This is a genomic window from Streptomyces sp. A0592 (assembly GCF_004795115.1).
GTDB classification, from domain to species: Bacteria; Actinomycetota; Actinomycetes; order Streptomycetales; family Streptomycetaceae; genus Streptomyces; species Streptomyces erythrochromogenes.
Genome location: NZ_SSBM01000008.1, coordinates 1 through 56387, shown reverse-complemented (window position 1 = coordinate 56387; position 56387 = coordinate 1). Strand labels below are relative to the sequence as shown.

Sequence of the window (56387 nt, the reverse complement as noted above, 5' to 3'; positions counted from 1 at the left end):
CGAGTCCGGCATCCGCGGACCGCACGACCTGATCGCCTACGCGAACGAGGGCGCCGACGCCGTCCTCGTCGGGGAGTCCCTGGTCACCGGCCGCGACCCGAAGGCGGCCGTGGCCGACCTCGTCGCCGCCGGGGCCCACCCGGCCCTGCGCCACGGACGGAGCTGACCCGTCCCGTGACCCCTGACCGCCCCTGCGTCCGCACGCAGTCCGCGCCGCCGGCACCCCGCCGCGGCCCGGGCGGCGTGCCGACGGCGTACGCGCCCCTGGCGCGCGGCTGCCGCCCCCGCGGCTGCCGCGCCCCGGCCCGGCGCGCCCACGGGCGGCGGGTGCGGTACGTGATCGGCTCCGAGCCCGGCCAGGTCAACGGCATGCGATGGCGCCGCGGAGACGCGCCGTAACGAGGGCTGCCGCGGCCCGGTACGCGAAGGCGTACCGCGTCGCCAGGCGGTCCCGTACGGCCTGCTGCCCGGGCCGACCGGCTCCGGGAGCGGGCCGCTCCGCACCGTGACCACGACATCCCCCAGCGGGGTGTGCGCGGCGCGGGCGGGCGGCGCCATACGGTGAAACCACCCGCCGCATCTCGCACCCGTAGGAGCACTGGACATGTCCAGCGAGTTCTTCATCCCGGACCCGGAGGGTCACGTTCCCAACGCCGAGGGCTACTTCGGCGACTTCGGCGGCAAGTTCATCCCGGAGGCGCTCGTCGCCGCCGTGGACGAGGTCGCCGTCGAGTACGAGAAGGCCAAGGGCGACCCGTCCTTCGTGGCTGAGCTGGGCGACCTCATGGTCAACTACACCGGCCGCCCCAGCGCCCTCACCGAGGTGCCCCGCTTCGCCGAGCACGCCGGCGGGGCGCGGATCTTCCTCAAGCGCGAGGACCTCAACCACACCGGCTCGCACAAGATCAACAACGTGCTGGGCCAGGCGCTGCTCACCAAGCGCATGGGCAAGACCCGCGTGATCGCCGAGACCGGCGCCGGCCAGCACGGCGTGGCCACCGCCACCGCCTGCGCCCTCTTCGGCCTCGAATGCGTCATCTACATGGGCGAGATCGACACCCAGCGCCAGGCACTTAACGTCGCCCGCATGCGCATGCTGGGCGCCGAGGTCATCGCGGTGAAGTCCGGCTCGCGGACCCTGAAGGACGCCATCAACGAGGCGTTCCGCGACTGGGTCGCCAACGTGGACCGCACCCACTACCTCTTCGGCACGGTCGCCGGACCGCACCCCTTCCCGGCGATGGTCCGCGACTTCCACCGGGTCATCGGCGTCGAGGCCCGCCGCCAGATCCTGGAGCGCGCCGGCCGACTGCCCGACGCCGCCCTGGCCTGCGTCGGCGGCGGCTCCAACGCCATCGGCCTCTTCCACGCCTTCATCCCGGACGCCGGCGTCCGCCTGGTCGGCTTCGAGCCCGCCGGGCACGGCGTCGAGACCGGCGAGCACGCGGCCACCCTGACCGCGGGCGAGCCCGGCATCCTGCACGGCTCCCGCTCCTACGTCCTGCAGGACGAGGAGGGCCAGATCACCGAGCCGTACTCCATCTCCGCCGGCCTGGACTACCCGGGCATCGGCCCGGAGCACTCCTACCTCAAGGACACCGGCCGCGGCGAGTACCGCGCGGTCACCGACGACGCCGCCATGCAGGCCCTGCGCCTGCTCTCCCGCACCGAGGGCATCATCCCGGCGATCGAGTCGGCGCACGCCCTCGCCGGCGCCCTGGACCTGGGCAAGGAGCTGGGCCCGGACGGCCTGCTGGTCGTGAACCTGTCCGGCCGCGGCGACAAGGACATGGACACGGCGGCCCGCTACTTCGGGCTGTACGACGGCGAGAGCGCCGAGGGGGAGTCGAAGTGAGCAACGGCAACATCCAGCTGCTGAGCGACACGCTCGCCAAGGCGAAGTCCGAGGACCGCGCCGCCCTCGTCGCCTACCTGCCGGCGGGCTTCCCGACCGTCGACGGCGCCATCGACGCGGTCAAGGCCGTCATCGCGGGCGGCGCGGACGTCGTCGAGATCGGCCTCCCGCACAGCGACCCGGTCCTCGACGGCGCCATCATCCAGACCGCCGACGACATCGCCCTGCGCGGCGGGGTCAAGATCGCCGACGTGCTCCGCACCGTGCGCGAGGCCCACGAGGCGACCGGCGCGCCGATCCTGGTGATGACGTACTGGAACCCGATCGACCGCTACGGCGTCGAGCGGTTCACGGCCGAGCTGGCGGCGGCGGGCGGCGCCGGCTGCATCCTGCCCGACCTGCCGGTCCAGGAGTCCGCGCTGTGGCGCGAGCACGCCGAGAAGCACGGTCTGGCGACCGTCTTCGTCGTGGCGCCGAGCAGCAAGGACGAGCGCCTGGCCACCATCACGGCGGCCGGCTCCGGCTTCGTCTACGCCGCCTCGCTGATGGGCGTCACCGGCACCCGCGAATCGGTCGGCAACCAGGCCCAGGACCTGGTGCGGCGCACCCGCGCCACCACCGAGCTCCCTGTCTGCGTCGGCCTCGGCGTCTCCAACGCCGTCCAGGCCAAGGAGGTCGCCGGCTTCGCCGACGGGGTGATCGTCGGCTCGGCCTTCGTGAAGCTGCTGCTGGACGCGCCGGACCTGCCGGCCGGGCTGGACGCCGTACGGGCGCTGGCGGGCGAGCTTGCGGCAGGCGTACGCAGGAGCTGAGACAAAACGGACGTCTGATCGGGTTCTGTAGTCCGATCGGGTGGAATGACGAGCAGGGAGGCACGCGAGTGCCTCCCTGCTTCGTTTGGCGGAGCGTGAGCGACAAGAACGACGGTGCCAACCGCGATGCGACGAAACGATCGGCCCGGGAGCGACTCCTCGCGGAGCGCGAGCGGCAGAAGACCCGGGACAAGCGACGGCGGACCCTCATCGTGGCGTCGGCGGTGGTCGGCGTCCTCGCCCTGGCGACGGTCGTGGGCGTGATCGCGGCCAACGCCGGCAAGGACACCAGCGCCAAGGGCGGCCCGGTCGTCGCCCCCAGCGGTGCCACCGGCAAGGACGCGCTCGCCATCCAGACGGGCAAGCCCGAGGCGAAGGCCACCCTCACCGTGTGGGAGGACTTCCGCTGCCCGGCCTGCAAGTCCTTCGAGGACAACTACCGGGACACCATCCACGAGCTGGAGGCCAAGGGCCTGCTCAAGGTGGACTACCACCTGGTCACGCTCATCGACGGGAACATGGGCGGCAGCGGCTCCCTGAAGGGGGCGAACGCGGCGGCCTGCGCCCAGGACGCCGGCAAGTTCTCCGAGTACCACGACGTCCTCTTCCAGAACCAGCCGCAGGAGGTCGACGACGCCTACGGCAAGAACGCCAAGCTGCTGGAGCTGGCGGGCAAGGTGGACGGGCTGGTCACCCCCGAGTTCAAGGCGTGCGTCGAGGAAGGCAGGCACAACAGCTGGGTGGGCAAGTCGCACGAGGCCTTCGCCGCCGGGAACTTCCGCGGAACGCCGACCGTGCTGCTCGACGGCAAGGACATCTTCTCCGACCAGGCCAACCCGCTGACCCCGCAGAAGCTGAAGGAGAAGGTGGAAGCGGGCGCCAAGGGCTCCGGCGGGGCCGGGGCGAAGGGCCCCGAGAAGGAGACCGGCAAGGAGACCGGCAAGGAGTCGGGCAAGGACACTGGGAAGGGCGGGGCGAAGGCCTCACCCTCGGCGTCGAGGACGGCGTCCAAGAATTCCGCGACCGGTTCCGGGAACGGGACGGGGAACGGCTCCGCGACCGGTTCCGGGAACGGGGCCGGAAACGGGTCCTCGGGGGGCTGACTTCCGCCGATCCAGGTCTGGATTTGGTTTCGACCCTGCCGGGCGGGTTGCGGTACGCACCGTCCGGCAGGGTAGCGTCAGGTCTGCCATGGACATTGCTTACATCCCCAGTCCGTCGACCGGCGTGATCCATCTCGGACCGATCCCGCTCCGCGGCTACGCGTTCTGCATCATCATCGGCGTCTTCGTCGCCGTCTGGCTCGGCAACAAGCGCTGGATCGCGCGCGGCGGAAAGCCGGGCACGGTCGCGGACATCGCCGTGTGGGCGGTGCCGTTCGGGCTGGTCGGCGGTCGCCTCTACCACGTGATCACCGACTACCAGCTCTACTTCGGCGAGGGCCGCAACTGGGTCGACGCCTTCAAGATCTGGGAGGGCGGCCTCGGCATCTGGGGCGCGATCGCGCTGGGCGCGGTCGGCGCCTGGATCGGCTGCCGGCTGCGCGGCATCCCGCTGCCGGCCTGGGCCGACGCCCTGGCCCCCGGCATCGCGCTGGCCCAGGCCTGCGGCCGCTGGGGCAACTGGTTCAACCAGGAGCTCTACGGCCGGGCCACCGACCTGCCCTGGGCGGTGGAGATCAGCGCCGGCCCGAACCGGGACGCCGGGACCTACCACCCGACCTTCCTGTACGAGTCGCTGTGGTGCGTCGGCGTCGCCTTCCTGGTGATCTGGGCCGACCGCCGCTTCAAGCTCGGCCACGGGCGGGCCTTCGCCCTGTACGTCGCCGCGTACTGCGTCGGCCGCGGCTGGATCGAGTACATGCGCGTCGACGAGGCGCACCACATCCTGGGCGTGCGCCTGAACGTCTGGACCTCGATCGTCGTCTTCGTGCTCGCGGTGGTCTACTTCGTCCTCTCGGCGAAGCTGCGTCCGGGCCGCGAGGAGGTCGTCGAGCCGGATGCCTCCGGCGGTGGGGGCGGCAAGGACGCCAAGGACGCCAAGGACGGCAAGGCTGCCGTCGAGGCCAAGGACAACGGCAAGGACAAGGCCGAGGACAAGGCAGCGGTGGAGGCGGCCGACGCCGGTCCGAAGGACTCCGCGCCGGCCCTCGCCCAGGGCGCCGTCAAGGCCGATCTGCGCAAGCCGGGCGTGGACGCCGCGGCCCCGGAGGCCGACAAGTCCTGACCTCACAGAGGTCGAGAAGGGGGGTGCCGCGCACGACGCGGCACCCCCCTTCTCGTGTCCCCAGGCGGCACCGGCCGTGCGGCCGCCGGGTCCGTGGTGCGTGCGCCGGGCAGGCCGGGCCGCGCGCCCAGCCGGTGTCCGCGCGGACGGCGCAAGGGCGGCGGGGTGTCAGTGGACCGGGAGCCGCGCGGCCAGCGCAAGGGTGCGGTGCGCCGACGCCACGACGGCCGGATCCACGAACCGGCCGTCGGGCAGCGCCAGCGCGCCCGGCGCGGCCCGCGCCGCGCTGAGCACCTCCACCGCGGCGCTGACCTCCTCGGGCGCCGGGAGATAGGCCCGCTCGATCACCGGGAGCTGGCGCGGGTGGATCGCCGCCCGGCCGAGGAAGCCGAGGGACCGGCCGCGGGCGCAGGAGGCCGCCAGCGCCTCCAGGTCCCGGATGTCGGGGAAGACCGACTGCGACGGGGGCGCCAGCCCGGCCGCACGCGCCGCGACCACCACCCGGGAGCGGCACCAGTCCAGGCCCTCCTCGGCGCTGACCGCCAGGTCCGCCCGCAGGTCCGCCTCGCCGAGGGAGAGCCCGCGCAGGGCCGGGTGCGCGCGGGCGATCTCGTAGGCGCGCTCCACGCCCAGCGCCGACTCCAGCAGGGCGTACAGGCTCACCCCGCCCGTGCGGTCGGCGGCCGCGGCGACCTGCTCCGGCGCGCAGATCTTGGGCAGCCGCAGCCCCGCGAGCCCCCGCAGCCCGGCGAGCGCGGCGAGGTCGGCGCCGCCCCAGGGGGAATCGAGGGCGTTGACGCGGACGTGTACCGGGACCGCCGGCCGTTCGGCGAGCAGCTCTACGGTGGCGGCGCGGGCGTACTCCTTGCGGGAGACCGCCACCGCGTCCTCCAGGTCGACGATGACGGCGTCCGCCCCGCAGCCCAGCGCCTTGCCGACCACCGCCGGGCGGTCGCCCGGCGCGTACAGCCAGGTCAGGATCACAGGGCCCCCTCGGTGCGCAGCGCGGCGATCTCGGCCCCGGACAGGCCGAGCTCCGCCAGCACCTCGGTCGTGTCCGCGCCGTGCGGGCGGCCCGCCCAGCGGATCCCGCCCGGCGTCTCGGACAGCCGGAAGAGGATGTTCTGCATCCGCAGGGGCCCCAGCTCCGGATCCTCGATCTCGGTCACCGTGTCGAGGGCCGCGAACTGCGGGTCTGCCATCACGTCGCGGACGTCGTAGACCAGCGCCACGGCTGCCTCGGCCTCCTCGAAGGCGGCCACGACCTCTTCCGCCTTGCGGCGGCCGATCCAGCCGCCGACCGCGTCGTCGAGGACGTCGGCGTGCCGGGCCCGCCCGGCTCCGGTGGCGAACCAGGGCTCGGCGATCAGCTCCGGCCGGCCGACCAGCCGCATCACCCGCTCGGCGATGGACCGGGCGGAGGCGGAGACCGCCAGCCAGCGTCCGTCGGCGCTGCGGTAGGTGTTGCGGGGGGCGTTGTTGGCGGAGCGGTTTCCCGTACGCGGCTGGACGTGGCCCAACTGGTCGTACCAGAGCGGCTGCGGGCCGAGCACGGTGAGGATCGGCTCGATGATCGCGAGGTCCACGACCTGCCCGTGCCCGGTGCGGTCCCGTCCGGCAAGCGCCGTCATCACGGCGTACGCACAGGTCAGCGCGGCGATCGAGTCTGCGAGCCCGAAGGGCGGCAGGGTCGGCGGCCCGTCCGGTTCCCCGGTGACCGCGGCGAAGCCGCTCATGGCCTCGGCGAGGGTGCCGAAGCCGGGGCGGTGGGCGTACGGGCCGTGCTGGCCGAACGCCGTGACGCGGGCCAGGATCAGGCGCGGGTTGGCGGCGGACAGCTCGGGCCAGCCCAGGCCCCACTTCTCCAGGGTGCCGGGGCGGAAGTTCTCGACGATCACGTCGGCGGTGGCGGCGAGCCGCAGCAGGGTGTCCCGGCCGCCGGGGGTGGACAGGTCGAGGGTCATGGTCCGCTTGTTCCGGCCGAGCAGCTTCCACCACAGGCCGATGCCGTCCTTGGCGGGGCCGTGGCCGCGGGAGGGGTCGGGCACGGCGGGGTGCTCGATCTTGACGACGTCGGCACCGAAGTCCCCGAGCAGGGTCGCGGTCAGGGGCCCGGCGAAGAGGGTCGCGAGATCGAGCACCCGCAGCCCGCGCAGGGGTCCCTTGGCCGGCTCATGCCCTGGCCGGGCGGTGGCGGATGACGACTCGGCCCGTGGGCGGGGGCCGGACCCGCCTGCCGGGACGCCGGTCGCGGGGGCGGGCCCTCGCCCCTGCCCTGGCCGTTGCTCCGGCCGGGCGGTGCTGGGTGCTGGTCCGGTTCCCGGGGTGTCTCCCGGCACGCCGGTAGCGGAGGCGGGGGCTGTGACGTGGTCCTGTCCCGGTGGGGCCGGGACGGGTGTCGGTGCGGTTCCCGGGGCGCTTGCCCGGGAACCGGGTCCGGAGGCGGAGGCGGGGGCGGGGGCTGGCCCCTGCCCCGGCGGGCGGGGGCCGGCCGGGGGCACGGGGCCGGCGCGGTGGGGTAGCGGGGGCGCCGCGGCTTCGGCGGGGCCGGGCGTGTGCCGGGGCGTCTCCTCGGCCGCCGAACGGGGCCCGGGGCCGGAAGGTCCGGCGGCGGTGCGTTCGGCGCCCTGCGGGGATCGCCCCGACACGCTCCCGTCCTGCTCGGGGGTCACGAGGCCGCTCCGGTCCCGGCCTCGCCGGAGCCGGCGCGGCCGGCCCCGTCCGTACCGGGTGGCGCGGTGGCGGCGTCAGGGGCGCCGCGGCCCGCCGGCCGGGGTTCTGCCTCCCACGCGGCCAGAGCGAACGCGTCGGTCTCGGAGCGGGTCGGCATCGAGTCCTGGGCGCCGTGCCGCTGCACCGAGAGCGCGGCAGCGGCCGAGGCCCAGCGCAGAGACTCCGGCATCGGCCGGCCCTCGCCCAGGGCCACGGCCAGGGCGCCGACGAACGTGTCCCCGGCCGCGGTGGTGTCCACGGCCCGGACCCGGGGCGCGGGCAGGCTCAGGGGTTCCCGGCCGCGCGCCGCGTAGAGGACGCCGGCCGCGCCGAGGGTGATGACCACCTCGGGCACGGTGGCCAGCAGTGCCTCGGCGGCCTGCCGTGGGTCGGTCAGCCCGGTCAGGGCGGCCGCCTCGTGCTCGTTGGGCACCAGGAGGTCGGTGGCGGCGAGGAGCTCGGCGGGCAGGGGCTGGACGGGGGCCGGGGTGAGCACCGTACGGACGCCGTGCGCGCGGGCGGCGCGGGCCCCGGCGAGCACGGCGGGCAGGGGCAGTTCCAACTGGAGGAGGAGGGCGCCGGCGGCGGCGATCCGGGCCTCGTCGCCCGCCTCCAGGGCGTTGACGCTGCCGTTCGCCCCCGGGATGACCACGATGCGGTTGCCGCCCTCGTCGTCCACGGTGATGTGCGCGGTGCCGCTGGCGCCCTCGACGGTGCGCAGGGCCGCCGTCTCCACACCGGCGGCGGTGAGCGCGGAGCGCAGCCGTACGCCGAACTCGTCGGCCCCGACCGCGCCGATCATCACCACCTTCCCGCCGGAGCGGGCGGCGGCGACGGCCTGGTTGGCGCCCTTTCCGCCGGGGACGGTCCGGAACGCGCGGCCGGTGACGGTCTCCCCGGGGAGGGGGGCCTTGGGGACGTAGGCGACGAGGTCCATGTTGGTGCTGCCGAGCACGGCGATGGCCGTCATGAGCGTGCTGCCTCCTGTGCGGTGAGGTGGGCGAGGGTGTCGAAACCGATGCCGTCGAAGCCGGGGACGCTGGTGGCGAGACGGTTCTTGAGGGGGGCGGTCCAGCGGTGCGGGATCCGGTCCGGGGCGCCGGCGAGCAGCCCGGCGAGGGCGCCGGCGGTGGCACCGTTGGAGTCGGTGTCCCAGCCGCCGGACACGGCACGGCAGACGGAGCGGGTGAAGTCCCCGTCGGCGTGGGTGAGGGCGGCGGCGATCAGGGCGGTGTTCGGGACGGCGTGCACCCAGTGGTAGTGCCCGTAGCGGGCGTGCAGCCGGTCGACGACGAGGTCGAAGTCGTCCTCGGCGGCGGCCGTGCGGATCCCGAAGCGGATCGCCCCGGCGAGGCGGGAGCGGGGCGGTACGGCGGCCAGCCCGGTCCGCAGCGCGGTGTGGACGTCCGCGCGGCCGGTGGCGGCCTCGGCGGTGGCGGCGGCGACGAAGAGGGCGGCGTAGAGGCCGTTGCCGGTGTGGGTCAGGGCGGCGTCCCGGTACGCCTGGGCCGCGGCGGCGGCCGGGGCGCCGGGATTGGTCCAGCCGTGGACGTCGGCGCGGATGAGGGCGCCGATCCACTCGCGGAAGGGGTTGTGGTGGGTGGCGGTGGCGGGCGGCTCCAGGCCGAGCAGGAGGTTGCGGTACGCGACGCGCTCGGCGGTGAAGGTACGCCCGGCGGGCAGCTCGTCGAGCCAGAGGCGGGCGACGTCGGCGGTGGTGAAGGCCTTGCCGTGGCGTTGGAGCAGGAGGAGGCCGAGGAGGGGGTAGTTGAGGTCGTCGTCCTCGGGCATGCCGTCGATGTTCTCGGCGAGCGAGGTGGGGGCGGAGCGGCGGTTCCACGGGTGGGCGGCGAGGAGTTCCGGGGGCACGCCGCGGGCGGTGAACCAGTCGCCGAGCGGCCAGTTGCCGGTGGCGCGGGCCAGTGCCCGGATCCCCTCCAGCGGCAGCTTCTCGACGGGTTTCCCGAGCAGACACCCCACGGCCCGCCCGACCCAGGCGGCCTCGAGCCGCCCCCGCAGCCCGCCGCCGGGCCCGGCCCCCGCGGCGGCAGCCCACGGCGCGCGGGCCGGGTCCGCGTGCCCGGGGGCGGTTGGGGCGGGGGCCCGGGCGGGCCGGGCCTCGGCGGCCTCCGAGCGGGGCGCCGGCTCGGGACCGGTTCCCGGATTCGGGCCTCCGGGACCCTGGTCGGCGTGGCGCTGCGTGCCGGCGGTTGCCGTGCCGGACCCCGATGCGGGGCCGGTTCCGGGGGCCGGTGACTGGAGGCCGGGGCCGATGGTCGGGTGTGCGACCGCAGCGGGTCCGGCCGCGGCGGCCTGCGGGTGAGCCAACGGTCCGGGGCGGACGTGCTGCGGTCGGGTGGGCGGGGGCGGTGCCGCAGGAGCCCGGCAGGCGGCGACGATGGCCGCCCAGGTGGTGGGCTCGGCCTCGGCCGAGGGGGAGGGGAGCCGGGCGAGTTCGTCCAGCAGGCGGGCCGCCAGCGACCGCAGGTGCCGCGGGGCCGCGGTGGGGGAGGCCCCGGCGCGTTCGGGCGCCGGGTGGCCGCCCGCGGCGAACCAGGCCCGTTGTGCGGGACCGGGGTCCCGGCCGTCCTCGGCCGCCTGGCGCAGCTCGTGCCCGACGAGGTCCTCGGGCTGCGCCCAGGTCAGGCGCACGCCGTCCGCCGGACAGGGGGCGGGCCCGTCCGCAGAGGGCGGCGGCCCGGTTCCGGACGGCGGCGCGATACCCGCCAGGTCGGGGGCGGGCCCACCGGGCGGTTCACCGGCAAGGGCCGCCGCGCGGGCGGTGTCGGCGCTCGGCCCGGTGGCGGCCGCTGCACGCGGCGCGGGTCCATCGGCCGCCGGCCGGTCGGCCGTGTGTCCGCCGACGGCTCCGCCCGGGTGCTCGCGGGCGCGGGCGGGGGCCGCCGATCCGGCGCCGGACCGCGGGCGGGCGTCGGCCGAGCCGTGGGCCGGGTGTCGGGCGCCGCCTGCGTCAGGGCGCTCGTGCGTAGGGGCGGCGGGCCCGTTGCCGGCGGGGGGTGCCGGGGCGGCGGTGCCGGTACGGGCTGTCGGCGCCAGGGGGGTGGTGGGGGTGTTGGGGCGGGCAGTGCCCGAGCGCTTCGCCGTGTGCGTAGGGGCGGCGGGCCCGTTGCCGGCGAGGGGTGCCGGGGCGGCGGCACCGGTTGCGGCCGTCGGTGCCGGGGCGGTGGTGCCCGGGGCCTTGGGCGGGCGGCGGCCGGCGGGCGCCGGGTCGGGGGGCGGGGGCATCAGGGGGTCGCGATCGCGGCGAAGGCCGATTCGTGGGCGCGGCGGCGGGCCCGGTCGCGGGCGAAGACCTCCCGGGCCACAGCGGCCAGCGCAACGGCCGGGGCGTGCAGGTCCAGACGGCTGGCCTCGGCGACCTGCTTCGCCCACACCGCCGGGACCACGGCCTCGCCGCCCAGGGCTCCGGCGATCGCCCCCGCCATGGTGGCGATGGAGTCGCAGTCCCGCCCGTAGTTGACCGCCCCGAGCACGGCCGCCTCGTACCGTCCGTCCGCGACGAGCAGCATCCCCAGCGCGATCGGCAGCTCCTCGATCGCGTGGAGCCGGGACGGCCGGCGGGCGTCGAGCGACGGGGTGCGGTAGTCCGGGCCGACCGAGTCGTACGGGGCCACCGCCGCCCGCAGCGGTGCGAGCGCCGACTCGAAGTCCCGGTAGCGGACCGCCACTTCGCGGACGGCGGCGATCGCCGCGCGCGTGCCGTCCTTGGCCAGCGACAGGGCCGCCTCCACCACGGAGGCGGCCGTCGCCCCGGGCACGCACGCCGCCGCCACGGCCGCCGCGAACACGCCCGCCGCCTCCCGCCCGTACGAGGACTGGTGCGCGCCGGCGATGTCGAGGGCCTCGGCGTAGGCTCCCGCCGGGTTGCCCGCGTTGGCGATGCCCACGGGAGCCATGTACATGGCCGCACCGCAGTTGACGATGTTGCCGGTGCCGGCCTCGCGCGGGTCCGCGTGCGCGTAGTGCAGGCGGGTCACCATCCACTTCTCCGCGAGGAAGATCCGCTGCAACGGCAGTGCCTCCGCCTCCAGTTCGGGGATCCAGCGCGGCACGGACATCAGGTCGGGGACCAGGTGCTCGGCGACGGAGTACGCGTCGAGGTGGTCCCGTACCGTCTCGTAGACCCGTACCAGCGCGTGCGTCATCAAGGTGTCGTCCGTGACGTGTCCGTCGCCCTTGTGGTACGGGGCGATGGGGCGGGCCGTGCGCCAGTTCTCGTGCCACGGGCCGACGATGCCGTGCACGCGGCCGCCGTGCCGTTCGACGATCTGGTCCGGGGTCCAGCCCTCCACCGGGCCGCCGAGCGCGTCACCGACGGCGGCGCCGACGAGGGCCCCGCAGGCCCGGTCCTCCAACGTGAGCGTCATGTCCGAATCATCCTTTGGGTGAGGTGAGTTCCGTCTGCGCGAGGAGCGCGGCGAGTTCCACGAGGTCGGTGCCGGCGAGGCGGGGGAGGGCGCAGCCGGAGAGGGTGCGGCAGGCCTCGCGCCAGGCGGCCGGGATCGAGTCGCCGCCGCCGATCGCGCCGGTGAGCGCGCCGGCGAGGGCGGGGGCGGAGTCCGCGACGCGGGACAGGCAGGCAGCGGCCGGTACGGCCTCGGTCGTCCTGCCGCGGGCGGCGGTCGCGAGGGCGAGGGCCACGGGAACGGTCTCGGCGGCGGCGATGCCGTAGCTGTACACGTGGTCCACGATCTCGTGCTCCAGGGTCGGGACGATGGCGAACGCGCCGCCGTCCGCGTGGGCGCGGGCCAGTCCGACGGCGTGTCGGGCGTTGCGGCCGATCTCGGTGGCCCCGGGGAGCTGGGCGAGGGCGGCGTCGACGGCCGCGTCGACGTCCGCGGTGGTGAGGGCGGTGGCGACGGCGGCGGCCATCGCGCGGGCGCCGTGGACGCCGTCGCCGTCCTGGGTGTAGCGCGCGTCGAACTCGGCGAGGTCGGCGGCGGCCAGGGCGTCGCCGGGGTGCACGACGGCGAGGACGCAGGCGCGGACGCAGGCGGCGTCGTCGAAATAGTGCGGGTTGTCGTGGCCGGTGGCCGGCGGGCGCAGGCCGGTGGCGAGGTTGCCGAGGCCGGCGCGTACGGAGATGCGGGCGCGGAGGGGGAGTACGGCGGACTCCACCTCGGGCGCGCGTTCCGCGGCCGCGGCGACCTCGGAGGCGAGGGCGTTCCAGGCGAGGTCGATGGCGGCGCGCATGCGGCGGGAACGGGAGAGGTCGCTGAGGAGGACGCCGGCGGCGGTGAGCACGGACTCGGCGACGAAGGCCGCCCATTCGGCGTCGTCGGACGGGCCGAGGCGCAGCGGCTCCGGGGGCTGGTTGAGGGCGATGGGGACGGGGAGGGTGGTGGTGGCGTTCTGCTCGGCGAAGGTGTCGAGCTCGCGGGTGAGGCGGCGGGTCCACTCGGGCATCCGGCTGGCGCGGTGGCGGGCCGCGGGCCAGCCGGCCGCGTCGCCCGCCGCGAGCCCGAGGAGGAGGCCCTCGATGGGGCGGCGGTCCCCCGCCGGGGCCCCTGCGGGGTGCTCGGCGGGGTGGGCGGTGGCCCGGATCACGGCCCGCAGCGCGCCCGCCTCGTCCGGCGCCGGCAGCCCGGCGGACCGCCCGACCAGTACGGGCAGCAGCCGTACTCCCGCCCCGGGCTCCGCCGGGTCGGTCGGTGCGGGCCGCGGCTGCACGCCCAACGCCGGCGCGGGTGCGGGTCGGTCCGCCGGGGTGCCCCGTTCCGGGAGACCGGTCGCCACCGGCCGGGGCCCTGTGCCGAGGCCCGCTGCCCCGCTGGTCGGCACGGGCCGCGGCCGCCCGTCGGGTCCCGGTTCCGTGCGGGCCGCGCGATCGGCGGGTACGGGCAGCGGCCGTGCCCCTGCCCCGGGCTCCGCCGGCCCGCTCCCCGGCCCCTGGCCGAGGGCGGCCGAACCGGCCGGCTCTGTGGGGAGGTCCGTCGGTACGGGCAGTGGCCGGGCGTCCGCCGCAGGGCAGGCCGGTACGGGCCGCCACCGCCGGGCCTCCGGCGCGGGTGCGGGTCGGTCCGCCGGGGTGCCCCGTTCCGGGAGACCGGTCGCCACCGGCTGGGCCTCGGTGCTGCGGCCTGCCGCCTCCCTGGTCGGCACGGGGCACCAGCCCGACCCCGCGTCCGGGCCGGGGGCGGCCCGGTCCGGTGGGGTGCCCCACCCGGAGCGGTCGTCCGCGCCGCGCTGCGCCCCGGCCCCGCGGCCCGGCGCCAGGCGCGCCGGCATGGGCCGTGGCCGGGTCTCCGGGGCCGGGTCCTCGCCCGCGCCGACCCTCGGGCCGTGCTCCGCGAGGGGCTTCGCGCCGTCGGCGGGTACGGGCCACCGCCGGGCCTCCGGCCGCGGGGTGTCCCGGGCCGGGAGGCCCGTCGGGACCGGGTGTGCCCCGGCTCCGTGGCTCGCCGGCAGGCCGGGTGGTGCGGTCTGCGGGTGCCCGTCCGGGCCGGGGGCCGCCGGGGCCGCCGGGGACGACCGGTCCGTCCGGGCGGGCTGTCGCGGCGTGGATTCGCCGGAGGAGTGCAAGGTCATCGGGCGGCCTCGTATTCGGGGGTGAGGAGGTCCGCGATGTCCAGGACGTGGTAGCCCCGCATCGACGGGAGGCAGCTGCCGCGCACCGGGCCGATGGCCGATCCCCAGGCGGCGGGGATCGCCGCGGCCCCCGACATCGCGCCGGCCAGTGCGCCCGCCACCGCGGCCGTGGTGTCCGCGTCGCGGCCCATGTTCACAGCGGTGAGCACGGAGGAGGAGAAGTCGCCGCGGCAGGCGGCGAAGGCGCCGAACGCCAGGCCCACCGCCTCCGGCGCCAGGTCCGTCCACGGGTAGCCGCCGATGACCACCGCCGAGCGCACCGCCCGTTCCCCGCGCGGGGCGGCGGTGACCGCGCGGCGCAGGGAGCGGGCCGTCCACGAGTCCGACGGGATGACCGAGAGGGCCGCGGAGATCACGGACGCCGCGCTGCCGCCCGCCATGGCCGCCGCCACGCCCGCCGCCACCGCCTGGCCGCCGTAGATGCCCTCGCCGTCATGGCTGACCGTGCCGTCGATGGCGACCAGCCGCGCCGCCTCGGCGGGCCGACCCGCCGCGAAGACGCCGAACGGCGCGGCCCGCATGGCCAGTCCGTCCGACCACGCGTGCCGGTGCTGGGCGGAGATGGGGGCCGCCAGGCCGCGGCGGAGGTTCTCCAGCGTGCCGCGCTCGGAGAACCCCGCCCCCCGGAAGGGGCCTTCGTCGAGGTCCGCGATCCAGTGGTGCCACGCCCGTTCGACGTGGCTGACGGTGAGCGCCGAGCCGTGGCGGGCCAGGAGCAGCCCCGAGAAGATCGCGTACTCGGTGTCGTCCGTACCGGCCGGGTCGTCCGACACGAAGCCCTCGATGCGGCCCCATTTCGCCCGGATCTCCGACGGCTTCATGTTCTCCGCGGGGGCGCCGAGCGCGTCGCCCACCGCAAGTCCCAGAAGAGCGCCCCGGGCCCGTTCGAGGAGGACCTGCGGATTGCATGCAATCTGCTTCACCGGCTCCATTGGCGCGCCTCTCCCACGTGGATGGGGCCCATCATGGGCCCTTGGGGGATTTGTGCCATGTCATGCGGTTTGTCGCGTGCCGCGAAACACCCCGCGAACACCGGCGTCACCCGGTCGCCGAGGCGCAAAACCGCAGGTAAGTACGGCCTTCCTTGCTGGCGGGCCACGAAAATCGTGCGTAGTTTCGAGGTGTTCAGGGGGGGCCGGACGCGTCACGGCGTCCGTAAAGACAATTGGGGAGATAGCACCGCATGTCCATCATCGACATCGAAGCACCGCTGCACACCGCCCACCGCGACAACCACACTCACCGCGACGTCAACGGTGGATGGCTGCGGCCGGCCGTCTTCGGTGCGATGGACGGGCTCGTCTCCAACCTCGCCCTGATGACCGGCGTGGCCGGCGGGGCCGTCGCCCCGCAGACCGTCGTGATCACCGGCCTGGCCGGACTCGCCGCCGGAGCCTTCTCGATGGCCGCCGGCGAGTACACCTCCGTGGCCTCGCAGCGCGAGCTGGTCCTCGCCGAGCTCGACATCGAGCGGCAGCAGCTGCGCAAGCACCCGATCGACGAGATGGAGGAGCTCGCCGAGCTCTACGTCTCCCGCGGCGTCGAGCCGGCGCTCGCCCGTGAGGTCGCCATGCAGCTGTCCCGCGATCCGGAGCAGGCCCTGGAGATCCACGCCCGCGAGGAGCTCGGCATCGACCCCGACGACCTGCCGTCGCCGCTCGTCGCCGCCGTCTCGTCCTTCGGCTCCTTCGCGCTGGGCGCGCTGCTCCCCGTACTGCCGTACCTGCTCGGCGCCACGGCGCTGTGGCCGGCGGTCCTGCTCGCCCTCGCCGGGCTCTTCGCCTGCGGCGCGGTCGTCGCCCGGGTCACCGCCCGGTCGTGGTGGTACAGCGGCCTGCGCCAGCTGCTGCTCGGCGGCGCCGCCGCCGGTGTGACGTACGTCCTGGGAACCTGGATCGGCGGAGCCATAGGCTGACCGCCCTCGGAGTGAGACACTATGCAGTACGCAACATAAGTAGTCCGTTACTCGGCGGTTTCGATCCCGTGTCCGCCGGGCATCACTCAAGGACTCCGGGCGGGCAACGATGCTCGCCCTGTGCCGGGACCTTCGCCCCACGCGATACGCCGGGATGCGCGGGAACAGCCGGGATTGCCCCCTGCCACCCCGCGATCCGCCCGTAGAGCGCCGCGAAAGTCCCCTCTTTCCGCCTCGCGCAGTGTCCGCATGCTGGAATGGCGTATCCGCTTCTCGGGATTGTCGTCATCATGTAATCTGCACGAAATTTCGCAGAGGGCCAACGTCGTCCCTCGGCACGCACATATGCCACGACGACGACGGGAGAGCCGATGCGTTCCGCATCCACGCACTCCGCGACCGGCCTGAACACCGCCTGGTCGCCCATGGACGGTCGCCCCGCCCAGCAGGGCATGTACGACCCGCGCAACGAGAAGGACGCCTGCGGCGTCGGATTCGTGGCGAACCTCACCGGCGAGGCCACCCACACACTCGTTGAGCAGGCCCTGACCGTTCTGCGGAACCTCGAGCACCGTGGCGCCACCGGCTCCGAGCCGGACTCCGGCGACGGCGCGGGAATCCTGTCCCAGGTGCCGGACGCCTTCCTCCGCGAAGTCGCCGGATTCGAGCTCCCCGAAGCCGGCGCGTACGCCGTCGGCATCGCCTTCCTCCCCGCCGACGGCGCCGCACAGGCCGCCGCCGCGGAGCAGATCGAGGCCATCGCCGAAGAAGAGAACCTCACGGTCCTCGGCTGGCGCGAGGTCCCGGTCACCCCCGACCTGCTCGGCAACGGCGCCCGCGCCACCATGCCCGCCTTCCGACAGCTCTTCGTGAGCAACGGCAGCACCGGCATCGAGCTGGACCGCAAGGCGTTCGTGCTGCGCAAGCGCGCCGAGCGCGAGGCCGGCGTGTACTTCCCGTCGCTCTCCGCCCGCACCATCGTCTACAAGGGCATGCTGACCACCGGCCAGCTGGAGCCCTTCTTCCCGGACCTCTCCGACCGCCGCTTCGCCTCGGCGCTCGCCCTGGTCCACTCCCGGTTCTCCACGAACACCTTCCCGTCCTGGCCGCTCGCCCACCCGTACCGCTTCGTCGCGCACAACGGCGAGATCAACACGGTCAAGGGCAACCGGAACTGGATGAAGGCCCGCGAGTCCCAGCTGGCGTCGGAAGCCTTCGGCGACGGCGTGCTGGACCGCATCTTCCCGATCTGCACCCCGGACGCCTCCGACTCGGCCTCCTTCGACGAGGTCCTGGAGCTGCTCCACCTCGGCGGCCGGTCGCTGCCGCACAGCGTGCTGATGATGATCCCGGAGGCGTGGGAGAACCACACCTCCATGGACCCGGCCCGCCGCGCCTTCTACCAGTACCACTCCACGCTGATGGAGCCCTGGGACGGCCCCGCCTGCGTCACCTTCACCGACGGCACCCAGGTCGGCGCGGTCCTCGACCGCAACGGCCTGCGCCCCGGCCGCTACTGGGTCACCGACGACGGCCTCGTCGTCCTCGGCTCCGAGGTCGGCGTCCTCGACATCGACCCGGCCAAGGTCGTCCGCAAGGGCCGCCTGCAGCCCGGCAGGATGTTCCTCGTCGACACCGCCCAGAAGCGGATCGTCGAGGACGACGAGATCAAGAACGAGCTCGCCACCGCCGCCCCCTACGCCGAATGGCTGGAGACCGGCGAGATCGAGCTGACGGACCTGCCCGAGCGCGAGCACATCGTGCACACGCACGCCTCGGTCACCCGCCGCCAGCAGACCTTCGGCTACACCGAGGAAGAGCTGCGCGTCATCCTCGCGCCGATGGCCCGTACCGCCGGCGAGCCGCTCGGCTCCATGGGCACGGACTCCCCGATCGCGGCCCTGTCCGAGCGCCCCCGGCTGCTCTTCGACTACTTCACCCAGCTGTTCGCGCAGGTCACCAACCCGCCGCTGGACGCCATCCGCGAGGAGCTCGTCACCTCGCTGCTCTCCTCGATCGGCCCGCAGTCCAACCTGCTGGAGCCCACCGCCGCGTCCTGCCGCAGCGTCACCCTGCCCTTCCCGGTGATCGACAACGACGAGCTGGCCAAGCTCATCCACATCAACGCCGACGGCGACATGCCCGGCATGAAGGCCGCCACGCTCTCCGGCCTCTACCGGGTCTCCGGCGGCGGAGAGGCACTCGCCGCCCGGATCGAGCAGATCCGCGCCGAGGCCGACGCGGCCATCGCCAACGGCGCCCGCCTGATCGTCCTCTCGGACCGCCACTCCGACGCCGAGCACGCGCCGATCCCGTCGCTGCTGCTCACCGCCGCCGTGCACCACCACCTCATCGCCACCAAGCAGCGCACCCAGGTGGGCCTGCTGGTCGAGGCCGGCGACGTCCGCGAGGTCCACCACGTCGCCCTGCTCATCGGCTACGGCGCCGCCGCGGTCAACCCGTACCTCGCCATGGAGTCCGTCGAGGACCTGCTGCGCGCCGGTACCTTCCTGTCCGGCCTGGAGCCGGAGCAGGCCATCAAGAACCTGATCTACGCACTCGGCAAGGGCGTCCTGAAGGTCATGTCCAAGATGGGCATCTCCACCGTCGCCTCCTACCGCGGCGCCCAGGTCTTCGAGGCCGTCGGCCTGAACGACGAGTTCGTCGAGACCTACTTCAACGGCACCGCCACCAAGATCGGCGGCGCCGGCCTGGACGTCATCGCCAAGGAGGTGGCCGCCCGCCACGCCAAGGCGTACCCCGTCTCCGGCGTCGCCGCCACGCACCGCGCGCTGGAGATCGGCGGCGAGTACCAGTGGCGCCGCGAGGGCGAGCCGCACCTGTTCGACCCGGAGACGGTCTTCCGCCTCCAGCACGCCACCCGCAACCGCCGGTACGACATCTTCCGGCAGTACACGGACCGCGTGAACGAGCAGTCCGAGCGCCTCATGACGCTCCGCGGCCTCTTCGGCTTCAAGTCCGACCGCCCGTCGATCTCGATCGACGAGGTCGAGCCGGTCTCCGAGATCGTCAGGCGCTTCTCCACCGGCGCCATGTCGTACGGCTCCATCTCCAAGGAGGCGCACGAGACCCTCGCCATCGCCATGAACCAGCTGGGCGCCAAGTCCAACACCGGTGAGGGCGGCGAGGACCCGGACCGCCTGTACGACCCGGCGCGCCGCTCCTCCATCAAGCAGGTCGCCTCCGGCCGCTTCGGTGTGACGAGCGAGTACCTGGTCAACGCGGACGACATCCAGATCAAGATGGCGCAGGGCGCCAAGCCCGGCGAGGGCGGCCAGCTGCCCGGCCACAAGGTCTACCCGTGGGTCGCCAAGACCCGGCACTCCACCCCGGGCGTCGGCCTGATCTCCCCGCCGCCGCACCACGACATCTACTCCATCGAGGACCTGGCCCAGCTGATCCACGACCTCAAGAACGCCAACCCGGTCGCCCGCATCCACGTGAAGCTGGTCTCCGAAGTCGGCGTCGGCACGGTCGCGGCAGGTGTCTCCAAGGCCCACGCGGACGTCGTCCTGATCTCCGGCCACGACGGCGGTACGGGCGCCTCCCCGCTCACCTCGCTCAAGCACGCGGGCGGCCCCTGGGAGCTCGGCCTCGCCGAGACCCAGCAGACCCTGCTGCTCAACGGCCTGCGCGACCGCATCGTCGTCCAGACCGACGGCCAGCTCAAGACCGGCCGCGACGTGGTCATCGCCGCGCTGCTCGGCGCCGAGGAGTTCGGTTTCGCGACCGCACCGCTCGTCGTCTCCGGCTGCGTCATGATGCGCGTCTGCCACCTGGACACCTGCCCGGTCGGCATCGCCACCCAGAACCCGGTCCTGCGGGACCGCTTCTCCGGCAAGCCCGAGTTCGTCGTCAACTTCTTCGAGTTCATCGCGGAGGAGGTGCGCGAGATCCTCGCCGAGCTGGGCTTCCGCACGATCGAGGAGGCCGTCGGCCACGCCGAGCTCCTCGACACCACCAAGGCCGTCTCGCACTGGAAGGCGCAGGGCCTCGACCTGGAGCCGCTCTTCTACGTTCCCGAGCTGCCCGAGGGCGCGGTCCGCCACGCCCTGATCGAGCAGGACCACGGTCTGGAGAAGGCCCTCGACAACGAGCTGATCGAGCTCGCGTCGGACGCGCTGAACGCCGAGTCCGCCGAGGCGGCCCTGCCGGTCCGCGCCCAGGTCGCCATCCGGAACATCAACCGGACCGTCGGCACGATGCTCGGCCACCACGTCACCAAGAAGTTCGGTGGCGCGGGCCTGCCCGACAACACCATCGACCTGACCTTCACGGGCAGCGCCGGCCAGTCCTTCGGCGCCTTCGTGCCGAAGGGCGTCACCCTGCGCCTGGAGGGCGACGCCAACGACTACGTCGGCAAGGGCCTCTCCGGCGGCCGGATCGTGGTCCGCCCGGACCGCGGCGCCGACCACCTCGCCGAGTACTCCACCATCGCCGGCAACACCATCGGCTACGGGGCCACCGGCGGCGAGATGTTCCTGCGCGGCCGCACCGGCGAGCGCTTCTGCGTCCGCAACTCCGGTGCCCTGGTCGTCTCGGAGGGCGTGGGCGACCACGGCTGCGAGTACATGACCGGCGGCACGGCGGTCGTCCTGGGCGAGACGGGCCGCAACTTCGCGGCCGGCATGTCGGGTGGCGTCGCGTACGTCATCGACCTCGACCCGCACAACGTCAACGTCGGCAACGCGGGCGCGGTCGAAGCCCTGTCCGACACCGACAAGCAGTGGCTGCACGATGTGGTGCGCCGCCACGAGGAGGAGACCGGCTCGACCGTGGCCGCGAAGCTCCTGGCTGACTGGTCCGTCGCGGTGGACCGCTTCAGCAAGATCATCCCCACCACGTACAAGGCAGTGCTCGCCGCCAAGGACGCCGCTGAGCTCGCCGGACTCTCGGAATCCGAGACCACGGAGAAGATGATGGAGGCGGCGACCAATGGCTGACCCGAAGGGCTTCCTCACCACCACGCGCGAGACCGCCTGCTCCCGTCCCGTCGCCGACCGGCTGAAGGACTGGAACGAGGTCTACGTCCCGGGCTCCCTGCTGCCGATCATCAGCAAGCAGGCCGGCCGCTGCATGGACTGCGGCATCCCGTTCTGCCACAACGGCTGCCCGCTCGGGAACCTGATCCCCGAGTGGAACGACTACGCCTACCGCGACGACTGGGCGGCGGCGTCGGAGCGGCTGCACGCGACGAACAACTTCCCGGAGTTCACGGGCCGCCTGTGCCCCGCCCCGTGCGAGTCGGCGTGCGTGCTCGGCATCAACCAGCCGGCCGTCACCATCAAGAACGTCGAGGTCTCGATCATCGACAAGGCGTGGGACAACGGGGACGTCACCCCGCAGGCCCCCGAGCGCCTGTCCGGCAAGACCGTCGCCGTGATCGGCTCGGGCCCGGCCGGCCTGGCCGCCGCCCAGCAGCTGACCCGGGCCGGCCACACCGTCGTCGTGTACGAGCGCGCGGACCGCATCGGCGGCCTGCTCCGCTACGGCATCCCCGAGTTCAAGATGGAGAAGGTGCACATCAACCGCCGCATCGAGCAGATGCGCGCGGAGGGCACCAAGTTCCGCACCGGCATCGAGGTCGGCCGTGACATCACGGCCACCGACCTGCGCAAGCGGTTCGACGCGGTCGTCGTCGCGGCGGGCGCCACCGTCTCCCGCGACCTGCCGGTCCCGGGCCGCGAGCTGAACGGCATCCACTTCGCGATGGAGTACCTGCCGCTCGCGAACAAGGTCCAGGAGGGCGACTTCCTGGCCCCGCCCATCACCGCCGAGGGCAAGCACGTGGTCGTCATCGGCGGCGGCGACACCGGAGCGGACTGCGTCGGCACCGCCCACCGCCAGGGCGCGGCCTCGGTCACGCAGCTGGAGATCATGCCGAAGCCGGGCGAGGACCGGAACGCCAACCAGCCGTGGCCGACCTTCCCGATGCTCTACAAGGTCACCTCGGCCCACGAGGAGGGCGGCGAGCGGGTCTACTCCGTCTCCACCACCCACTTCGAGGGCGACGAGGACGGCAACGTCAAGGCCCTGCACCTGGTCGAGGTCGAGTTCGTCGACGGCAAGCTCGTCCAGAAGCCCGGCACCGAGCGCGTCCTCCCCGCGCAGCTGGTGACCCTGGCGATGGGCTTCACGGGCACCGACCAGGCGAACGGCCTGACCCAGCAGTTCGGCGTGGAGCTGGACGCCCGCGGCAACATCGACCGCGACGCCTCCTACGCGACCAACGTCGACGGCGTCTTCGTCGCCGGCGACGCGGGCCGCGGCCAGTCGCTCATCGTCTGGGCCATCGCGGAGGGCCGCTCGGCCGCCCGCGGCGTGGACCGCTTCCTGACCGGCAGCAGCGCCCTCCCGTACCCGGTCAAGCCGACGGACCGCTCGCTGACGGTGTAGCACCGGCAAGCACCCCCGCCCCGCGAAGGGCGGGACCCCTCATACGGTCCGTACAACGGCGTACGGAACACCCGACGCAGCGCCCGCCACGTCCCCGACCAGGGGTGGCGGGCGCTGTGGCGTTGGGTAGTCGTATGAATACGTTCCGCAGATGCCGCAGGTGGTGTGAGGACTACGCTTTTCGTGGAGCAAGGGCACTGCGGAAGCGGGGAGTTGGCTCATGGCCAAGCCGAAGGACCTGGACGGGGCGCAGACGCCGGAGGAGTTCGCCCGCGAGGAGCTGCGGCGCCACCGGGAGGCGGCGGGGTTGACCCAGGAGGGCCTGGGCGAGCGGATCTTCACGAGCGGGGCGTACGTAGGCCAGATGGAGTGCGGGACGCGGAGGCTCCGGCCGGAGATCGCAGAGCTGATCGACCGGGTGTTCGGCACCGGGGACTACTTCACCCGCCTGTCCAAGGCGTTCAAGCCCAAATACGAGGACTACTTCGCCGAAGCGGCCGAGCTGGAACGTCGGGCGAAGGCCATCCACGAATACGCCTCCACCCTGGTTCCCGGGCTGTTGCAGACTGCGGACTACGCCCGGGCCGTGATGCGGGGTGGCAATCCCACCGCGCTCGCCGCGTACGTTGACGGCCTCGTTGCGTCTCGTCTGGAGCGCGCGGGCCTACTAGGCGATCCGACGACCCCCGAAATGTGGGTCGTTCTGCACGAAGCGGTGCTGCGGACGGCGGTCGGGGGACCTGGTGTGATGGCCGCGCAGCTGCGGCACATCTCCGCCTGCGTCCGAGGCCATCGGATCACCGTGCAGGTGGTGCCCTTCTCGGCCGGCGCGCAAGGGGCCCTGGGGTCTTTGGTGAGCATCATGCAGTTCGCGGATGCGCCCGACGTGGTGTACACGGAGGGGCCGCGTGTGGGGCAGTTGCTCGACTATCCGGCCCTGGTACGGCGCCATTGGAAACTCTACGATCTGGCGAGGGCCGCTGCGCTGTCGCCGGAAGTGTCCCTGACCTTTATCGAGTCGGTGGCGGAGGAATACGCGAAATGCGCGCAGACGTGAACGGCCTGTCCTGGAGGAAGTCCTCTTACAGCAACTCCGAGAGCAACAGCTGCGTCGAGGTGTCCGACGACCTCCCCGGCATCGTTCCCGTCCGTGACAGCAAGCTGGCCGGTGCCGGGCCCGTTCTCGTGTTCCCCGCCGGCCCGTGGGCGTCGTTCGTCGCGGCCGTGAGGCTTCCGGCCTCGGCGCCGTGAAAATCCGTTGCGCGGACCGGCGTGGCCACTGCTACGGTCCCGGCAGGCCGTGCGACAGCAGGAGGAGGTGGTACCCGTGAACGCAGTATCGACATGGGTGCTCCCCTCCGGGGTCACGGTCGGACGGTAGGCAGGTCGTCCGGGAGCGCCTTCAACGCGCATTCCCGAAGGGCACGACCATGCATGTCATCTCCGAACGACGCCTCGACGACGGCGTCCTCGCACGCGAATTCACCCTCGGCGAGATCCCCGGCACCCTGTGGACGCCCCAGTCCGCCGACCCCGTCCCGCTGATCCTGATGGCCCACAACAACGGCCTGCCCAAGAGCGCGGACCGGCTGGTGGCGCGGGCCCGGCACTCCGCGGCCCGCGGATATGCCGTGGCGAGCATCGACGCCGTCGGGTGCGGCGACCGGCCCCGTTCGGCCGCCGAGGAGCAGGCGCGCGCCGGGTTCCGCCGGGCGATGCAGGCCGGCGGGCCGGTCGACGAGGTCTTCGAGTCCTTCATCGGCCCGCTGGTCGACTCGGCGGTCCCGGACTGGCGGACCACCCTGGACGCCCTCCTCGAACTCCCCGGGATCGGCGGCCCGGTCGGGTACTCGGGGTGGACCGCCCTCGGCATCCGCCTCGCGGTGACCGAGCCTCGCATCGCGGCCGCCGGCCTCTTCGCCGGGGGCTACGTGCCCCGAGCCCAGCGCGAGGAGGCCCGGCAGGTCACGGTGCCGCTGCTGTTCCTGCTGCAGTGGGACGACGAAGGGAACCCCCGGGAGCGGGCCCTGGACCTCTTCGACGCCTTCGGCACCGAGGAAAAGACGCTCCACGCCAACCTGGGCGGACACACCGGCACCCCGTGGTTCGAGGTGGAGGACGGCAACCGGTTCTTCGACCGCCACCTGAAGTAGAACGGTCTGTACCGCCGGCCCCTGCCGAACTCCCGACAGGGGTCGGCGCGGCCCGTGGGTCTTCGACCGGCAGAGTCGGGCGCATGGATTGCATCTTCTGCGGACTCATCCGTGAAGCCACCGCGAGCTGGGTGGCTCGCGGTCCGGTGGCCTGTGCCTTCACACCACTGAACCCGCTCGCACCGGGCCACACCCTGGTGGTGCCCACGCTCCACTACGCAGACGTCTTCGAGACCCCGCCCGAGGTGCTCGCCGCGGTGACGGCGCTGGTCCAGCGCGTCGCCGGGGCGGCGCGGACCGCCCTGGACGCCTCGGGCGTGAACATTCTCAGCGCCAGCGGTCCGGGATCGGAGCAGTCGGTTCCCCACCTGCACTTCCACGTCCTTCCGCGGTGGGTGGACGACGGCTTGTCGACCTGGCCGGCCGGGCGCTCCGCACGTCACGTCACCGGCGATGCAGGAGCGAGGCTCGCCGAGGCCCTGGGGTGATCCGGGGCATCAATCCCCACATGGGAAGCCCGCGCGCTGGGCAAGCGCTACGGCCGCAAAGAGGCGCTGACCGACTGCACCCTGAGCGTGCCGGCCGGGCAGGCGGCCGGCACGCGTCCGGGCCCGAGCAGCTGGCCAAGGTCGGTTTCGTCGCCCAGGACACGCCCACGTACGCCGGGCTGTCCATCGCCGACCACCTGAAGCTGGGCGCCCGGCTCAACCCCGGCTGGGACGCACGCCTGGCCGAGGACCGGATCCGGCAGCTCGGCCTGGACCCCGCCCAGAAGGCGGGCCGGCTCTCCGGCGGCCAGCGCGCCCAGGTGGCCCTGACCGTCGCCGTCGCCAAGCGGCCCGAGCTGCTCATCCTCGACGAGCCCGTCGCCGCACTCGACCCCCTGGCCCGGCGGGAGTTCCTGCAGGGCCTGATGGAGCACGTCGCCGAGCACGGCACCACCGTCGTGCTCTCCTCGCACCTGGTGTCCGACCTGGAACGGGTCTGCGACCACCTGATCTCCCTCGTCGCCTCCCGCGTCCAGGTCGCGGGCGACGTCGACGACCTCCTCGCCACGCACTTCCGGCTCACGACCACCCGCCGCGACGCCGCCGCCCTCCCCGAGGGCATGTACGTCGTCCAGGAGACCCACACCGAACGGCAGAGCACCTTCATCGTGCGCTCCGACAAGCCGGTCCACGACCCCTCCTGGGCCCTGGAACCCCTCGGCCTGGATGACCTGGTCCTCACCTACATGAGTCGGGCCGCCGCCGGGCCCGGTCCCCGAGCCACCCTGGAGAACCAGCGATGATCTGGCTGACCTGGCGCCAATACCGCGTCCAGACGCTCGCGGCCCTCGGCGTCCTCGCCGCCTTCGCGATATTCCTCGTGGTCACCGGACTCCAGATGCGCGACCTCTACGACAGCACCGTCGGGTCGTGCCGGGACGACTGCGGGGCGGCCAGGAACGCACTGGTCGTCGAATACCAGACCCTCACCTACTACGTCACCAGCGCGCTGCTCGCCGCGCCCGGCGTCATCGGGGTCTTCTGGGGAGCCCCGCTGATCGCCCGCGAACTGGAGACCGGCACCCACCGGCTCGTCTGGAACCAGAGCATCACCCGCAGCCGCTGGCTCCTGGTCAAGCTCGGGGCCGTCGGCCTGATCGCCGTCGCCGTCACCGGGGTGCTCAGCCTCCTGGTCACCTGGTGGGCGGATCCCATCGACCGGGTCAACCTGGACCGGTTCACCGCCCTCATGTTCAGCGGCCGCGCGATCGTCCCCCTCGGCCACGCGGCGTTCGCCTTCACCCTCGGCGCCTGCGCCGGGCTGCTGATCCGGCGCACGGTGCCCGCGATGGCCGCGACCCTCGTCGCCTTCGTCGCGGTCCAGATCCTCGTACCGTTCGCGATCCGCCCGCACTTCGTGACGCCGGAGCACGCCGATGTCGCGCTCAGCTCCCTCGTCACGGCACCGGGCGGCGGCGGAGGCGGGGGAGGCGGGGGAGGGGAGCCCGGTGCTCCGGGCGACGGCTGGAACGGCAACCACGTCCAGCTGAAGGGAGCCGGAGACGACACCTACCTGCGGGTCGGGGTCCTCAAGCCCGGCGTCTGGGTCGTGTCCGATCCCGGCGCGGTGCTCGACGCGTCCGGCCGGGAGGTCCGCGGCCCCGCAGGCTGCGCAGACCGTTCGAAGGACCCCTTCGAGTGCTTCGCCACGTCCGACCTCCACATCGAGGTCGACTACCAGCCCGCCGACCGCTACTGGACCTTCCAGTGGGTCGAGACCGGGATCTTCCTCGCGCTCTCCGGGCTGCCGGCCTGGTTCTGCGCCCGGTGGCTGCGCCGCCGGACGGCCTGACCCGGCGAGAGGGGAGGGGGCGGCGGCCGAAGCCAACGCAACTGGCTTCGGCCGCCGCCCCTTCGACTCTACTCGCCCGGTCCCGCCTCCCTCGTGCGGTTACAGCTCGATGCCCCCGCCGCCCGGCTCGTCCTCCGGTGCCGGATCCTCGCGCGGCGGTTCGTCGTCGTTGCCCCGGCGCTGGGTGCGCAGGCCGTGCTCCGGCAGCCAGGTCCGCACCACCAAGTCGTCGCCCTCGATGCCGATGTGGACGACCTCCGTGAGGTCGGCGTAGAAGAGGTGGAAGGGGTGCGGGGTCTCCGTCTCCTCCGCGTACCGGTGGAGTTCGGGCGGGTCCACGAGCTCCACCGCGCGCCCGGAGATCCGTACGTCCCCGTCGGGCATGGTCTCGCCCTCGCCCGGATTGGTGTGCAGGGCGAAGCGCGGGTCGCGCTGCAGGTCCCGGGCCTTCATCGAGCCGGCCATCATCCCGAGCCACAGCTCGCCGCCCCGGATGTCGACGTTCAGGCCGGTGACCCGGGGGGAGCCGTCCTTGCGCAGCGTCGCCAGGACGTGGTGCGGGTACTGCGCGAAGCGGGCCTGGACGGCCGCCGCGAAGTCCGGTTCCGCCTTCTCGAAGACGGCCCAACTGGTATGCGTCATAAGTCCATCAAAGCGCGGGCACCGGCGGGCCCGGGTCAGGCGCGCACGATGCCCGCACCGCGTGCCGCCGCCAGCCAGGCCGGGAACTCGGCGACGAGGCGGTCGTACAGTTCGCCGTCCGGCACGGTGCGGGGATCCTGGCCGGCGTGGAAGTAGCCCGCGTTGTCCACGGGCCGCTGCGCGGGCACGGGCAGTTCGTCCAGCCGGCGCAGGAAGTCGAACTGCGTGCTGCGGGTGTTGCCGAAGCCGACGAACTGCCAGAAGAGCGGCAGCCGGGCCGCCTTGCACAGGTACCTCTCGGCGGCGAGCTTGTTGATCGGCCCGCCGTCGGTCTGGAAGACGACGAGGGCGGGGGCCGTCGCACCCGAGTCGAGGTAGTGGTCGATGACCGCGTCCATCGCCGCGTGATAGGCGGTCTTGCCCATGTGGCCCAGGCGGGAGGCGATCTCGGTGACCCGGCCCTCGTGTCCGGCGAGGGAGATCTCCTCGACCGCGTCGACCTCGGTGGAGAAGAAGACCACCGGCACGCGGCCGTCGTCGTCCAGGTGCGCGGACAGCCCCAGCACCCGGTCGGCGAGAGCCTGCACGCTGCCGTCCTGGTAGTACGGGCGCATCGACCCGGAGTAGTCCAGGACCAGGTAGACGGCGGCGCGCCCGCCCTCCAGGCCGTACTTGCGCAGGGATGTCCCGGCCGTCTTGTAGAGGTTCACGAGGGCCGGAGCCGACTCCTCGACCTTGCGGAGGCTGATGGCGCTGCTCGTCATGGGGCGAGGGTACGGGCAGGGCTTCGGGGCCGTGGTCAGTTCGGGCGCTGCGCCTGGGCCTCCCTGAGGAGCTCCGAGTACGGCGTCTGGGTCAGCGAGCCGTTGATGAAGGCCAGGCCGTACCGGTCGGCAGCCTGCCTCTGCCTCGTGGGTGTGTTGAAGAGCTTCTCGTCGCCCGGAGGCGCGACATCGAGATACAGGCCCGGCCTGGGACGGTACAACCACCAGACTGTCACGCGTTCGCGACCGCGCGTTAAATCCAAGAGTTCGCTGCTCTGGGAGATGATGGATTGATATCTGAAGAATTCTTTCGGGGGGCCCGGCGGGTCGTCGTCCTTTCCTTCCTTTTCGAGCCGCCCGCGCCATTTTCCGGACTTTGCATAATCGGGATCCATCCTCATTCTGTCCTGCCTGAAAGCGTATGCCTCCACGCGGGCCGCGACCGCTTCATAGTCGACGCTCTCAGGGTTCTCGATCTCGGCCACCACATCTTCGGAGACTTCTTCGCCCGGGCTGAGCTCCCTCCCCGGTTTGGTCAGCTCGCCAGGTTTGAGCAGTCTGTATTTGTCTTTCGGATCACTCGCGAGCCTGACATGGATCCAGTAGATGCTGCCGATGATGTGGACCGGGACCTCGCCGGAGTTCTTCAGGTGCAGGCGGACCCGCAGGTACATTTTCGTCCCCTCCCTGTTCAGGCTGGGTGATCCGATTTCAGCCGTTCCCTGGACCAGCGGACGTGACATGGACGGGAGGTAGATCTGTGTGTATGCAAGGTTGGTGATGACGAGGACCGTGGAGACGACTGCTCCGATCGCTATACGGCCGGGATTGCGGAGTGCCTTCCAGACCTGGCGACGGCACAGCACCCACAGCGACCATGAAGCGCAGAGGACGAGACCCGTCCAGAGCAGTAGGCACAGCGCTGACGGACGCCCCCTGTTTGTGACGGACATCAAGATCAGCACGGCGCCGACGAAGAATTCGACCAGCGCTCCGAAGAGAAGTGCGGGGCCCGAGTAGGTCATCTTCCGCTTGCGCCAGTAGTCGAAGCAGGCGGTGAAAGCGATCAATGCCGCGGCGGCCATGAAGAGGAAGAGGAACCCGGTCACGCGACCGGCGAAAGTGAGGGCGTCGAACGAGTCCTTCGTGCCGATCCACGCGCACATGGCCGCAGTCGCCAGGAAGCCGAGCGCCATGACGGCACCGGTGACGCGTCGTCCCCAGGCCTGAGCCGGCCACACGCTGCTGTCTCCGCCCTGCCAATCGATGTCGCTCCTCGGCGGCACGCCGGCGCGACGCAAGACCTTCCGCAGTTCGTGGGGGCTCCACACCTTGCCTCTACTCTTGCCGTCGATCACGACTTTCCGCAAGCCGTCGTCGTCCGGCGGCCCTACGGCCACATCGGGCTTGATGTCCATGGCGTCAGCCTGCTCCGGCACTCGGCTGCCCGCCGCCGGAGGGAGTGTCCGGGGAGCGTCTCCCGTGGAACGGCAGGGCGCGGCCGTCACCCGAATGGAGTAACGGGGTGCGCGCCTCGACGCCGTGGAGGTGAGGCTGGTGAAGACCGTGTCGCCCTTCCTCGTCGGAGGTTCTGATGCGTACACGACTTCTTGGGCTCACCGCTGCTGTGATGCTGGCCGCCCTCTGTGCCCTCGCCCCTGTCGCGCAAGCTGCCGCGCCCGTCATCGACGGAAACACGTGTGTGAGTGGCGGCGGGACGGTGGAGTACGAGTCCACCAAGGGCTCGTGGATCTGCGTCGACGGGACATACGACAACAGGCCGATCGACTGACCGACCCGGGCCGCGTCGGCGCTCGCAACGCCTACGGCTGCCTGTTGTCGGCCAGTGCCTCGATGTCGTCCAGCATGGCGGCCGCCAGGTCGCGTTCGGAGGCGTAGTACCGCTCGGCCCATCTGAGGGTCAGGGCCGGGTAGGCCCAGGCCGGGTCGGCCTGGGCGGCCTCCGCGTCCGACGCCGCCCGGCTGCGCATTCCTTCCGCGAACTCCTGCTGTTGCAGCAGGAGTTCGCGCATCTGCTGCGGCTCCAGCAGGTGCCCCAGCCACAGTCGCAGCATCGGGCCGTGCTTGAGGACGGGCGGGTCGACCGGGGCCTGCCGGGCCCACTCCCGTACGGCCGCCATGCCCTCGTCGGTGATCCGGTAGACCCGCTTGTCGCGCGTACCGGTGTCGTGGCCGATACGGCGCGAGGTCGCGTAGCCCGCCTTCTCCAGGCGCCTGAGCTCGCTGTAGATCTGACTGAAGGACGGGCTCCAGTAGAAGAACCGCAGGGAGAGGTCCGACCACTTCTTCAGGTCGTAGCCGGAGAGCTCCTCCCCGAAGGAGAGCAGTCCGAGCACCGCCCAGCCGGTCGCGGGGAGCGTGTGCTTGTTCGTCTCGTCGGCCACACACCGCAGTCTACGACCGGCGCCCGCGGCACCCTTCCGCCCGACAGGTGTGCCTGCTAGAAGTATGCCTACTCGTCATATGGGGAGGGGATCGGCGTGGCGCGCACCGGGCTCGACGGGAAGGTCGTCGTCATCACCGGCGCCGGGCGCGGCCAGGGTGCCGCCGCGGCGCGGCTCTTCGCCGAGGCCGGGGCGCGGGTCGTGGTCACCGACGTACGGGAGGACGAGGGCCGGGCCGTCGCCGCGGAGCTGGGCGACCAGGGGCTGTACGTCCGCCACGACGTGGCGGACCCGGCGGGCTGGGCGGCGGTGGTCACGGAGTCGGTCCGCGTCTTCGGCACCGTCTCGGCGCTGGTCAACAATGCGGCCCTGTGGCGCACGGCCCACGTGGAGAAGCAGCGGCTCGACGAGTTCGAGACGCTCCTGCGGGTCAACCTGCTGGGGCCGTTCCTCGGCATCCAGGCGGTGGCGCCGGTGCTGCGGGCGGGCGGGGGCGGTTCCGTCGTCAACGTCTCCTCCACCGCCGGACTGGTCGGGATACCGGGTCACGCGGCCTACGGATCGACCAAGTTCGGGCTGCGCGGACTGACCCGGTTGGCGGCGCTCGACCTGGCCGGGGACCGGATCCGGGTGAACTCGGTGCACCCGGGGGCCATCGACACCCCGATGGTGGCCGGAGCCGTCGAGGGCCGGGACTGGTCGCACCTGCCCCTGGGGCGGATCGGTCGGCCGGAGGAGGTGGCCGAGCTCGTCCTCTTCCTGTGCTCGGACGCGTCCTCGTACGTGACGGGCGCCGAGTTCACGGTCGACGGCGGGATGACGACCGCCTGACGCTGACGCCGACCCGGCGACCGCCCGGCGCCGGCCGGCGACCGCCTGGCGGACAGGGCACACCCGGTCCGCCCGGTCCGGGCATGATGTGTCCATGGCTGATCTGACACGGAGGTCGGCGGGAGCGCTCCTGCGCAACTGCCTCCTCCTGACGGTGGAGTTCGGTGCGATCTGGATGCTGCGGGGGCCGGAGGGCCCCTGGATCCCGGTCCTGCTGGCCGTCTTCGTCGTCGGCGCGGCCGTACCGCACGGAACCGACGCCGAGTTCGTGGCCCGCACCGCCGTGGCGCTCACCGCCGTCGGGATCGCGGTGCTCGGCGGGATCGCCTGGGACCGGCACGTCCTGCACGACCGGGGCCGGGAGGAGACGGCGGTGGTCGCACAGCGGATGACGGCGGGGGACGGCGCCGCCCCGTCCCCCTCGCTGCGCCTGCGCACCGAGGCGGGCCGCGACCTGCCCGGCCCGGTGGCGATGGACCTCGCGGTCGGCGCACGGCTGACGGTGACGGTGGACCCCGGCGGGCCGGCCTGGGCCCCGGGCGGCCGCCCCGGACGGCCGCTGTGGCAGGCGGCCGGGACCGGCGCCCTCCTCCTGTTCCAGACCGTCGTCCTCGTCCGGATCTCCCTGCGCCGCTCCCGGGCCTGAGGGCGGAGCGGCGCAGGGAAGCACAGGGGTCCGCGAGCGTCCGCCGGCTACTGCTTGACCGCGTAGGGCCTTCCCTGCCGACGACGCCGGACTCGTCCCGCTGACAGCGGTTCGCGTACAGAAGCAAGGGCAGGGGTTCTGCACCACATCGGACTCCGGCGTGAGCAGAACCCCCGTTGTTGTTTGTGCCTATCAGTCCGCGGTGGGGCGCCAGTGGTGTGCTGCACGTTCGGCTGCCCACGCTCCGCAGAGCCACACTGCGACGGCCATCGCTGTGGCTGCGGCAAGGACTGTGCCGAGTACGCCGTTGGCTTCGGCGTACTGGCCGATGTAGGCGTTGGCCGTGATGGGGGTGATCAGCCAGTGGTGTAGGAACAGGCCGATGACTGAGGCCACGGTGAGGGGCAGGCACAGGACGAAGAAGGCTGTGCTGATGTAGATGGTGCGGTTTCCTGCAAGGACACTGACGGCTGTGATCTTGCGTGTGAACCGCATGAACTCCGCCAGGTTGGCAATCATGATCGAGGCGATGATGACGATGACGGCGAAGGTTCCGTAGAGCAGTACCCATCGGCCGTCGAGGTCGGCCATGTTGGCCGAGACCAGCCACGAGCCTGCGAGTGTCTCGACCGGGACCGATATCCCGAGGTGGCGGTTGGCCGCCTCTTTGACGGCAGGCACCGACAGGTCGTGCCCTCTGTCGCCGACGAGGATGAGGGTGGATCCTTCGGGTGTGTCGGTTTGCCGCACATGGAGTCCCTCGCCGGGTGTGCCCCATCCGGCCAGCGCCTTGACCCGCTCGTCGGGGTGCGCGGGTGTGACGAGTGTCGCCTGCGGGGTGCACGGCAGGGCCAGACGCTTGAGTGCGGGGCAGGTGCCCGTTACCTCGGAGGTCGGCCTACCCTGTTCGGATTTCAGGCGCAGGACGTCGACTCCCGCGGGGAGCGCTGCGGTGAACTCGGCGGGGACGGGCCTGTCCTGGCCGAGAAAGACCAGTACGGCGCTGCTGCCTACTTGTCGGACCGTCTGCTGTGCCTGGCGGGCGGGACCGGTGTTCAAGGTCGACCACAACTGGGTCTGGCCAACCAGGACGAAGGCGATGATCACGCCTGCGGTGAGCCGCACCGTGGCGCCCGGCCAGGCAGCAGTCCACCGACCGGCCAGCAGTGCCCCGGACAGACCCCGCCGGCGCCCGAAGGCCGCGAGCCCATGGCCCGCAGCGACCGCCCCGAGCCCCAGGAGCGAGGGGAGAGTTGCGACGGTTCCGCCGACGCCGACGACGTACACCAACAGGCGTGTACCGGAGTCGGTGACCATCCCGGGCCCCTGCACTGCGAGGAACAGCAGGAACGGGCACAGGTGGGGCCACCACCGCGGTAGCCGCTGCCGGGTGAGGCGTGGGCGGACGCTGTCCCGCCGGTTCTGCTGCTGCGGATGCAGCAGCAGAACGCTGATCAGGACGACCACAGCAGCCACGACCGGTGCGGCACACAGTGAACCAGCCCAACGCTGGGTGTCCGCACCGGAAACCACGTACCCGACCACCGGGACCTGCAGATCCCCCGAGATCAACCACAGCGAACCTGCAAGGCCGAGCAGTGCGCCGACACCCACAGGAAGAGCAGCCTCTCCCGCGTTCACCGCCGCCCTCACACGATGACCTCCTCCCAGGGCCTCCAGCAGCGCTGTTCGCTGGTCGCGCGAAGCTGACCCCGCCCGTGCAGCAGCCGCCACCAGCGCGGCGACCGGCAGGGCGCCCATGAAGGCGGTCAGGGCGAACAGCATGTAGGGAGGTTTGGCGAACATGGCCTCGCCGACACCGAACGGCGTGGGCTTGCCGAATCCCGCCGTGGGCCACATGCGCGAGGTGTCTGCGTTCTCCGGAGGCCGGACGTAGGCGAACCATTCGCCGGGGCTCGACAGGCCCTCGACACCGATCGTGCCGACGGTCGCGCCGAAGCGTGTGTCGATGCCTTCCTCCCGACCGGCTTTGAGTAACGCCGGGGACAGCACGGCTTGACCGGGCCCCGGCCATGCTTTCACCCCGGGCGGCAGGGGCGCGTCCGGTGTAAGGGGTTTGATGGCGATCACTTGGTACTGCACGTCGGCGACATCGTCGAACATCGGCTTGTACAGCAGCTTGGCCGCCGCCGCGTCCGCTTCATCGAGCTGCACGTGAGAGCGTGCTGCGTTTCGCAGGTCGCGCCCCTCGTAGCCCGCGTTAACCAGCGTCAGTCCGCACAGGACGAGCGAGGCCCCGAGCGTGGCAAGGACCAGAGCGGCAGCCCGGATATGGCCCGTCGCACCGCCCCGGCCCGACCGCATTCCCACGCGCAGCAGCTGAAACCACAATGGCGCGCTTGCCCTGCCCCTCACACGGCCCCCTGAGCCACGAGCCGCCCGTCCGCCAGGCAAACCGTCCGGTCAGCCATGGCCGCAACCTGCGCGTCGTGGGTGACAACGAGCAGCCCGCACGACCACCGCGCCGGAACCTCGAACAGCAACTCGGCCACAGCGGTACGGTTCGCATCGTCCAGCGCGCCAGTCGGCTCATCAGCCAAAAGAAGCGACGGACGGTTGATCAGTGCCCGCGCAACGGCAGTACGCTGCCGCTCACCCCCTGACAGAGTCCCCGTCGGCCGCTTCTGCCGAGGCACACCCAGCGTGGCCAGGAGTTCGGCCGCTTCCTCATACGTACGCTTGCGATCAGCACCAGCCAACAGGCCGGCCAGAGCCACATTCTCGATCGGCGTCAACTCAGCCAACAGCTCACCGAATTGGAAGACGACCCCTATGTGCCGGCTGCGATGCCGAGTCCGCTCCCTGCGGCTCATCGCGGTGATGTTGGCAGCCGCCACCCGGACGGAACCTTCGGGGTTTACGAGCCCGAGAGCGCAGGAGATGAGTGTGCTCTTCCCGCTTCCACTCGGCCCCATTACGGCAACGGATTCCCCCGCCCGCAATTGCAGGTCGATACCGTCGAACAGCACCCGGCGCCCCAGCCGATGTTTCAGTGCATCGAATTCCAGCACATACGGCAAAGTATTACCCATGCTCACCCATCTGAAATGCATATGGGGCCGCCTTAAGGCGGCCCCATATGCGTATATTAACTCGTGCGTTCCGAGTCGCAGCGGTCCGGCGACCAGTCAAGGGAGATGCACGCCTGCACCATCCATACCTTGTTACCGGATCCGCTCGTTGCGGTGGTGCCCGCCCCGCCCTTGTTGTGAAGGGTGTAGGGGGTGCCGTTGCTGCCATCTCGGGAATAGCGAACGTAGACGGAGTTGCCGTCCTGCTTGGTGTCATCCACCGCGGCACGCGTATTGGTGCCGTAGGAATAAGCGCGTACCGCGTCATCCTTAGTTGAGCTGAGGTTCAGAGCCGCCGCCGGGGACGAGAACGCCACCGCAGCCACGCCCAACGCCGCTACAACCTTGCCCGCTGTCAGCATCTTCGAGCGCACCATGTCAGCCTTCCCGCTTGATGTCGCACTTGTCGGGCCACCCGCTGAGCGACACACACGCCTGGATCACGTAGACCGCGGCTCCGGCCGCACTCGTCTGCGTCGTCCCCGACCCGCTCTTGTTCCATAGTGTGTACTGACTGCCGCTGTTTTCGCGCTTGTAATTCACGTAGACGGGATACCCGTCCTGCTTGGTGTCCTCAACCGCCACACGCGTATTCGTCCCGTAGGAATAGGCGTGCACCTGCCCATCCTTCGACGAGCTGAGGTCCACAGCCATGGCGGGCGAGCTGCCGAGTACGGCGATTGCCCCAAGAGACACGGCAAGGGTCTTTCTGGATTTCACATTTCCCCCAATTGTATGGCAAAAATTCCACGACCTCCGGAAGGTCAACTCCGGATTTAGAATTTAACACATAATCGGATCGTTCATTGTTGCACCAAAAGCAGAGGGTTGGGCGACATAATTCAGGCCGCACAGAACAAGCCAATAGTGAAGGTCCCTCGTAGGGGCCGCGCCGGAACCGGTCGCAGTGGCCATGGCCCCCGGCCGTTCAGCAACTGCTCAACGCCATTCATCCGTCCAGCCGGCACTGACATCACCGGCGCGATGTGCGGCAAGCCCAGCCTGACTGCCGCACCGCATGCTGCTCCGACCCCGTAAGGACTTTGCCGGACGCATTGGAAGTCGTCCCCTCCGAGCCCTTGCCCACGGCACCCCGCGAGCCCCTCGAGCAGCACCCCCAACAAGCTCGCCGCGCTGGCCGCGCTCGGGCCGCAGTGGGCGGCGTCGCAGCCGCGGGGCCGGTGCCAGACGGTATTCGGCACCGGCGCCCTCCTCCTGTTCCAGACCGTCGTCCTCGTCCGGATCTCCCTGCGCCGCTCCCGGGCCTGAGGGCGGGGCTACTGCTTGATCGTGTAGGAGCACCCCTTCACGCTCGTGACGCCGTCGCTCTCCGCGACCACCTTGCCGTCCACCTTGATGGTGCAGGGAGCCTGCTGGAGCTTGCCGTCGGAGCCCGTGATCGTGCCCGGGATTACGCTGACGAGGTAGCCCACCTTCTGCTCCGCGGCGGTGAGTTCGGCCGTGCCCGACTTCGACCACGGCAGGGTCTGCTGCTCGAAGCCGCTGCCGAGGCCGTTGAACATGACGGCCGTCCGGCCCGTGCCGCCGACCTCCAGGGTCACGTCGTGCTTGGCGCCGCCGCGGGCCGCCGGGGCCGACGAGGGGCCCTGACCCTGCTCCTGCGAGGCCGCGGGCTGCGGCTGCTGCTTGCCGCCCTCCGGGGCGGGCTCGGGCTCCGCGCTCCCGCAGCCGGCGAGCAGCAGCGCCGCCGCGGCGCACAGCGTCATGGCGGAGATGGTCCTGCGCATGTCCTGATACCTCGATCTTGTTGCCTGGTACGTGTGATCGAAAACAATGGACGCATGACGACACGTGCCCGTTCCTTCGATGCCGCAGCCGCTTCCTACGCCGCCCACCGGCCCGGCTACCCGCGGGCCCTCTTCGACGCCGTCCAGGAGCTCGCCGGGCGCCCGCTCGCCGGGGCGCGCGTGGCCGACGTGGGGGCGGGCACCGGCATCGCCACCGCCCTGCTGCACGAGCGCGGCGCCCAGGTCGTCGCCGTGGAGCCCGGGGACGGGATGGCCGCACAGCTGCGCCGGTCGCACCCCGCAATCCCGGTCGTGCGCGGCGACGGGGACCGACTGCCGCTGGCCACCGGTGCGTTCGACCTCCTCACCTACGCCCAGGCCTGGCACTGGACCGACCCGGTCCACTCCGTCCCCGAGGCCCGCCGCGTGCTGCGCCCCGGCGGCGCGCTCGCCATCTGGTGGAACGACGCGGACCTCACCGTGCCCTGGATCGCCGAGCAGGAGGCGCGGCTGGCGGAGTTCTTCGGGGCGGCCGAGGGGACCGGCTTCCGTACGCTGCCCGGCGGGCTCGACCGGTTCACCAGCCGGTCCGTGCGCTGGTCCCGGCGCATCCCGCTGGACGCGCACCTCGCCAACCTCGCCAGCCACTCCGCCTTCCTGATGCTGGGCGAGGCCGGCACCCGCGACTACTTCGCCGCGGAACGGGAGCTGCTGGCCCCGCTCTTCCCCGACGGCACGGTCGAGGAGAGCTACGTCGTCAGCCTCCACCTCGCCCGGGTGTGACCGACCGCAGGACCTCCGCCCGGCACTGTGACGGGCTGCCCCAGGCGTCCCGCAGCGGGCGTGCCTTGCGCAGCCACAGCGACAGGTCCAGCTCCTCGGTGTAGCCGACCGCACCGTGGAGCTGGAGCGCCGTCATCGCCGCGCGGTACGCCGCCTCGCCGCACCGCAGCTTTGCCGCCGCCACGTCGCCCGGGGCCAGCGACAGCGCCGCCGCCCAGACCAGCGGACGCGCGAACTCCAGGGCCAGGAGGGTGTCCGCCAGCCGGTGCTTGACCGCTTGGAAGGAGCCGATCGGCGCCCCGAACTGGGTGCGCTGCTTCACGTATCCGACCGTCCGCTCCAGCAGGGCCTCGCCCACGCCCAGGCACTGGGCCGCCGTCAGCAGCCGCGCCCAGCACCCGGCGGCCTGCGCCGCCCGCACCACCGCCGGTCCCGCCGCGAGGAGTTCGCCGCCGGCCTCCGGGCGCGTCAGCCGCCGCGCCGGGTCAGTCGACCGCAGTGCCTCCCCCGGAGCCGGGCCAGGGGCCGGGGCCGGGCTCGGAGCCGGGGCGGCCAGCCGCAGCTCGCCGGCCGCCGACACGGTGAAGCAGTGCGCCGCCGCGTCCGCGTCCAAGGCGTACGGACTGCCGCCCGGCAGTGTCAGCGTGGCCCAGGCCTCGCCCGCGACCAGGCCCGGCAGGAACCGCTTGGCGAGCGACTCGTCCCCCAGCTCCGACAGCAGCACCGAAACGGCCGCGCTCTCCACCACCGGCCCCGGCATCCCCGCCCGGCCCAGTTCCACGAAGCCCAGCGCCAGCTCCAGCGGGAGCAGGCCGGCCCCGTCGTACGACTCGGGTGCGGCCAGCGCGAACAGGCCCGTCCCCGCGAGCCGGGACCGCAGCGCCAGCCCCGGCCCGTGCTCGCCGTCCGCCCAGGCCCGTACCGCCGCCGGGACCTGAGCCGAGCCCAGCAGGGAGCGCAGCGTACGGGCGAAGTCCGCCTGCTCGTCCGTCGGCAGGAAGCGCATCAGCGGCGGCCCTTCGGCAGGCCGAGCAGCCGCTCGGCGATGATGTCGCGCTGGATCTCGTTCGTCCCCGCGTAGATCGGCCCGGCCAGCGAGAAGACCCACGGCTCGGCCCACTCCCCGTCCGCGAGCTCGGCGTCCGCACCCAGCAGGTCCAGCGCCGTCTCGTGCAGGGCGATGTCGTACTCCGACCAGAACACCTTGTTCAGGCTGGACTCGGCTCCGACGGCCCCGCCCGCGGCGAAGCGGGAGGCGCCCGCCCAGGTGAACAGCTCGTAGGCGCGCGCCCCGACCACCGCGTCGGCCACCCGGTCGCGCAGTGCCGTGTCGGCCGGGTCCCCCTGTGCGCGCCACAGGGCGGCCAGCCGGCCTGCCGCCGCCAGGAACCGGCCGGGGGAGCGCAGGGTCAGTCCGCGCTCGTTGCCGGTGGTCGACATCGCGATCCGCCAGCCCTGCCCGGGCTCCCCGATCACGTCCTCGTCCGGTACGAAGACCTCGTCCAGGAACAGCTCCGCGAACGCCGGCCTGCCGTCGAGGCGTCCGATGGGCCGCACCGCGACCCCGGGCGCCCGCAGGTCGAACATCAGGTACGTCAGGCCCTGGTGCGGTTTCGGGGTGTCCGGGTCGGTGCGGAAGATGCCGAAGGCCCGGTCCGCGAACGCCGCCCGCGAGGACCAGGTCTTCTGCCCGGACAGCAGCCAGCCCCCCTCCGTACGGACCGCACGCGACGTCAGCGAGGCCAGGTCGGAGCCCGACTCCGGCTCCGACCAGGCCTGTGCCCAGACGACCTCGCCGCTCGCCATCGGCGGGAGTACGCGCGCCCGCTGCTCGGGCGTCGCATGGTCGAAGAGCGTCGGCGCCAGGAGGCTGATGCCGTTCTGCGAGACCCGGCCGGGCGCGCCCGCCGCCCAGTACTCCTCCTCGAAGACCAGCCACTTCACCAGGTCGACGCCCCGGCCGCCGTACTCCGCGGGCCAGGACACCACCGCCCAGCGGTCCGCGTGCAGCCGGGCCTCCCACTCCCGGTGCGCCGCGAAGCCCTCCCGCGTCTCCAGCGAGGGCAGGGGGGAGGCGGGTACGTGGTCGGCCAGCCAGGCCCGCGCTTCGGCCCGGAAGGCCTCCACCTGCGCCGTCTGGGTCAGGTCCATCGGGTGCCCGCCTCCTCGAACGCCGTCACTTCCCTAACAAGTGTTTGGTAGGTTAACGTACGGCCATGAGCAGCGTCGAGGAGTTCGCATGAACGAGCCCCGGTACACCGCCGGCCACCACCTGCTGCAGGACCGCACCGCAGTCATCACCGCCGCCGCGGGGGCAGGGATCGGCGGGGCCACCGCCCGTCGCTTCCTGGAGGAGGGTGCGCGCATCGTCATCGGCGACGCCCACGCCCGCCGGCTCAAGGAGACCGAGGACGCCCTCACGGCCGAGTTCGGAGCCGGCCGCGTCGCCTCCCTGCCCTGCGACGTCACCGACGAGGACCAGGTCCGCGCCCTGTTCGCACTCGCCGAGCAGACCCACGGCCGCCTCGACGTCGTCGTCAACAACGCCGGGCTCGGCGGCACCGCGGCCCTCGTCGACATGAGCGACGAGCAGTGGACCCGTGTCCTCGACGTCACCCTGAACGGCACCTTCCGCTGCACCCGCGCCGCACTGCGCTCCTTCAAGGCCTCCGGCGCGGGCGGAGTCGTGGTCAACAACGCCTCCGTCGTCGGCTGGCGCGCCCAGACCGGCCAGGCCCACTACGCCGCGGCCAAGGCCGGGGTCATGGCGCTCACCCGCTGCGCGGCCCTGGAGGCCGCGGAGTTCGGCGTACGCGTCAACGCCGTCGCCCCCAGCCTGGCCATGCACCCGCACCTGGTGAAGGTCACCAGCGAGGAACTCCTCGCCGAACTCACCGCCCGCGAGGCCTTCGGCCGGTACGCCGAGCCCTGGGAGGTCGCCAACGTCATCGTCTTCCTGGCCAGCGGCTACTCGTCGTACATGACGGGCGAGACGGTGTCCGTCAGCAGCCAGCACCCGTAACGGCCTGCCCGACAATGGACGCGTGCCAACGAACAAGCCCGCGGCCCAGCCCGCAGCCAAGAAGAAGCCGCAGGTGACCCCCTCGCCCGAGCGGCGCCGCGAACTCCTCGACACCGCCGCCGAGGTGTTCGCCGCCCAGGGCTACAACGCCACCACCGTCCGCAAGATCGCCGACGCCGCCGGGATGCTCGCCGGCAGCCTCTACTACCACTTCGATTCCAAGGAATCGATGCTCGACGAGATCCTCTCGGCCTTCCTGACCGAGCTCTGGGACGGGTACGACGCCGTCCTCGCCGCCGGCCTCGGCCCCAGGGAGACCATCGAGGCCCTCGTCACCGAGTCCTTCCGCGAGATCGACCGGCACCGCGCCGCCGTCGCGATCTACCAGAAGGAATCCCGCACCCTCTCCGCCCAGCCCCGCTTCCACTACCTGTCCGACTCGCAAGTGAAGTTCGAGAAGGCCTGGCTGGGAACGCTGGAACGGGGAGTCGCCGCCAAGGTCTTCCGGGCCGACCTCGACATCCGCCTCACCTACCGCTTCGTGCGCGACACGGTCTGGGTGGCGGCTTCCTGGTACCGGCCGGGCGGACAGCACAGCCCCGACGAGATCGCCCGCCAGTACCTGTCGATGGTCCTGGACGGGATCGCCCTGCGCCCCACCTGACCGATCCGAACGTCCGAACGTCCGAGGAGTCCCGATGCCCGAGGCCTACATAGTCGACGCCGTGCGCACCCCCGTGGGGCGGCGCGGAGGCGGCCTGTCCGCCGTCCACCCGGCCGACCTCGGCGCACACGTCCTGCGGGAACTCGTCGCACGGTCCGGGGTGGACCCGGCCGCCGTGGAGGACGTCGTCTTCGGCTGCCTCGACACGGTCGGCCCGCAGGCCGGGGACATCGCCCGCACCGCATGGCTCGCCGCGGGCCTGCCCGAGGAGGTCCCCGGGGTCACCGTCGACCGCCAGTGCGGCTCCTCCCAGCAGGCGGTGCACTTCGCCGCCCAGGGCGTGCTCTCCGGCACCCAGGACCTCGTCGTCGCCGGCGGCACCCAGAACATGTCGATGATCCCGATCGCCTTCGCCTCACGGCAGGCCGCCGAACCCCTCGGGTTCACGGAGGGCCCCTACGCGGGATCCGCCGGCTGGCGCGCCCGCTACGGCGACGCCCCCGTCAACCAGTTCCACGGCGCCCAGCTGATCGCGCAGAAGTGGGGGATCTCGCGCCGCGACATGGAGGAGTACGCGCTCGGCTCCCACCGGCGGGCCGTGCGCGCCGTCGACGAGGGCCGCTTCGACCGCGAGATCGCGGCCTACGGGGACGTGACCGCCGACGAGGGGCCGCGCCGGGACACCACCCTGGAGAAGATGGCGACGCTGAAGCCCGTCGTCGAGGGCGGCACCATCACCGCCGCGGTCTCCTCCCAGGTCTCCGACGGTGCGGCGGCCATGCTGCTCGCCTCCGAGCGTGCCGTCCGCGAACACGGCCTGCGCCCGCGGGCCCGCATCCACCACCTGTCCGTACGGGGCGAGGACCCCATCCGGATGCTGTCCGCGCCCATCCCGGCGACGGCGTACGCGCTGAAGAAGACCGGCATGTCACTGGCCGACATCGACCTGGTGGAGATCAACGAGGCCTTCGCCCCGGTGGTGCTGGCCTGGCTGAAGGCGACCGGCGCCGACCCGGAGCGCGTCAACGTCAACGGCGGAGCCATCGCCCTGGGCCACCCGCTGGGCGCGACCGGGGTCAGGCTCATGACCACCCTCCTGCACGAGCTGGAGCGCACCGGCGGCCGGTTCGGCCTCCAGACCATGTGCGAGGGCGGCGGCCAGGCCAACGTGACGATCATCGAACGCCTGTAGGGGGCCGACCGGCGGGCCGGACGGCGGGCGGGCCGCCGACCCCGCCCGGTCAGGAGATGGGCAGGGAGAAGCCGAGGAGGACCGCGGCGTCGACGCGGACCGAGCCCGGCGAGAGGGTGCCGTCGTACTCGTGGTCCGTGAGGCTGACGCTGCGGCCGTGGCCGCCGACCGACTCCGGGTTCACGTCCTCGATGTGGATCACTGCCCCCAGCTCGACCCCGCACGCCTCCGCGTAGACCTCGGCCTTGCGCCGGGCGGCCTCGACCGCGCGCCGCCGCGCCTCGTCGCGCATCGCGGGCTTGTCCCGGACCTCGAAGCGCACGTCGTCGACCCGGTTCGCACCTGCCGTGACGGCGTCCTCGATCAGCAGCTCGATCCGGTCGAGCGCCTCCGTCTGCACCGTGTACTTCGCCTCGCAGCTGTAGCCGAGGAACGTGCGGTCCGCGCCGTACCCGCTGTGCTGCGAGGTCAGCCGCAGCCGCGAGCCGGAGACGTCCGCGTCCGGTATGCCGTGGTCCCGCAGCGTCTGCCGCAGCCGGGCCACTGCCGCTCCCGCCTCCGCGAAGGCCACCTTCGGAGTCGGGGCGACGAGGTCGACCGCAAGGTCCACGAAGGCGAGACGGGGTTCGGCGGACACGCTGCCCGCACCGAGCACACTGAGCCCCCAGGGCTCTCTGATCGCTGCCATCCCATGATCAAACCAGGCGGGGGAGCCCGGCACCAGGCGCTTCCGAGCCCCGGCCGGTAGCACGAAGGGCGGAGGTCACACCGGCCCGTCCGCACCTCGGGACCGGGATGTGCTAGCTTATGGAGCGTTGCAGTTGTGGTACCCATGAACTTTATGTGCGCCTGACGGGAATGCTCCGCAGGCGCTTTTATTGTTTTTTTGCCGGAATCTCCGGATGGGGCCCTTTGCCGCCTATTCAGGAGATTTAAAATGGCACTTGGCACCGTGAAGTGGTTCAACTCGGAAAAGGGCTTCGGCTTCATCGAGCAGGACGGTGGCGGTCCGGACGTCTTCGCCCACTACTCGAACATCGCCACCCAGGGCTTCCGTGAGCTCACCGAGGGCCAGCGCGTGTCCTTCGACGTGACGCAGGGCCAGAAGGGCCCCCAGGCGGAGAACATCCTCCCCGCCAACTAAGTAGTTCAGCTTGCCGGGGTCCGCACCGTGAGGTGCGGGCCCCGGCTTGTCTGCTGTTTCGACCTTTGTTTTACCTGCCGGTTTCAGGAGGGCTTTCTCGCATGACCAGCTCCAGCTCCGCACGTCCCAGCCGCCGCCCCGCCCGGGGACGAGGAGCGGCCCAGGGGCGTCCGAAGGCTGGTGCGGGACGGCAGAAGTCCGCCCCGCCCGCGCCCCGGCCGCAGGAATTCACCATGCCCGAGCCGACCGTCCCGGCCCTGCCGCCGGTCGCCGCGTTCGAGGACATGGACATGCCCGAGGCGCTGCTGAAGACCCTCGCAGCCCAGGGCGTCACCGAGCCGTTCCCCATCCAGGCCGCGACCCTGCCGAACTCCCTCGCCGGCCGCGACCTGCTCGGCCGCGGCCGCACCGGCTCCGGCAAGACGCTGGCCTTCGGCCTGGCGCTGCTGGCCCGTACCGCCGGCCGCCGTGCGGAGCCGAAGGCGCCGCTCGCGATGGTCCTCGTACCGACCCGCGAGCTCGCGCAGCAGGTCACCGACTCCCTGGCCCCGTACGCCACGGCCGTCAACCTGCGCATCGCCACCGTCGTCGGCGGCATGTCGATCAACCGGCAGTCGGGCGCCCTGCGCCGCGGCGCCGAGGTGCTCGTCGCCACCCCCGGCCGCCTGAAGGACCTCATCGACCGCGGTGACGCGGACCTCTCGCAGGTGTCGATCACCGTCCTCGACGAGGCCGACCAGATGACCGACATGGGCTTCATGCCGCAGGTCACCGCGCTGCTCAAGCAGGTCCGGCCCGACGGTCAGACCATGCTCTTCTCGGCGACCCTCGACAAGAACATCGACAAGCTCGTCAAGATGTTCCTGAGCGACCCGGTCGGCCACTCCGTCGACCCGTCGGCCGGCGCGGTCACCACCATGGAGCACCACGTCCTGTACGTCATGGACGAGACCGACAAGAAGGCCGTGGCGACGCGTATAGCCGCCCGCGACGGCCGGGTGATCATGTTCGTGGACACCAAGCGCGGCGTGGACCGCATGGTCAAGAAGCTCCTGGCGGACGGCGTACGCGCCTCCGGCCTGCACGGCGGCCGCTCGCAGCCGCAGCGCAACCGCACCCTGGACTGGTTCAAGACGGGCGAGGTCACCGCGCTGATCGCCACCAACGTGGCGGCCCGCGGCATCCACATCGACGACCTCGACCTGGTCGTCAACATCGACCCGCCCACCGACCACAAGGACTACCTGCACCGCGGCGGCCGCACCGCGCGCGCCGGCGAGTCCGGCAGCGTGGTCACCCTCGTGCTGCCCGACCAGAAGCGGGATATGACCCGGCTGATGTCGGACGCCGGGATCTCCCCGCGCACCGCGCAGATCAAGTCCTCCGACGCGGAGCTGGCACGGCTGACCGGCGCCAAGGAGCCCTCGGGCATCCCGGTGGTGCTGGAAGTGCCGCAGCAGCCCGCGCCGAAGACGCGGAGCGGCTCCGGTTCGGGCTCCGGCTCGCGCCGCCGCTCGGGCGGCCCGCGCACCGGCTCCGCCACCGGCGGCGCCCCGGCGACCGGCGGCCGCAGCCGCCGTTCCGGCGGCGGCTCCGGCCAGGCACCGGCGGCCTCCGGCTCGGGCCAGGCCCGTCGTGGCGGCCAGGGCGCCGGTCAGGGCGGCTCGGCCGGCGGCTCCGGCGAGCGCGGCCGACGCGGCACGGGCGGTTCCGGCGGCGGCGCCGCCGCGGCCTCCGCGCGCAGCCGGGTCGGCACCGGCGGCCAGGGCCGCCGCCGCGCCGTCTGACCCGTTTCCCGCGCCGGTCGACCACGGCCGACAGACTTCGACGGGCAGTGCTTCGCGCACTGCCCGTCGTCGTGTCCGCTACCGGACCAGCCTGCTCTGGAGCTTCGCCAGCGTCCGCAGGTCCAGGCCGAGGCCCTGCGTCAGGTAGCCGTAGAAGCTGCCGTAGTCGGCCTCCATCTGCGCCGTGGCCGAGTCCAGGTAGTCCTGGCGGACCTCCTGGAGCGGTATCAGCAGATCCGGGTTCTGCATCCGGCCCGACTGCTTGAGGCCCGCCCGCACCTTGGCGTCGTAGGCGGCGCGGAAGGTGTTCGACGCCAGGTAGTCGCGCTCGGCCGTGCCCTCGGGGACGGCGAGGGCGCGCAGCAGCACGTAACTCATCCAGCCGGTCCGGTCCTTGCCGGACGTGCAGTGGTACAGGACCGGGCCCTGCCGGCCGTCCGCGAGCTCCCGCAGCGTCGCCGCGAACTGCGCCCGGTTCTCGGGGGCGGTCACGAACGTGCGGTAGATGTCGCGCATGTAGGCCTCGGCGCGCCCGCCGCCGAGCATCTGCTCCTGCGTGACGGGGTCCCCGCTGCCGATGGCCCCGACGAGCGTTCCGTAGAGGCCGAGGTCGCTGACCGGGCGGGCGGTGGCTGAGAGTCCGGCGGGCAGCCTGTCGGCGCCGTCGTACTGGACCTCCATCGGGATGCGGAAGTCGATGACCTTCGTGAGGCCGAGACCGGAGACGCCGGTGACGTCGGCGTCGGTCAGCTTGCTCAGTGCGTCGGAGCGGTAGACGAGGCCCTGGCGGACCTGGCCGCCGGTCCAGGTGCGGTAGCCGCCGAGGTCGCGGACGTTGACGGCGCCCTGGAGGGGGATCTGGCGGATCGGTTCGGCCTGCTGCTGGTGGTGGTGCCGGGCACCGACACCGGCTCCGGGGGCCGCCGCCGCGTACGCGGCGGTCGGCAGGGTGGCGAGGGCGAGGGCGGCGACGGCCGCCGCGGCCGCTCTGCGGATTCTGACACGGCTCATGGGGGCGACTCCTGTGACGGAGAAGAGGGATCACCCTGGTGGTGGCAGGGCGTCGAGCGAGTGCGGTCCGTGCGACCCGTGGAGACGATCCAGCACGGAGTGGGCCTCGGCCATGACGCGGGAGACGAGCTCCGCACAGGACGGAAGATCGTCGATCACCCCCGCGACCTGGCCCGATGCCATGACGCCGAGGTCCGTACGGCCCTCGACCATGGATGCCTTGAGGAGCATGGGAGTGTTCGCGGCGAGCAGGACCTGGCTCCAGGACAGGTCCTTGCCGTGCTTCATCGCCAGGCCGTCGCGGACCATCTGCGGCCAGCTCAGACCGGACACCTTCCGGAAGCCCGCCGCGTGCCGGACCGCCCGGACCAGCGCCCGGGTACGGCCCGCCCGCTCCAGGGACTCGACCAGGTCCGTGCGCAGCATGCGGTGCGGCAGCCCGTCGACGGCCGTGGTGACGGTGACGTCCCTGACCGTCGCCTTCAGGTACTCGGCCTTCACCGCGTCCGGGACGGTCGAGTCCGAGGTCAGCAGGAACCGCGTGCCCATCGCGATGCCCGCCGCCCCGTACGCCAGGGCCGCGACCAGACCGCGGCCGTCGCCGAAGCCGCCCGCCGCGACCACCGGGATGTCCACGGCGTCCACGACCTGCGGCAGCAGCACCGTGGTGGCCACGTCCCCGGTGTGCCCGCCGCCCTCGCCGCCCTGCACGATCACCGCGTCGGCGCCCCAGGCCGCCACCTTCTCGGCGTGCCGCCGGGCCCCGACCGACGGGACGACGACCACGCCCGCGTCCTTCAGCCGGCCGATCAGCTCCTTGGAGGGCGCGAGGGCGAAGGAGGCGACCCGTACCCCCTCGTCGATGATCAGCCGGACGCGCTCGGGCGCGTCCCCGGCGTCCGCACGCAGGTTGACGCCGAAGGGGGTCCCCTCCGGGACGCGGGACCTGACCTCGCGGACCGCCGACCGCAGCTGCTCCGTGGTCATCGTCGCCGAGGCCAGGATGCCCAGCGCGCCGGCGTTCGCCGCCGCCGACACCAGGCGGGGGCCGGCGACCCAGCCCATGCCCGTCTGCACGATGGGGTGCTCGACCCCGACCAGCTTCGTGAACGCCGTCTCCACGGATCAGCCCCGCACTTCCCGGTCGCGCAGACCCTTCGGATCGATGACCTGGCGGATCAGCCGCAGTTCGGGCCCGGTCGGCTCCCGCGTGTACGGGACCTCGTCCGGCAGCGCCAGCTCGAAACCGGTCGCCGCCCGGACCTGCCCGACGGTGACCCCGGGGTGCAGGGAGGCCAGCCGCATGGTGTGGCCGGGGCCGGCGAAGTCGAAGACGCCCAGGTCGCTGACGACCCGGGGCAGCCGGTGGAACCGGGTCACCCCGGCCTCGGCGGCCCGGTCGTAGCCGACGCCGCTGACCATGTCGACGCGCTCGACGAAGACCCGCGCCGAATGCCGGGGGATCCAGTAACTCACCGGGTTGTTGAGGGTGTTCACGGGAGCCCCGCGCACGCCGAGCAGCTGGCGGGCCGGCCGCTCCCAGTCGCCGATGCAGGAGATGTTCTGGTTGCCGAACCGGTCGATCTGGCTGGCGCCCATCATCACGTGCCGCCGGCCGCCGGTGACCATGGTCAGGTGGCGCCGGTACGGGAGCCAGCCCTCGGGCGTGCCGTCGAGCCCGACGAGCATGGCCTCGCCGTCCGTCAGCAGCAGGTCGGGGGAGAAGGTCCGCTTGGCCAGCCGGGCCCCGAAGGACGGGATCAGGCCCATCGGGCTGGCGAGCACCTCGCCGTTGCCCCGCCAGGCCTCGGCGCAGGCGATCACGCAGTACTCGGCGCGGGTGGCGGTCGTCGTGGTCACTGCTGCTCCTCGTGCCAGGCCCGGACGGCCAGCTGGTAGTCGTGCTCGCCCGTCCCGGACAGGAAGCGGGCCGAGAACTCGGGCCAGGGGGTGCTCGCGTAGAGCTTCTGGAAGGCCTCGTCGCGGCCGTAGTCGGGGGCGCAGGAGGTGAAGTGCGCGCCGTTCGGGGTCTCCACCACGCCGGTGACGGAGTGCCGGCTGACGAGGAGGGACTGCGGCGGGCCGGCCTTGGCGAGCTCGGCGGTCCCGACGAGCTGCTCGCAGGAGACGTAGGCGGCGTCGGCGGCCTCGCAGAACAGGTCGTCGAAGTACGGGTCCGGGCCCAGGTACTGGGCGTTGCCGAGGCGGTCGGCGCGGTTGAGGTGGACCAGGGCGGCGTCGAGGCGCAGGGCGGGGACGGCGACGAGTTCCTCGCCGTCGCCGTAGGGAGAGGTCACCGTGCGCAGTTCCGGGTTGACCCGCATCACGTCGGAGCCTAGGCCGGCCCGGACCGGCAGGAAGGGCAGCCGGTTGGCGGCGGCGTGCAGGCCCCACATGAACATGGCCTCGTCGTACTCGGTGAGCGCGAATGCGGCCCGTTCGCGGGCGGCCCGGAAGTGGGGCTCCAGCGCGATGGAGTCGAGGGTGGCGAAGGGGGCGACGAGCCGGCGGATCCGGCCCGCGGCCGCCAGCAGGCCTACGTCGGGCCCGCCGTACGAGACCACGGTGAGATCGGTGATCTCGGACCGGAGCAGCGCTCTGACCAGGGCCATGGGCTTGCGCCGAGACCCCCAGCCGCCGATCCCGAGGGTCATTCCGCTGCGCAGCTGCCCGACCACCTCTTCGACGGTCATGGACTTGTCGCTCATGCGCGCTCTCCCTTCCCGAAGGTGTCGCGGACCCGGTCGGCCACCCCGCTGAGGTTGGCCTCGAAGGTGAAGCCCTGCTCGAAGCGGTAGCTGCGGCGCACGTCCACGGGGTCGATGCCGTTGATGGCCGCCTTCGCCAGGCGGATCAGGTAGCCGTCCTTCGCCGCGATCTCGGCGGCCAGCTCCAGGGCGGCGCCGCGCAGTGCCTCGCGCGGGACCACCCTCCAGACCGAGCCGTGGGCGTGCAGTTCGGCGGCGGTCGCGGTGCGCGAGGTGTAGTAGAGGGCGCGCATCAGGTGCTGGGGGACCAGCCGGGCCAGGTGGGTGGCGGCGCCGAGCGCGCCCCGGTCCAGCTCGGGCAGGCCGAAGACGGCGTCGTCGGAGGCGACGATCGCGTCGGCGTTGCCGACCAGGCCGATCCCGCCGCCCAGGCAGAAGCCGTTCACGGCCGCGACGACCGGCACTTCGCACTCGTAGACGGCGGCGAACGCCTCGTAGCAGCCCCGGTTGGCGCCGATGAGGGCCGCATGGCCGGTGTCGCGCTGCATCTCCTTGATGTCGACGCCCGCGTTGAAGCCGCGGCCCTCCGCGGCGAGGACCACGCACCGCACCTCGGGGTCCCGGCCCGCGGTCCGCAGGGCGTCGGCGAGGTCGTACCAGCCCTGCACGGGCAGTGCGTTGACGGGCGGGAAGTCGACCGTGACCAGTGCGACGCCCTTGTCCGGGCCGGAGGTGGAGACACCCATGAGAGGATCAGCTACCTTTCCACCAAACATTTGTTAGGTGAGGAAGGTAGCAGCCGATGGAGCTCGACGGGAGGGTTGTCGTCGTCACCGGCGGAACCAGGGGCGTCGGGGCCGGGATCGCCCGGTCGTTCCTCGCGGCCGGCGCGGAGGTCGCCGTCTGTGCCCGGCGGCCCCCGGACGAACCGGTGGCCGCGGACGGCCGCGAGGCGTCCTTCACCGCGCTCGACCTGCGCGACGCGGGCGCCGTACGGGAGTTCTTCGACGCGGTCGCCGACCGGTACGGGCGCCTCGACTGCCTGGTCAACAACGCGGGCGGAACCCCGTACCGCCTCCTCGGGGAGGGCGACGCCGAACGCCACGCACGCGTCGTCGAGCTCAATCTGATCGCCCCCATGACGGCCTCACTGGCGGCCCGCCCCTGGCTCGGGCGGAACCGGGGCTCGGTGGTGATGATCGGCAGCGTCAGCGGGACCCGCCCCTCACCGGGGACGGCGGCGTACGGGGCGGCCAAGGCGGGCCTGGAGAACCTGGCCCGGTCGATGGCCGTCGAGTGGGCGCCCGAGGTACGGGTGAACACCCTGGTCCTCGGCATGGTGCGGACCGAACTCGCCCACCTGCACTACGGGGACGAGAGCGGGATCGAAGCGGTCGGGGCGACCGTCCCGCTGGGGCGGCTCGCCGAACCGGCCGACGTGGGGGACGCGGCGGTCTTCCTCGCCTCCGACCGGGCGCGGTACGTGAGCGGGGCGAGCCTGCTCGTGCACGGCGGCGGGGAGCGCCCGGCGTTCCTGGATGCGGCAACTGTCAACAAGGAGAGCTGAGATGGCGGGACTGTGCGAGGGCCGGGTCGTGATCGTGACGGGCGCGGGGCGGGGGCTGGGCCGGGCCCATGCGCTGGCCTTCGCCGCGGAAGGGGCGAGGGTCGTCGTCAACGACCTGGGCGTGGGCCTCGACGGGCTGCCCGGCCCGGAGAGCCCGGCGGCGCAGGTGGTCCGGGAGATCGAGCAGCTCGGCGGCGAGGCGGTCGCGCACGGCGGGGACATCGCGACCCCGCAGGGCGCGGACTCCCTGGTCGAGGCCGCCCTCGACGCCTTCGGGCGCCTCGACACGCTCGTCAACAACGCCGGGTTCCTGCGGGACCGGATGCTGGTCAACCTGGACGAGGACGACTGGGACGCCGTCATGCGGGTCCACCTGAAGGGGCACTTCCTGCCGCTGCGGGCCGCTGCCGCGTGGTGGCGGGCGCAGGCGAAGGCGGGTCGCCCGGTGGCCGCCCGCGCCGTCAACACCTCCTCCGGGGCGGGGCTGCTGGGCTCCGTCGGCCAGGGCAACTACAGCGCCGCCAAGGCGGGCATCCTCGGCCTCACCCTGGTCGCGGCCGCCGAGATGGGACGGTACGGGGTCCAGGTCAACGCGATCGCCCCGGCCGCGCGGACGCGCATGACGGAACGGACCTTCGCGCAGACCATGGCCGCCCCCGAGGACGGCGGCTTCGACGCGATGGCCCCCGAGAACGTGTCACCGCTCGTGGTCTGGCTCGGTGCGGACGCCTCGGCCGGGGTCACCGGACGGGTCTTCGAGACCGAGGGCGGCCGGATCACGGTCATGGAGGGCTGGCGGCCGGGTCCCACGGCGGACCGCGGGTCCAGGTGGACCCCGGCGGAGGCCGGGGAGGCGGCGGTCAAGCTCCTGGCCGCAGCCGAACCGCCGCTCGCGGCATACGGGTCGCAGTAGGGGGTGTCCCGCGGGGGCCGCACCGGGCGGTGCGGCCCGGGAGGCCGGCGCTCCTTCGCGGACACGGCCGGGGCGGGCGGTGTCCGCGAAGGCCGGAAACGGAAGCGGGCCCGGCCCCCTGGCGAGGGGTCGGGCCCGAGTCTTCGTCGGTGCGTTGAGGTATGACTACCCGCCGGGTCCACCCGCTGAACCGCAGTCGGGCCATCATGTTGTACGCGAAGTCCGCGAAGATCGCGCACGAAGGGGAACCGGGCGGTTCCCCCCGGGCGTCAGGAGAGCTTGCCGCCGTAGTCCGGGAGCTTCACGGTGCGCTCGGCGTGGCCGCCGACCAGGTCGGTAGGGCTGTTGCCGATGTTGGCGATGATCGTGTAGCCGCGCGCCTCGATCTCCGCGCGCTTGGCCGTCTTGTACCTGCTGACCTCCTCGAAGAGGTCCGGCAGGTCGCGGACGTAGAGGCCCGACACGGGGTAGCCGACGGCCTTGAGGTTGTACTCGGTGAGGGAGTGGATGATGCCGGGGCGGGCCGTGACGAAGAAGACGGCCACGCCGCGCGCGTGGGCGTACTGGGTCAGGGCGCGGACCTTGGAGATCGCGGGCGTCGGGTAGGTCCAGAACCAGTGGAAGTCCGTCTCCAGCGAGGTGTTGTCGATGTCGAGGACGAGGGCGGGCTTCTCGCCGGCGGGCGCGTTCGCGATGCGCTGCTCGATGGCCGGACGGGCCGCGTCGACGACGGCGGCCACCTCCCGCTGCCAGGTGGCGTAGTCGATCCCGAGGATCGCCGCGTTCCCGTCCGGTGCGGACGCGTTCGCCGATGCGGAGACGGGCGCGGGTGCGGCGACGGGGGCCGCCTCGGCCGCGGTGGCCGGAACGAGCGTCAGGACGGCGGCCGCTGCGGTGAGGCCGACGGCGGCGGTACGGGGCGTTCGGATGCGGCGGGGCAGGCGCATGTGGGGTGCTCCTCGGTCACGAATTGACATGGACGTGACCAGAGTTGGCGAGAACCGCACCCGTGTCTACTGGCCGGTAGGAAACTTTTCGCGACCGATCGGTGAATGATCAAGCCAAGTGTGTGCGGACCGGGACCGCCGGGACCGCCGGGGCCGTCGGGAGAGGGCCGTCTCTTCCGGATCCTGCCGGGCCCGCGCCGCCCGGCACCCCACCCGGCCGCGTTGTCGGACCGCCCAAGTACGTCCAGTACACGGGCGCCCCTCCGCCTTGCCGGCCACGCCACCGGACGACGCGGGCTCGACCGACACGATCCGAAAGAGACGGCCTACGTGTCGCACTCCAGCACCGTGCGGCACAGGCCGCACCGTGCCCGCAGCCGTCCGCTCACCGGGACCCGCAGTCGCTGCTCGCACACCGGGCAGGGGAAGCTCACCCGCAGTCCGGGGCCGGAGGCGTCGCGCTCGAAGCGGTACGCCGACCCGCCGGGCGGGGTGGTCCCGGTGCGCCGGGCCTTCGCGTACCGCCGCCGCGTCAGCGGGCCGGCGGCGGCGAGCGGCGCCCGGCGGTGGTCCCGGGCCGCCAGCGCGCTCCCGCGCACGTAGGCCTCGTACGCCTGCGGGCTGGTGAACCACGGGGACGGGTCCTCGCCCAGCAGTGCGGCGCGCTTGGCGAGGACGTAGCCGAACTCCTCCGGCGTCAGGTAGCCGAACCGCTGGTGCGTGAGGGCGTCCTCCCGGTAGGCGTCGAGGAGCAGCCAGCCCGCCCCCAGGTAGGCGGCGGCGGTGTCGGTGAGGATCTCGTTCTCCGCCGGATCGGGGAAGGCGAGTTCCAGCCGGTGCAGCAGCACATGGGCGACCTCGTGCGACAGGGCGGCCGCCAGGTCCCGCCGGTGGGTGCGGAAGCGGTCGTTGACCTCGACGAAGTACTCCGGACCCGCGGTCAGTTCCACGGTGGCCGCCTCCTCCATCGGCCGGAAGGCGACCACCATGCGCGCGTCCGGCAGCCGCAGCGCGCGCACCATCGCCGAGGCCACCCGCTGCGCCCCCAGGTGCAGGTCGTCGGAGGCGTCGAAGGCCGCGTCGGCGGGGGAGAAGCTCGTGGCGTAGGCGCGGATCCCGTCGGCCGACATGCGGCGGAAGAGCGCGGTGATCGAGGCGCGCACGACCGCCAGGTGCGGAAAACCGTGCTCGATGATCGCGCCCGGCCCGCCGTTCTCCTCCATCGAGTCCCCTTTACAGCAATCCCTGTCGCCCTGAAGGGAGTTGGCCGAAACTGCGTTCTTGTTGACCGGCGTCCTCCTGATGTGTCATGGACCCGTCATTCCCCGATGACACGCACGGCCCAACCCCCCACGAAAGGCAGTGTGTTGACTGTGTCCAGCCTTGTGCGATTCATGAAGCGCACCCTCGCCGTCGGCGCCGTAGCCCTCGCCGCCGTCAGCCTCCAGCCCGGCACCGCCTCCGCCGGCCCGGCACCCGTCGTCGGCGGCACCCGAGCCGCCCAGGGCGAGTTCCCCTTCATGGTGCGCCTCTCCATGGGCTGCGGCGGCGCCCTCTACACCCAGCAGATCGTCCTCACCGCCGCCCACTGCGTGAGCGGCTCCGGCAACAACACCTCCATCACCGCCACCGCCGGAGTCGTCGACCTCAACAGCTCCAGCGCCATCAAGGTCAAGTCCACCAAGGTCCTGCGGGCCCCCGGCTACAACGGAACCGGCAAGGACTGGGCCCTGATCAAGCTCGCCAAGCCCATCAACCTGCCCACCCTCAAGATCGCCGAGACCAAGGCCTACGACAACGGCACCTTCACCGTCGCAGGCTGGGGCGCCACCCGCGAGGGCGGCGGCCAGCAGCGCTACCTCATGAAGGCCACCGTCCCCTTCGTCTCCGACGCCGCGTGCGGCGCCGCCTACAGCGACCTCGTCCCCGGCGAGGAGATCTGCGCCGGCCTCCTCAACCAGGGCGGCGTCGACACCTGCCAGGGCGACTCCGGCGGCCCCATGTTCCGCCGCGACAACGCCGGAGCCTGGATCCAGGTCGGCATCGTCAGCTGGGGCATAGGCTGCGCCCGCCCCGACTACCCGGGCGTCTACACCGAGGTCTCCACCTTCGCCGCCCAGATCAAGAGCGCCGCGGCGACCCTGTAGCCCTCGCAGCGCCCGCAGCCCCCGCAGCTCCCGTACCGCCTCGTCCTTCCGGCCGGACACGAACCGGCCGGAAGGGCGGGGCGCACTTGCTTTCACGCGCGTGGCGCCGGCCGGCGAACCGCAAGGCCGGAACACCGCCGCCCGCCCCTCGCGACACCCTCCCGGCGGCCCGCCGTGCGGTTGCGGGCCGACGCACGCGCCGGTCCCATGGGAGGAAACCGGTGGCAGCGGGCGACAGTGGGGCAGGTGGCACATGGCGATCAGCGTGGTCATCGCGGACGACCAGGAGATGGTCAGAACCGGCTTCCGGATGGTCCTCGAAAGCCAGCCGGACATCGAGGTCCTCGCCGACGTCGTCGACGGAGAGGCCGCCCTCGCCGCAGTCGCCGAGCACCGGCCCGACGTCCTGCTCCTCGACATCCGCATGCCCAGGCTCGACGGCCTCGAAGTCACCCGGCGCCTGTCCGGCAGCGACCGGCCACGCATCGTCATCGTCACCACCTTCGACCTCGACGAATACGTCCACGCAGCGCTCCACGGCGGAGCGTCCGGCTTCCTCCTCAAAGACGCGAGCCCGGCCATGCTGGTTGAGGCCGTACGGGCGGCCGCCGTCGGCGACTCCCTCGTCTCGCCCGCCATCACCGTGCGACTGCTGCGCGAGATGGCCCCGAAGGCCCCGCCCGCCCAGGCCCGGCGCCCCAGCGAACCGCTCACCGAACGCGAACGCGACGTCGTGCGCTGCCTCGCCCGCGGGCTGACCAACGCCGAGATCGCCGGCGAGCTCTACGTCTCCCTCTCCACCGTCAAGACCCACCTGGCCAACGTCCAGGCCAAACTCGACGCCCGAAACCGCGTCGAGATCGCCGCCTGGGCCTGGGAAAGCGGCCTCGCCGCCACGACGACGTGACGGGCCGGCTCCCGCCGCACGGCCGCCGCGCACGGTCCGGGTATCCCCAGCCCCCCGCCGCCGCCCACCGTCCGACCCCCCTGCCGGGCGCCGCCGATCACGGGCAGGCCCTGCTTCCCGTGCCGGGCGCCGTTGATCCCGGGCAGGCCCTGGCGCCGGGCGCCGCCGTGCCGGCGAAGCTCCTGCTTCGTGTGCCGAGTCCTGCCGGTGCCGGGGAGGTCCTGCTTCGCGTGCCGGGGGCTTCCGGTCCGGCGCCGGTTCCGCTTCGCGTGCCGGGCGCCGCCGATCACGGGCAGGTCCCGCTTCCCGTGCCGGGCGCCGTTGATCCCGGGCAGGCCCTGGCGCCGGGCGCCGCCGTGCCGGCGAAGCTCCTGCTTCGTGTGCCGAGTCCTGCCGGTGCCGGGGAGGTCCTGCTTCGCGTGCCGGGG

General features: G+C 72.6%; 53 protein-coding genes (1 of these 53 running past the window's edge). 27 read left to right on the top strand and 26 right to left on the bottom strand.

What is annotated here, in order from left to right; translation table 11 throughout:
* The 6 genes from trpC to lgt all read left to right on the top strand — a co-directional run.
* Positions 1-166, top strand: partial view of an indole-3-glycerol phosphate synthase TrpC gene (gene trpC, locus E6U81_RS14255; RefSeq protein ID WP_136230460.1) — the 3' end only. Its footprint begins 644 nt before the window's first position; only the last 166 of its 810 coding nucleotides appear in the window; the start codon falls outside the window, past its left edge; the stop codon is at positions 164-166.
* An 8-nt stretch (positions 167-174) separates the two neighbouring features.
* On the top strand, positions 175-399 hold the full coding sequence (locus E6U81_RS14250) for a hypothetical protein (RefSeq protein WP_136230459.1): 225 nt from the start codon (positions 175-177) through the stop codon (positions 397-399).
* A gap of 205 nt (positions 400-604) precedes the next feature.
* On the top strand, positions 605-1855 hold the full coding sequence (gene trpB / locus E6U81_RS14245) for a tryptophan synthase subunit beta (protein ID WP_136230458.1): 1251 nt from the start codon (positions 605-607) through the stop codon (positions 1853-1855).
* The gene (gene trpA, locus E6U81_RS14240; RefSeq protein ID WP_136230457.1) at positions 1852-2667 is read left to right on the top strand and encodes a tryptophan synthase subunit alpha; all 816 of its coding nucleotides are present in this window, start codon (positions 1852-1854) and stop codon (positions 2665-2667) included. Before trpB ends, trpA begins: the two co-directional genes overlap by 4 nt.
* A gap of 95 nt (positions 2668-2762) precedes the next feature.
* Entirely contained in the window at positions 2763-3770 is a 1008-nt protein-coding gene (locus tag E6U81_RS14235; protein ID WP_136230456.1) for a thioredoxin domain-containing protein, read from the top strand.
* Between the two features lie 88 nt (positions 3771-3858).
* Entirely contained in the window at positions 3859-4893 is a 1035-nt protein-coding gene (lgt, locus tag E6U81_RS14230) for a prolipoprotein diacylglyceryl transferase (protein WP_136230455.1), read from the top strand.
* Between the two features lie 168 nt (positions 4894-5061).
* Here the strand turns inward: lgt and E6U81_RS14225 are convergent, their stop codons facing one another.
* From E6U81_RS14225 to E6U81_RS14195, 7 genes are all read right to left on the bottom strand, one after another.
* On the bottom strand, positions 5062-5877 hold the full coding sequence (locus E6U81_RS14225; protein ID WP_136230454.1) for a CoA ester lyase: 816 nt from the start codon (positions 5875-5877) through the stop codon (positions 5062-5064).
* Positions 5874-7049: a CoA transferase gene (locus E6U81_RS14220; protein WP_136230608.1), complete on the bottom strand. Its 1176-nt coding sequence runs from the start codon at positions 7047-7049 to the stop codon at positions 5874-5876. Before E6U81_RS14220 ends, E6U81_RS14225 begins: the two co-directional genes overlap by 4 nt.
* Before the next feature lie 512 nt (positions 7050-7561).
* The gene (gene rbsK, locus E6U81_RS14215) at positions 7562-8575 is read right to left on the bottom strand and encodes a ribokinase (RefSeq protein WP_136230453.1); all 1014 of its coding nucleotides are present in this window, start codon (positions 8573-8575) and stop codon (positions 7562-7564) included.
* Entirely contained in the window at positions 8572-10257 is a 1686-nt protein-coding gene (locus E6U81_RS14210) for an ADP-ribosylglycohydrolase family protein (protein WP_136230607.1), read from the bottom strand. Before E6U81_RS14210 ends, rbsK begins: the two co-directional genes overlap by 4 nt.
* 593 nt (positions 10258-10850) lie before the next feature.
* Positions 10851-11993 carry an ADP-ribosylglycohydrolase family protein gene (locus tag E6U81_RS14205; protein ID WP_136230452.1) on the bottom strand — a complete coding sequence of 381 codons (1143 nt, stop codon included), beginning with the start codon at positions 11991-11993 and terminating at the stop codon, positions 10851-10853.
* A gap of 7 nt (positions 11994-12000) precedes the next feature.
* The gene (locus E6U81_RS14200; protein WP_240803818.1) at positions 12001-13173 is read right to left on the bottom strand and encodes an ADP-ribosylglycohydrolase family protein; all 1173 of its coding nucleotides are present in this window, start codon (positions 13171-13173) and stop codon (positions 12001-12003) included.
* 977 nt (positions 13174-14150) lie between these two features.
* Complete coding sequence (locus tag E6U81_RS14195; protein WP_240803805.1) at positions 14151-15137, bottom strand: ADP-ribosylglycohydrolase family protein; 987 nt, start codon at positions 15135-15137, stop codon at positions 14151-14153.
* A 260-nt stretch (positions 15138-15397) separates the two neighbouring features.
* Between E6U81_RS14195 and E6U81_RS14190 the strand changes: the two genes are divergently transcribed.
* The 9 genes from E6U81_RS14190 (at position 15398) to E6U81_RS14150 (ending at position 27039) form a co-directional block, all read left to right on the top strand.
* Complete coding sequence (locus E6U81_RS14190; RefSeq protein WP_136230450.1) at positions 15398-16129, top strand: VIT1/CCC1 transporter family protein; 732 nt, start codon at positions 15398-15400, stop codon at positions 16127-16129.
* Positions 16130-16554: 425 nt separating this feature from the next.
* A complete protein-coding gene (gene gltB / locus E6U81_RS14185) occupies positions 16555-21093 on the top strand; it encodes a glutamate synthase large subunit (protein WP_168714634.1) in 4539 nt (1512 codons plus the stop codon).
* Positions 21086-22546: a glutamate synthase subunit beta gene (locus E6U81_RS14180; protein WP_136230448.1), complete on the top strand. Its 1461-nt coding sequence runs from the start codon at positions 21086-21088 to the stop codon at positions 22544-22546. The genes gltB and E6U81_RS14180 overlap by 8 nt, the downstream gene beginning before the upstream one ends.
* Positions 22547-22766: 220 nt before the next feature.
* A complete protein-coding gene (locus E6U81_RS14175) occupies positions 22767-23603 on the top strand; it encodes a helix-turn-helix transcriptional regulator (protein WP_136230447.1) in 837 nt (278 codons plus the stop codon).
* Positions 23588-23797 carry a DUF397 domain-containing protein gene (locus tag E6U81_RS14170; RefSeq protein WP_136230446.1) on the top strand — a complete coding sequence of 70 codons (210 nt, stop codon included), beginning with the start codon at positions 23588-23590 and terminating at the stop codon, positions 23795-23797. Before E6U81_RS14175 ends, E6U81_RS14170 begins: the two co-directional genes overlap by 16 nt.
* A 179-nt stretch (positions 23798-23976) precedes the next feature.
* Entirely contained in the window at positions 23977-24699 is a 723-nt protein-coding gene (locus E6U81_RS14165) for an alpha/beta hydrolase (protein WP_136230445.1), read from the top strand.
* 83 nt (positions 24700-24782) lie between these two features.
* A complete protein-coding gene (locus E6U81_RS14160; protein WP_136230444.1) occupies positions 24783-25187 on the top strand; it encodes an HIT domain-containing protein in 405 nt (134 codons plus the stop codon).
* Positions 25188-25207: 20 nt separating this feature from the next.
* Positions 25208-25990, top strand: coding sequence for an ATP-binding cassette domain-containing protein (locus E6U81_RS14155; protein WP_240803804.1), 783 nt, complete (start codon positions 25208-25210; stop codon positions 25988-25990).
* A complete protein-coding gene (locus tag E6U81_RS14150; protein ID WP_136230443.1) occupies positions 25987-27039 on the top strand; it encodes an ABC transporter permease subunit in 1053 nt (350 codons plus the stop codon). Before E6U81_RS14155 ends, E6U81_RS14150 begins: the two co-directional genes overlap by 4 nt.
* Before the next feature lie 99 nt (positions 27040-27138).
* Here E6U81_RS14150 and E6U81_RS14145 read toward each other — a convergent pair whose 3' ends face one another.
* The 4 genes from E6U81_RS14145 to E6U81_RS14130 form a co-directional block, all read right to left on the bottom strand.
* A complete protein-coding gene (locus tag E6U81_RS14145) occupies positions 27139-27681 on the bottom strand; it encodes a pyridoxamine 5'-phosphate oxidase family protein (protein ID WP_136230442.1) in 543 nt (180 codons plus the stop codon).
* Between the two features lie 35 nt (positions 27682-27716).
* The gene (locus E6U81_RS14140) at positions 27717-28445 is read right to left on the bottom strand and encodes a VWA domain-containing protein (protein ID WP_136230441.1); all 729 of its coding nucleotides are present in this window, start codon (positions 28443-28445) and stop codon (positions 27717-27719) included.
* Positions 28446-28480: 35 nt separating this feature from the next.
* Positions 28481-29863 (bottom strand): hypothetical protein, encoded by a 1383-nt coding sequence (locus E6U81_RS14135; RefSeq protein WP_136230440.1) that lies wholly within the window; start codon positions 29861-29863, stop codon positions 28481-28483.
* A 405-nt stretch (positions 29864-30268) separates the two neighbouring features.
* Positions 30269-30850 (bottom strand): PadR family transcriptional regulator, encoded by a 582-nt coding sequence (locus tag E6U81_RS14130; RefSeq protein WP_136230439.1) that lies wholly within the window; start codon positions 30848-30850, stop codon positions 30269-30271.
* Between the two features lie 96 nt (positions 30851-30946).
* Here E6U81_RS14130 and E6U81_RS14125 point away from each other — a divergent pair, with 96 nt between their 5' ends.
* Together E6U81_RS14125 and E6U81_RS14120 are read left to right on the top strand one after the other, a co-directional pair.
* Positions 30947-31681 (top strand): glucose 1-dehydrogenase, encoded by a 735-nt coding sequence (locus tag E6U81_RS14125; RefSeq protein ID WP_136230438.1) that lies wholly within the window; start codon positions 30947-30949, stop codon positions 31679-31681.
* Positions 31682-31775: 94 nt separating this feature from the next.
* Entirely contained in the window at positions 31776-32327 is a 552-nt protein-coding gene (locus E6U81_RS14120; protein ID WP_136230437.1) for a hypothetical protein, read from the top strand.
* A gap of 192 nt (positions 32328-32519) precedes the next feature.
* Here E6U81_RS14120 and E6U81_RS14115 read toward each other — a convergent pair whose 3' ends face one another.
* The 5 genes from E6U81_RS14115 to E6U81_RS14095 all read right to left on the bottom strand — a co-directional run bounded on the left by E6U81_RS14115 (position 32520) and on the right by E6U81_RS14095 (position 37167).
* The gene (locus E6U81_RS14115) at positions 32520-34502 is read right to left on the bottom strand and encodes a hypothetical protein (protein ID WP_136230436.1); all 1983 of its coding nucleotides are present in this window, start codon (positions 34500-34502) and stop codon (positions 32520-32522) included.
* A 197-nt stretch (positions 34503-34699) separates the two neighbouring features.
* Entirely contained in the window at positions 34700-35359 is a 660-nt protein-coding gene (locus E6U81_RS14110) for an ATP-binding cassette domain-containing protein (protein ID WP_346766140.1), read from the bottom strand.
* Between the two features lie 77 nt (positions 35360-35436).
* Positions 35437-35796, bottom strand: coding sequence for a hypothetical protein (locus E6U81_RS14105; RefSeq protein ID WP_136230435.1), 360 nt, complete (start codon positions 35794-35796; stop codon positions 35437-35439).
* 1 nt (position 35797) lies between these two features.
* Complete coding sequence (locus E6U81_RS14100) at positions 35798-36139, bottom strand: hypothetical protein (protein WP_136230434.1); 342 nt, start codon at positions 36137-36139, stop codon at positions 35798-35800.
* Between the two features lie 557 nt (positions 36140-36696).
* Positions 36697-37167, bottom strand: coding sequence for a hypothetical protein (locus tag E6U81_RS14095; RefSeq protein WP_136230433.1), 471 nt, complete (start codon positions 37165-37167; stop codon positions 36697-36699).
* A gap of 54 nt (positions 37168-37221) precedes the next feature.
* Here E6U81_RS14095 and E6U81_RS14090 point away from each other — a divergent pair, with 54 nt between their 5' ends.
* On the top strand, positions 37222-37950 hold the full coding sequence (locus tag E6U81_RS14090; RefSeq protein ID WP_136230432.1) for a class I SAM-dependent methyltransferase: 729 nt from the start codon (positions 37222-37224) through the stop codon (positions 37948-37950).
* On the opposite strand, the gene E6U81_RS14085 is transcribed toward E6U81_RS14090, so the two are convergent.
* Both E6U81_RS14085 and E6U81_RS14080 read right to left on the bottom strand, forming a co-directional pair.
* Positions 37925-38956: an acyl-CoA dehydrogenase family protein gene (locus E6U81_RS14085; RefSeq protein ID WP_136230431.1), complete on the bottom strand. Its 1032-nt coding sequence runs from the start codon at positions 38954-38956 to the stop codon at positions 37925-37927. The two genes, E6U81_RS14090 and E6U81_RS14085, sit on opposite strands and share 26 nt — an antisense overlap.
* The gene (locus tag E6U81_RS14080; protein ID WP_136230430.1) at positions 38956-40101 is read right to left on the bottom strand and encodes an acyl-CoA dehydrogenase family protein; all 1146 of its coding nucleotides are present in this window, start codon (positions 40099-40101) and stop codon (positions 38956-38958) included. Before E6U81_RS14080 ends, E6U81_RS14085 begins: the two co-directional genes overlap by 1 nt.
* Positions 40102-40189: 88 nt before the next feature.
* On the opposite strand from E6U81_RS14080, the gene E6U81_RS14075 reads away from it, so the two are divergent.
* Genes E6U81_RS14075 through E6U81_RS14065 form a run of 3 tightly spaced genes read left to right on the top strand, consistent with a single transcriptional unit; the run spans position 40190 to position 42828 of the window.
* Positions 40190-40972, top strand: coding sequence for an SDR family oxidoreductase (locus E6U81_RS14075; protein WP_031149312.1), 783 nt, complete (start codon positions 40190-40192; stop codon positions 40970-40972).
* A 22-nt stretch (positions 40973-40994) separates the two neighbouring features.
* Complete coding sequence (locus E6U81_RS14070) at positions 40995-41636, top strand: TetR/AcrR family transcriptional regulator (RefSeq protein ID WP_136230429.1); 642 nt, start codon at positions 40995-40997, stop codon at positions 41634-41636.
* A gap of 34 nt (positions 41637-41670) precedes the next feature.
* Positions 41671-42828 carry an acetyl-CoA C-acetyltransferase gene (locus E6U81_RS14065; protein ID WP_136230428.1) on the top strand — a complete coding sequence of 386 codons (1158 nt, stop codon included), beginning with the start codon at positions 41671-41673 and terminating at the stop codon, positions 42826-42828.
* A gap of 49 nt (positions 42829-42877) precedes the next feature.
* Here the strand turns inward: E6U81_RS14065 and E6U81_RS14060 are convergent, their stop codons facing one another.
* Positions 42878-43516, bottom strand: a complete 639-nt coding sequence (locus tag E6U81_RS14060; RefSeq protein ID WP_136230427.1) for an SIMPL domain-containing protein — start codon at positions 43514-43516, stop codon at positions 42878-42880.
* Positions 43517-43765: 249 nt separating this feature from the next.
* On the opposite strand from E6U81_RS14060, the gene E6U81_RS14055 reads away from it, so the two are divergent.
* Positions 43766-43972 (top strand): cold-shock protein, encoded by a 207-nt coding sequence (locus tag E6U81_RS14055; RefSeq protein WP_030292052.1) that lies wholly within the window; start codon positions 43766-43768, stop codon positions 43970-43972.
* A gap of 101 nt (positions 43973-44073) precedes the next feature.
* On the top strand, positions 44074-45759 hold the full coding sequence (locus E6U81_RS14050) for a DEAD/DEAH box helicase (RefSeq protein ID WP_136230426.1): 1686 nt from the start codon (positions 44074-44076) through the stop codon (positions 45757-45759).
* 78 nt (positions 45760-45837) lie between these two features.
* Here the strand turns inward: E6U81_RS14050 and E6U81_RS14045 are convergent, their stop codons facing one another.
* The 5 genes from E6U81_RS14045 to E6U81_RS14025 are packed head-to-tail and all read right to left on the bottom strand — an operon-like array spanning position 45838 to position 50224.
* Positions 45838-46770 (bottom strand): tyrosine-protein phosphatase, encoded by a 933-nt coding sequence (locus tag E6U81_RS14045; protein WP_136230425.1) that lies wholly within the window; start codon positions 46768-46770, stop codon positions 45838-45840.
* A 30-nt stretch (positions 46771-46800) separates the two neighbouring features.
* On the bottom strand, positions 46801-47892 hold the full coding sequence (locus E6U81_RS14040; protein ID WP_136230424.1) for a nitronate monooxygenase: 1092 nt from the start codon (positions 47890-47892) through the stop codon (positions 46801-46803).
* 3 nt (positions 47893-47895) lie between these two features.
* Complete coding sequence (locus tag E6U81_RS14035; protein WP_136230423.1) at positions 47896-48630, bottom strand: CoA-transferase; 735 nt, start codon at positions 48628-48630, stop codon at positions 47896-47898.
* On the bottom strand, positions 48627-49478 hold the full coding sequence (locus E6U81_RS14030) for a CoA-transferase (RefSeq protein WP_136230422.1): 852 nt from the start codon (positions 49476-49478) through the stop codon (positions 48627-48629). The genes E6U81_RS14035 and E6U81_RS14030 overlap by 4 nt, the downstream gene beginning before the upstream one ends.
* Positions 49475-50224 (bottom strand): enoyl-CoA hydratase family protein, encoded by a 750-nt coding sequence (locus tag E6U81_RS14025; RefSeq protein ID WP_136230421.1) that lies wholly within the window; start codon positions 50222-50224, stop codon positions 49475-49477. Before E6U81_RS14025 ends, E6U81_RS14030 begins: the two co-directional genes overlap by 4 nt.
* 56 nt (positions 50225-50280) lie before the next feature.
* Between E6U81_RS14025 and E6U81_RS14020 the strand changes: the two genes are divergently transcribed.
* Positions 50281-51045 carry an SDR family oxidoreductase gene (locus E6U81_RS14020; protein ID WP_136230420.1) on the top strand — a complete coding sequence of 255 codons (765 nt, stop codon included), beginning with the start codon at positions 50281-50283 and terminating at the stop codon, positions 51043-51045.
* Position 51046: 1 nt separating this feature from the next.
* Positions 51047-51958, top strand: coding sequence for an SDR family oxidoreductase (locus E6U81_RS14015; protein ID WP_136230419.1), 912 nt, complete (start codon positions 51047-51049; stop codon positions 51956-51958).
* 269 nt (positions 51959-52227) lie between these two features.
* On the opposite strand, the gene E6U81_RS14010 is transcribed toward E6U81_RS14015, so the two are convergent.
* Entirely contained in the window at positions 52228-52905 is a 678-nt protein-coding gene (locus tag E6U81_RS14010; protein ID WP_136230418.1) for an HAD family acid phosphatase, read from the bottom strand.
* A 326-nt stretch (positions 52906-53231) separates the two neighbouring features.
* Complete coding sequence (locus tag E6U81_RS14005) at positions 53232-54128, bottom strand: hypothetical protein (RefSeq protein WP_136230417.1); 897 nt, start codon at positions 54126-54128, stop codon at positions 53232-53234.
* A gap of 171 nt (positions 54129-54299) precedes the next feature.
* On the opposite strand from E6U81_RS14005, the gene E6U81_RS14000 reads away from it, so the two are divergent.
* On the top strand, positions 54300-55052 hold the full coding sequence (locus E6U81_RS14000) for a serine protease (RefSeq protein ID WP_240803803.1): 753 nt from the start codon (positions 54300-54302) through the stop codon (positions 55050-55052).
* A gap of 253 nt (positions 55053-55305) precedes the next feature.
* The gene (locus E6U81_RS13995) at positions 55306-55959 is read left to right on the top strand and encodes a response regulator transcription factor (protein ID WP_136230415.1); all 654 of its coding nucleotides are present in this window, start codon (positions 55306-55308) and stop codon (positions 55957-55959) included.
* The last annotated feature ends 428 nt before the right edge of the window (positions 55960-56387 follow it).

Coding starts and splice junctions, on each gene's coding strand:
- E6U81_RS13995 (WP_136230415.1), top strand. CDS start 55,306: ATGGCGATCAGCGTGGTCATCGCGGACGACCAGGAGATGGTCAGAACC.
- E6U81_RS14030 (WP_136230422.1), bottom strand. CDS start 49,478: ATGAGCGACAAGTCCATGACCGTCGAAGAGGTGGTCGGGCAGCTGCGC.
- E6U81_RS14140 (WP_136230441.1), bottom strand. CDS start 28,445: ATGACGAGCAGCGCCATCAGCCTCCGCAAGGTCGAGGAGTCGGCTCCG.
- E6U81_RS14085 (WP_136230431.1), bottom strand. CDS start 38,956: ATGCGCTTCCTGCCGACGGACGAGCAGGCGGACTTCGCCCGTACGCTG.
- E6U81_RS14055 (WP_030292052.1), top strand. CDS start 43,766: ATGGCACTTGGCACCGTGAAGTGGTTCAACTCGGAAAAGGGCTTCGGC.
- E6U81_RS14180 (WP_136230448.1), top strand. CDS start 21,086: ATGGCTGACCCGAAGGGCTTCCTCACCACCACGCGCGAGACCGCCTGC.
- E6U81_RS14050 (WP_136230426.1), top strand. CDS start 44,074: ATGACCAGCTCCAGCTCCGCACGTCCCAGCCGCCGCCCCGCCCGGGGA.
- lgt (WP_136230455.1), top strand. CDS start 3,859: ATGGACATTGCTTACATCCCCAGTCCGTCGACCGGCGTGATCCATCTC.
- E6U81_RS14015 (WP_136230419.1), top strand. CDS start 51,047: ATGGCGGGACTGTGCGAGGGCCGGGTCGTGATCGTGACGGGCGCGGGG.
- E6U81_RS14150 (WP_136230443.1), top strand. CDS start 25,987: ATGATCTGGCTGACCTGGCGCCAATACCGCGTCCAGACGCTCGCGGCC.
- E6U81_RS14120 (WP_136230437.1), top strand. CDS start 31,776: ATGGCTGATCTGACACGGAGGTCGGCGGGAGCGCTCCTGCGCAACTGC.
- E6U81_RS14190 (WP_136230450.1), top strand. CDS start 15,398: ATGTCCATCATCGACATCGAAGCACCGCTGCACACCGCCCACCGCGAC.
- E6U81_RS14105 (WP_136230435.1), bottom strand. CDS start 35,796: ATGGTGCGCTCGAAGATGCTGACAGCGGGCAAGGTTGTAGCGGCGTTG.
- E6U81_RS14155 (WP_240803804.1), top strand. CDS start 25,208: ATGGGAAGCCCGCGCGCTGGGCAAGCGCTACGGCCGCAAAGAGGCGCT.
- rbsK (WP_136230453.1), bottom strand. CDS start 8,575: ATGACGGCCATCGCCGTGCTCGGCAGCACCAACATGGACCTCGTCGCC.
- E6U81_RS14045 (WP_136230425.1), bottom strand. CDS start 46,770: ATGAGCCGTGTCAGAATCCGCAGAGCGGCCGCGGCGGCCGTCGCCGCC.
- E6U81_RS14065 (WP_136230428.1), top strand. CDS start 41,671: ATGCCCGAGGCCTACATAGTCGACGCCGTGCGCACCCCCGTGGGGCGG.
- E6U81_RS14135 (WP_136230440.1), bottom strand. CDS start 29,863: ATGGACATCAAGCCCGATGTGGCCGTAGGGCCGCCGGACGACGACGGC.
- E6U81_RS14090 (WP_136230432.1), top strand. CDS start 37,222: ATGACGACACGTGCCCGTTCCTTCGATGCCGCAGCCGCTTCCTACGCC.
- gltB (WP_168714634.1), top strand. CDS start 16,555: ATGGACGGTCGCCCCGCCCAGCAGGGCATGTACGACCCGCGCAACGAG.
- E6U81_RS14170 (WP_136230446.1), top strand. CDS start 23,588: ATGCGCGCAGACGTGAACGGCCTGTCCTGGAGGAAGTCCTCTTACAGC.
- trpB (WP_136230458.1), top strand. CDS start 605: ATGTCCAGCGAGTTCTTCATCCCGGACCCGGAGGGTCACGTTCCCAAC.
- E6U81_RS14025 (WP_136230421.1), bottom strand. CDS start 50,224: ATGGGTGTCTCCACCTCCGGCCCGGACAAGGGCGTCGCACTGGTCACG.
- E6U81_RS14165 (WP_136230445.1), top strand. CDS start 23,977: ATGCATGTCATCTCCGAACGACGCCTCGACGACGGCGTCCTCGCACGC.
- E6U81_RS14075 (WP_031149312.1), top strand. CDS start 40,190: ATGAACGAGCCCCGGTACACCGCCGGCCACCACCTGCTGCAGGACCGC.
- E6U81_RS14175 (WP_136230447.1), top strand. CDS start 22,767: ATGGCCAAGCCGAAGGACCTGGACGGGGCGCAGACGCCGGAGGAGTTC.
- E6U81_RS14005 (WP_136230417.1), bottom strand. CDS start 54,128: ATGGAGGAGAACGGCGGGCCGGGCGCGATCATCGAGCACGGTTTTCCG.
- E6U81_RS14080 (WP_136230430.1), bottom strand. CDS start 40,101: ATGGACCTGACCCAGACGGCGCAGGTGGAGGCCTTCCGGGCCGAAGCG.
- E6U81_RS14000 (WP_240803803.1), top strand. CDS start 54,300: ATGAAGCGCACCCTCGCCGTCGGCGCCGTAGCCCTCGCCGCCGTCAGC.
- E6U81_RS14095 (WP_136230433.1), bottom strand. CDS start 37,167: ATGCGCAGGACCATCTCCGCCATGACGCTGTGCGCCGCGGCGGCGCTG.
- E6U81_RS14205 (WP_136230452.1), bottom strand. CDS start 11,993: ATGACGCTCACGTTGGAGGACCGGGCCTGCGGGGCCCTCGTCGGCGCC.
- E6U81_RS14060 (WP_136230427.1), bottom strand. CDS start 43,516: ATGGCAGCGATCAGAGAGCCCTGGGGGCTCAGTGTGCTCGGTGCGGGC.
- E6U81_RS14160 (WP_136230444.1), top strand. CDS start 24,783: ATGGATTGCATCTTCTGCGGACTCATCCGTGAAGCCACCGCGAGCTGG.
- E6U81_RS14010 (WP_136230418.1), bottom strand. CDS start 52,905: ATGCGCCTGCCCCGCCGCATCCGAACGCCCCGTACCGCCGCCGTCGGC.
- E6U81_RS14145 (WP_136230442.1), bottom strand. CDS start 27,681: ATGACGCATACCAGTTGGGCCGTCTTCGAGAAGGCGGAACCGGACTTC.
- E6U81_RS14020 (WP_136230420.1), top strand. CDS start 50,281: ATGGAGCTCGACGGGAGGGTTGTCGTCGTCACCGGCGGAACCAGGGGC.